The sequence below is a fragment of the Arthrobacter dokdonellae genome (assembly GCF_003268655.1).
Classification (GTDB): domain Bacteria; phylum Actinomycetota; class Actinomycetes; order Actinomycetales; family Micrococcaceae; genus Specibacter; species Specibacter dokdonellae.
This window is the reverse complement of the sequence record NZ_CP029642.1, coordinates 684,806-739,683: the sequence shown is the minus strand read 5'-3', so window position 1 is coordinate 739,683 and position 54,878 is coordinate 684,806. Positions and strand designations below refer to the sequence as shown.

56 protein-coding genes, 4 tRNA genes and 1 pseudogene (2 of these 61 running past the window's edge) are annotated in these 54,878 nt (G+C 68.0%); 21 read left to right on the top strand and 40 right to left on the bottom strand.

Annotated features, from left to right (window positions below; all coding sequences use genetic code 11):
* From nadE to DMB86_RS03370, 4 genes are all read left to right on the top strand, one after another.
* Positions 1–678, top strand: partial view of an ammonia-dependent NAD(+) synthetase gene (nadE, locus tag DMB86_RS03385; protein ID WP_113716549.1) — the 3' portion only. 144 nt of this gene lie to the left of the window's left edge; only the last 678 of its 822 coding nucleotides appear in the window; its start codon lies beyond the left edge, outside the window; it ends in the stop codon at positions 676–678.
* A 94-nt stretch (positions 679–772) separates the two neighbouring features.
* Positions 773–2,521 (top strand): AMP-binding protein, encoded by a 1,749-nt coding sequence (locus tag DMB86_RS03380; RefSeq protein ID WP_113719310.1) that lies wholly within the window; start codon positions 773–775, stop codon positions 2,519–2,521.
* A gap of 192 nt (positions 2,522–2,713) precedes the next feature.
* Positions 2,714–3,517: an exodeoxyribonuclease III gene (locus tag DMB86_RS03375; protein ID WP_113716548.1), complete on the top strand. Its 804-nt coding sequence runs from the start codon at positions 2,714–2,716 to the stop codon at positions 3,515–3,517.
* Between the two features lie 3 nt (positions 3,518–3,520).
* Positions 3,521–4,363, top strand: a complete 843-nt coding sequence (locus DMB86_RS03370) for a DUF8083 family protein (RefSeq protein WP_113716547.1) — start codon at positions 3,521–3,523, stop codon at positions 4,361–4,363.
* A 137-nt stretch (positions 4,364–4,500) separates the two neighbouring features.
* Here DMB86_RS03370 and DMB86_RS03365 read toward each other — a convergent pair whose 3' ends face one another.
* The 14 genes from DMB86_RS03365 to DMB86_RS03300 form a co-directional block, all read right to left on the bottom strand.
* Positions 4,501–5,511 carry a LacI family DNA-binding transcriptional regulator gene (locus tag DMB86_RS03365; protein WP_113716546.1) on the bottom strand — a complete coding sequence of 337 codons (1,011 nt, stop codon included), beginning with the start codon at positions 5,509–5,511 and terminating at the stop codon, positions 4,501–4,503.
* 43 nt (positions 5,512–5,554) lie between these two features.
* Positions 5,555–5,812, bottom strand: coding sequence for a hypothetical protein (locus DMB86_RS03360; protein WP_113716545.1), 258 nt, complete (start codon positions 5,810–5,812; stop codon positions 5,555–5,557).
* Positions 5,813–6,691, bottom strand: coding sequence for a carbohydrate ABC transporter permease (locus DMB86_RS03355; protein ID WP_113716544.1), 879 nt, complete (start codon positions 6,689–6,691; stop codon positions 5,813–5,815).
* A 1-nt stretch (position 6,692) separates the two neighbouring features.
* Positions 6,693–7,727: a carbohydrate ABC transporter permease gene (locus tag DMB86_RS03350; protein ID WP_113716543.1), complete on the bottom strand. Its 1,035-nt coding sequence runs from the start codon at positions 7,725–7,727 to the stop codon at positions 6,693–6,695.
* A 131-nt stretch (positions 7,728–7,858) separates the two neighbouring features.
* Positions 7,859–9,157 (bottom strand): ABC transporter substrate-binding protein, encoded by a 1,299-nt coding sequence (locus tag DMB86_RS03345; protein WP_113716542.1) that lies wholly within the window; start codon positions 9,155–9,157, stop codon positions 7,859–7,861.
* A 293-nt stretch (positions 9,158–9,450) separates the two neighbouring features.
* Positions 9,451–9,735 (bottom strand): Synuclein, encoded by a 285-nt coding sequence (locus DMB86_RS03340; protein ID WP_113716541.1) that lies wholly within the window; start codon positions 9,733–9,735, stop codon positions 9,451–9,453.
* 70 nt (positions 9,736–9,805) lie between these two features.
* A complete protein-coding gene (locus DMB86_RS03335; protein ID WP_113716540.1) occupies positions 9,806–10,426 on the bottom strand; it encodes a hypothetical protein in 621 nt (206 codons plus the stop codon).
* Positions 10,423–10,998 carry a DUF6286 domain-containing protein gene (locus DMB86_RS03330; protein ID WP_113716539.1) on the bottom strand — a complete coding sequence of 192 codons (576 nt, stop codon included), beginning with the start codon at positions 10,996–10,998 and terminating at the stop codon, positions 10,423–10,425. The genes DMB86_RS03335 and DMB86_RS03330 overlap by 4 nt, the downstream gene beginning before the upstream one ends.
* A complete protein-coding gene (locus DMB86_RS03325; protein ID WP_227878573.1) occupies positions 10,995–11,357 on the bottom strand; it encodes a hypothetical protein in 363 nt (120 codons plus the stop codon). The genes DMB86_RS03330 and DMB86_RS03325 overlap by 4 nt, the downstream gene beginning before the upstream one ends.
* 11 nt (positions 11,358–11,368) lie before the next feature.
* On the bottom strand, positions 11,369–11,560 hold the full coding sequence (locus DMB86_RS03320; protein ID WP_113716537.1) for a hypothetical protein: 192 nt from the start codon (positions 11,558–11,560) through the stop codon (positions 11,369–11,371).
* Entirely contained in the window at positions 11,557–12,108 is a 552-nt protein-coding gene (locus tag DMB86_RS03315; RefSeq protein ID WP_113716536.1) for an Asp23/Gls24 family envelope stress response protein, read from the bottom strand. Before DMB86_RS03315 ends, DMB86_RS03320 begins: the two co-directional genes overlap by 4 nt.
* Before the next feature lie 108 nt (positions 12,109–12,216).
* Positions 12,217–12,292 (bottom strand) — tRNA-Phe (locus DMB86_RS03310).
* A 61-nt stretch (positions 12,293–12,353) separates the two neighbouring features.
* Positions 12,354–12,427 (bottom strand) — tRNA-Asp (locus DMB86_RS03305).
* Positions 12,428–12,533: 106 nt separating this feature from the next.
* Positions 12,534–12,606: transfer RNA gene (locus DMB86_RS03300), tRNA-Glu, on the bottom strand.
* 146 nt (positions 12,607–12,752) lie between these two features.
* Between DMB86_RS03300 and DMB86_RS03295 the strand changes: the two genes are divergently transcribed.
* Both DMB86_RS03295 and DMB86_RS03290 read left to right on the top strand, forming a co-directional pair.
* Positions 12,753–13,160 (top strand): metallopeptidase family protein, encoded by a 408-nt coding sequence (locus DMB86_RS03295; protein WP_113716535.1) that lies wholly within the window; start codon positions 12,753–12,755, stop codon positions 13,158–13,160.
* Between the two features lie 202 nt (positions 13,161–13,362).
* Positions 13,363–14,883, top strand: a complete 1,521-nt coding sequence (locus tag DMB86_RS03290; RefSeq protein ID WP_113716534.1) for a C40 family peptidase — start codon at positions 13,363–13,365, stop codon at positions 14,881–14,883.
* Between the two features lie 220 nt (positions 14,884–15,103).
* Here DMB86_RS03290 and DMB86_RS03285 read toward each other — a convergent pair whose 3' ends face one another.
* Positions 15,104–16,108 (bottom strand): universal stress protein, encoded by a 1,005-nt coding sequence (locus DMB86_RS03285; RefSeq protein WP_113716533.1) that lies wholly within the window; start codon positions 16,106–16,108, stop codon positions 15,104–15,106.
* A gap of 447 nt (positions 16,109–16,555) precedes the next feature.
* Between DMB86_RS03285 and DMB86_RS03280 the strand changes: the two genes are divergently transcribed.
* Positions 16,556–17,221, top strand: a complete 666-nt coding sequence (locus tag DMB86_RS03280) for an FAD-binding protein (protein WP_113716532.1) — start codon at positions 16,556–16,558, stop codon at positions 17,219–17,221.
* A 33-nt stretch (positions 17,222–17,254) separates the two neighbouring features.
* On the opposite strand, the gene DMB86_RS03275 is transcribed toward DMB86_RS03280, so the two are convergent.
* Positions 17,255–17,926 carry a copper resistance CopC family protein gene (locus tag DMB86_RS03275; RefSeq protein ID WP_227878572.1) on the bottom strand — a complete coding sequence of 224 codons (672 nt, stop codon included), beginning with the start codon at positions 17,924–17,926 and terminating at the stop codon, positions 17,255–17,257.
* A 247-nt stretch (positions 17,927–18,173) separates the two neighbouring features.
* Between DMB86_RS03275 and DMB86_RS03270 the strand changes: the two genes are divergently transcribed.
* Both DMB86_RS03270 and hutG read left to right on the top strand, forming a co-directional pair.
* Positions 18,174–19,628: an NCS2 family permease gene (locus DMB86_RS03270; RefSeq protein ID WP_113716531.1), complete on the top strand. Its 1,455-nt coding sequence runs from the start codon at positions 18,174–18,176 to the stop codon at positions 19,626–19,628.
* A gap of 105 nt (positions 19,629–19,733) precedes the next feature.
* A complete protein-coding gene (gene hutG, locus DMB86_RS03265; protein WP_113716530.1) occupies positions 19,734–20,693 on the top strand; it encodes a formimidoylglutamase in 960 nt (319 codons plus the stop codon).
* Positions 20,694–20,815: 122 nt separating this feature from the next.
* Here hutG and DMB86_RS03260 read toward each other — a convergent pair whose 3' ends face one another.
* The 4 genes from DMB86_RS03260 to DMB86_RS03245 form a co-directional block, all read right to left on the bottom strand.
* Positions 20,816–22,822, bottom strand: a complete 2,007-nt coding sequence (locus DMB86_RS03260) for an ABC transporter ATP-binding protein (protein WP_113716529.1) — start codon at positions 22,820–22,822, stop codon at positions 20,816–20,818.
* On the bottom strand, positions 22,822–24,552 hold the full coding sequence (locus tag DMB86_RS03255) for an ABC transporter ATP-binding protein (protein WP_113716528.1): 1,731 nt from the start codon (positions 24,550–24,552) through the stop codon (positions 22,822–22,824). The genes DMB86_RS03260 and DMB86_RS03255 overlap by 1 nt, the downstream gene beginning before the upstream one ends.
* Positions 24,553–24,746: 194 nt before the next feature.
* Complete coding sequence (gene hutH, locus DMB86_RS03250; protein ID WP_113716527.1) at positions 24,747–26,333, bottom strand: histidine ammonia-lyase; 1,587 nt, start codon at positions 26,331–26,333, stop codon at positions 24,747–24,749.
* 521 nt (positions 26,334–26,854) lie between these two features.
* Positions 26,855–27,649, bottom strand: coding sequence for an IclR family transcriptional regulator (locus DMB86_RS03245; RefSeq protein WP_113719308.1), 795 nt, complete (start codon positions 27,647–27,649; stop codon positions 26,855–26,857).
* 360 nt (positions 27,650–28,009) lie between these two features.
* On the opposite strand from DMB86_RS03245, the pseudogene proY reads away from it, so the two are divergent.
* Positions 28,010–28,537: pseudogene (gene proY / locus DMB86_RS03240) on the top strand (proline-specific permease ProY); the annotation flags it as partial.
* A gap of 123 nt (positions 28,538–28,660) precedes the next feature.
* Here the strand turns inward: proY and DMB86_RS03235 are convergent.
* From DMB86_RS03235 to DMB86_RS03195, 9 genes are all read right to left on the bottom strand, one after another.
* Entirely contained in the window at positions 28,661–29,518 is an 858-nt protein-coding gene (locus DMB86_RS03235) for a spermidine synthase (protein WP_113716525.1), read from the bottom strand.
* Positions 29,518–30,033 (bottom strand): GNAT family N-acetyltransferase, encoded by a 516-nt coding sequence (locus DMB86_RS03230; RefSeq protein ID WP_113716524.1) that lies wholly within the window; start codon positions 30,031–30,033, stop codon positions 29,518–29,520. Before DMB86_RS03230 ends, DMB86_RS03235 begins: the two co-directional genes overlap by 1 nt.
* Positions 30,034–30,054: 21 nt before the next feature.
* Positions 30,055–30,723, bottom strand: coding sequence for an O-methyltransferase (locus DMB86_RS03225; protein ID WP_113719307.1), 669 nt, complete (start codon positions 30,721–30,723; stop codon positions 30,055–30,057).
* A 55-nt stretch (positions 30,724–30,778) separates the two neighbouring features.
* Positions 30,779–31,111, bottom strand: coding sequence for a thiamine-binding protein (locus DMB86_RS03220; RefSeq protein ID WP_113716523.1), 333 nt, complete (start codon positions 31,109–31,111; stop codon positions 30,779–30,781).
* A 224-nt stretch (positions 31,112–31,335) separates the two neighbouring features.
* Positions 31,336–31,647, bottom strand: a complete 312-nt coding sequence (locus tag DMB86_RS03215) for an AzlD domain-containing protein (protein ID WP_113716522.1) — start codon at positions 31,645–31,647, stop codon at positions 31,336–31,338.
* A complete protein-coding gene (locus DMB86_RS03210) occupies positions 31,644–32,513 on the bottom strand; it encodes an AzlC family ABC transporter permease (RefSeq protein ID WP_129545453.1) in 870 nt (289 codons plus the stop codon). Before DMB86_RS03210 ends, DMB86_RS03215 begins: the two co-directional genes overlap by 4 nt.
* The gene (locus DMB86_RS03205; protein ID WP_113716521.1) at positions 32,510–32,908 is read right to left on the bottom strand and encodes a DoxX family protein; all 399 of its coding nucleotides are present in this window, start codon (positions 32,906–32,908) and stop codon (positions 32,510–32,512) included. Before DMB86_RS03205 ends, DMB86_RS03210 begins: the two co-directional genes overlap by 4 nt.
* A gap of 17 nt (positions 32,909–32,925) precedes the next feature.
* On the bottom strand, positions 32,926–34,788 hold the full coding sequence (locus DMB86_RS03200; protein ID WP_113716520.1) for a glycoside hydrolase family 15 protein: 1,863 nt from the start codon (positions 34,786–34,788) through the stop codon (positions 32,926–32,928).
* A gap of 45 nt (positions 34,789–34,833) precedes the next feature.
* On the bottom strand, positions 34,834–35,667 hold the full coding sequence (locus tag DMB86_RS03195; protein ID WP_113716519.1) for a glycerophosphodiester phosphodiesterase: 834 nt from the start codon (positions 35,665–35,667) through the stop codon (positions 34,834–34,836).
* A 22-nt stretch (positions 35,668–35,689) separates the two neighbouring features.
* On the opposite strand from DMB86_RS03195, the gene DMB86_RS03190 reads away from it, so the two are divergent.
* Positions 35,690–36,976 carry a DUF445 domain-containing protein gene (locus DMB86_RS03190; protein ID WP_113716518.1) on the top strand — a complete coding sequence of 429 codons (1,287 nt, stop codon included), beginning with the start codon at positions 35,690–35,692 and terminating at the stop codon, positions 36,974–36,976.
* A 19-nt stretch (positions 36,977–36,995) separates the two neighbouring features.
* On the opposite strand, the gene DMB86_RS03185 is transcribed toward DMB86_RS03190, so the two are convergent.
* From DMB86_RS03185 to DMB86_RS03175, 4 genes are all read right to left on the bottom strand, one after another.
* Positions 36,996–37,823, bottom strand: a complete 828-nt coding sequence (locus tag DMB86_RS03185) for a hypothetical protein (protein ID WP_227878570.1) — start codon at positions 37,821–37,823, stop codon at positions 36,996–36,998.
* Positions 37,824–37,921: 98 nt separating this feature from the next.
* Positions 37,922–38,371, bottom strand: a complete 450-nt coding sequence (locus DMB86_RS03180) for a DUF2871 domain-containing protein (RefSeq protein ID WP_113716517.1) — start codon at positions 38,369–38,371, stop codon at positions 37,922–37,924.
* 72 nt (positions 38,372–38,443) lie between these two features.
* Complete coding sequence (locus DMB86_RS20230; protein ID WP_129545452.1) at positions 38,444–38,632, bottom strand: hypothetical protein; 189 nt, start codon at positions 38,630–38,632, stop codon at positions 38,444–38,446.
* A gap of 8 nt (positions 38,633–38,640) precedes the next feature.
* Positions 38,641–39,282 carry an alpha/beta hydrolase gene (locus DMB86_RS03175; RefSeq protein WP_113716516.1) on the bottom strand — a complete coding sequence of 214 codons (642 nt, stop codon included), beginning with the start codon at positions 39,280–39,282 and terminating at the stop codon, positions 38,641–38,643.
* A 264-nt stretch (positions 39,283–39,546) separates the two neighbouring features.
* On the opposite strand from DMB86_RS03175, the gene DMB86_RS03170 reads away from it, so the two are divergent.
* The 5 genes from DMB86_RS03170 (at position 39,547) to DMB86_RS03150 (ending at position 46,786) form a co-directional block, all read left to right on the top strand.
* Positions 39,547–40,335, top strand: coding sequence for a DeoR/GlpR family DNA-binding transcription regulator (locus tag DMB86_RS03170; protein ID WP_113716515.1), 789 nt, complete (start codon positions 39,547–39,549; stop codon positions 40,333–40,335).
* On the top strand, positions 40,332–41,300 hold the full coding sequence (locus DMB86_RS03165; protein ID WP_113716514.1) for a 1-phosphofructokinase family hexose kinase: 969 nt from the start codon (positions 40,332–40,334) through the stop codon (positions 41,298–41,300). Before DMB86_RS03170 ends, DMB86_RS03165 begins: the two co-directional genes overlap by 4 nt.
* Positions 41,297–43,318, top strand: coding sequence for a PTS fructose transporter subunit IIABC (locus DMB86_RS03160; protein ID WP_113716513.1), 2,022 nt, complete (start codon positions 41,297–41,299; stop codon positions 43,316–43,318). Before DMB86_RS03165 ends, DMB86_RS03160 begins: the two co-directional genes overlap by 4 nt.
* A 16-nt stretch (positions 43,319–43,334) precedes the next feature.
* Entirely contained in the window at positions 43,335–45,050 is a 1,716-nt protein-coding gene (locus DMB86_RS03155; protein ID WP_113716512.1) for a putative PEP-binding protein, read from the top strand.
* Between the two features lie 149 nt (positions 45,051–45,199).
* Positions 45,200–46,786: an MFS transporter gene (locus DMB86_RS03150; RefSeq protein WP_227878569.1), complete on the top strand. Its 1,587-nt coding sequence runs from the start codon at positions 45,200–45,202 to the stop codon at positions 46,784–46,786.
* On the opposite strand, the gene DMB86_RS03145 is transcribed toward DMB86_RS03150, so the two are convergent.
* Positions 46,720–47,376 carry a hypothetical protein gene (locus DMB86_RS03145; RefSeq protein ID WP_113716510.1) on the bottom strand — a complete coding sequence of 219 codons (657 nt, stop codon included), beginning with the start codon at positions 47,374–47,376 and terminating at the stop codon, positions 46,720–46,722. The two genes, DMB86_RS03150 and DMB86_RS03145, sit on opposite strands and share 67 nt — an antisense overlap.
* 96 nt (positions 47,377–47,472) lie before the next feature.
* The gene (locus DMB86_RS03140) at positions 47,473–47,736 is read right to left on the bottom strand and encodes a hypothetical protein (RefSeq protein WP_113716509.1); all 264 of its coding nucleotides are present in this window, start codon (positions 47,734–47,736) and stop codon (positions 47,473–47,475) included.
* A 209-nt stretch (positions 47,737–47,945) separates the two neighbouring features.
* Here DMB86_RS03140 and DMB86_RS03135 point away from each other — a divergent pair, with 209 nt between their 5' ends.
* On the top strand, positions 47,946–48,656 hold the full coding sequence (locus DMB86_RS03135) for a GAF and ANTAR domain-containing protein (RefSeq protein WP_113716508.1): 711 nt from the start codon (positions 47,946–47,948) through the stop codon (positions 48,654–48,656).
* A gap of 10 nt (positions 48,657–48,666) precedes the next feature.
* Entirely contained in the window at positions 48,667–49,386 is a 720-nt protein-coding gene (locus tag DMB86_RS03130) for a GAF and ANTAR domain-containing protein (protein WP_113716507.1), read from the top strand.
* Positions 49,387–49,415: 29 nt separating this feature from the next.
* Here the strand turns inward: DMB86_RS03130 and DMB86_RS03125 are convergent, their stop codons facing one another.
* The 4 genes from DMB86_RS03125 to DMB86_RS03110 form a co-directional block, all read right to left on the bottom strand.
* Positions 49,416–50,177, bottom strand: coding sequence for an SDR family NAD(P)-dependent oxidoreductase (locus tag DMB86_RS03125; protein ID WP_113716506.1), 762 nt, complete (start codon positions 50,175–50,177; stop codon positions 49,416–49,418).
* The gene (locus DMB86_RS03120) at positions 50,178–50,528 is read right to left on the bottom strand and encodes a GNAT family N-acetyltransferase (protein ID WP_113716505.1); all 351 of its coding nucleotides are present in this window, start codon (positions 50,526–50,528) and stop codon (positions 50,178–50,180) included. It abuts the gene before it with no gap.
* Between the two features lie 42 nt (positions 50,529–50,570).
* Positions 50,571–51,404 carry a hydroxymethylpyrimidine/phosphomethylpyrimidine kinase gene (locus tag DMB86_RS03115; protein ID WP_171814347.1) on the bottom strand — a complete coding sequence of 278 codons (834 nt, stop codon included), beginning with the start codon at positions 51,402–51,404 and terminating at the stop codon, positions 50,571–50,573.
* A 104-nt stretch (positions 51,405–51,508) separates the two neighbouring features.
* Positions 51,509–51,581: transfer RNA gene (locus DMB86_RS03110), tRNA-Lys, on the bottom strand.
* Positions 51,582–51,728: 147 nt separating this feature from the next.
* On the opposite strand from DMB86_RS03110, the gene DMB86_RS03105 reads away from it, so the two are divergent.
* From DMB86_RS03105 to DMB86_RS03095, 3 genes are all read left to right on the top strand, one after another.
* Positions 51,729–52,376 carry a hypothetical protein gene (locus tag DMB86_RS03105; RefSeq protein WP_113716503.1) on the top strand — a complete coding sequence of 216 codons (648 nt, stop codon included), beginning with the start codon at positions 51,729–51,731 and terminating at the stop codon, positions 52,374–52,376.
* Positions 52,377–52,607: 231 nt separating this feature from the next.
* Complete coding sequence (locus DMB86_RS03100) at positions 52,608–53,225, top strand: DUF47 domain-containing protein (protein WP_113716502.1); 618 nt, start codon at positions 52,608–52,610, stop codon at positions 53,223–53,225.
* Positions 53,226–53,230: 5 nt separating this feature from the next.
* Positions 53,231–54,238: an inorganic phosphate transporter gene (locus DMB86_RS03095; RefSeq protein ID WP_335645038.1), complete on the top strand. Its 1,008-nt coding sequence runs from the start codon at positions 53,231–53,233 to the stop codon at positions 54,236–54,238.
* Positions 54,239–54,349: 111 nt separating this feature from the next.
* On the opposite strand, the gene pstB is transcribed toward DMB86_RS03095, so the two are convergent.
* Positions 54,350–54,878, bottom strand: partial view of a phosphate ABC transporter ATP-binding protein PstB gene (pstB, locus tag DMB86_RS03090; RefSeq protein ID WP_113716500.1) — the 3' portion only. 251 nt of this gene lie beyond the right edge of the window; 529 of the gene's 780 nt are visible here — the last part of the coding sequence; its start codon lies off the right edge, out of view; it ends in the stop codon at positions 54,350–54,352.

Here is a 54,878-nt window from a genome sequence, read left to right as displayed (position 1 = left end):
GGCGGGATCGATTCCACGCTGGCCGGCCGCCTGGCACAGCTCGCCGTGGAGTCCCTGGCGCGGGAAGGCGTCGAGGCGGACTTCATCGCCGTCCGCCTGCCCTACGGCGTCCAGCATGATGAGGACGACGCCTGCGCCGCCATGCGCTTCATCCAAGCCAAGACGGAGCGCACCTTCAACATTGCCCCGGCCGTGGATGGCTTCGAGGCCGAGTTCGCCAGGACCGCCACGGAGGACGTCACCGACTTCAACAAGGGCAACATCAAGGCCCGCTCCCGCATGATTGCCCAGTACGCGCTGGCCGGGCACAACAACCTGCTGGTGGTCGGCACCGACCACGCCGCCGAATCCGTGACCGGCTTCTTCACCAAGTTCGGCGACGGCGGCGCGGACATCCTGCCCCTCTTCACCCTGAACAAGCGCCAGAACCGGGCGCTGCTGCGCGAACTTGGCGCCCCCGAACAGCTCTGGGCCAAGGTTCCCACCGCCGACCTGCTGGACGGGACGCCCGGCCGCACCGACGAGGACGAACTCGGCATCAGCTACGAGGAAATCGACGACTACCTGGAGGGCCGGGACATCGGCGGGGGGCCGGCGTCGGCCATTGAGCGGCGGTACCTGCAGACCAGGCACAAGCGAACCACGCCGGTGTCCCTGCTGGACACGTGGTGGAAGTAGGGCAGCAGGGACGCCGGCTGCGCGTATATTTCACAGTGTAGGACCCCTGAACCCGGGCTCCACGTCCCGGCAACGAAGCCGAAAGGTGAACACCATGAACGTCACTGAGGAATTCCGCGCGGCGCGCAACAGGCTGCTGGAACTGCGCCTGGACAATGCCCGCGCCCAGCGGGAGTTCACCTGGCCGGCGTTCACCGAGTTCAACTTCGCCCTCGACTGGATCGATGCCATCGCCCGGGACCCCGCCACCGGCGGCAACCCCGCCCTGGTCATTGTGGAACAGGACGGCTCCGCCACGCGCCGCAGCTTCCGGGACCTGTCCCTGCGCTCCAACCAGGTGGCCAACTGGCTGCGGCACAAGGGCATCCGCCGCGGCGACCACATGGTCATCATGCTCGGCAACCAGGTGGAGCTGTGGGAGCTCATGCTGGCCTGCATCAAGCTTGGCGTCGTCATGATCCCCACCACCACCATGATGGGCCCGGCGGACCTGCGCGACCGGGTGGAGCGCGGCGCGGCGCGGTGGGTCGTCACGCGGACCGACAACCTGGCCAAGTTCGCCGACGTCCCCGGCGACTACACGCTGGTGGGCATTGGCGGCGATCCAGACGAAATGGCGGCCGGCCGCCCCGTGCTCAACTACGCGGACGCGTCCGCCAGCCCGGTGGCCTTCACCCCGGGCGGGCCAACCAGGGCCGACGACACCATGCTGCTTTACTTCACCTCCGGCACGACGTCCAAGGCCAAGCTCGTGGAGCACACGCACACCTCCTACCCCGTGGGCCACCTCTCCACCATGTTCTGGATCGGGCTGGAACCCGGCGACGTCCACCTCAACGTCGCTTCGCCCGGATGGGCCAAGCACGCGTGGTCCAACGTGTTCACGCCATGGATCGCCGAGGCCTGCGTCTTCGTCTACAACTACACGCGCTTCGATCCCAAGGCCCTCATGGCGCAGATGGACGCCGAGCACGTCACCAGCTTCTGCGCCCCGCCCACCGTGTGGCGCATGCTCATTCAGGCCGACCTGACGCTGCTCAAGTCCCCGCCCACCAAGGTGGTTTCCGCCGGCGAGCCGCTCAACGCCGAGGTGATCGATCAGGTGGAACGCGCCTGGGGGCAGCTGATCCGGGACGGCTTCGGCCAGACGGAGACCACCGTCCAGGTGGCCAACACGCCCGGCCAGCCCATCAAGGTCGGTTCCATGGGCCGGCCCCTGCCGGGCTACGACGTGGTCCTGCTGGACCTGCTCACCGGGGAGGAAACGGACGACGGCGAGCTCTGCCTCCGCCTGGACCCCGCCCCCGTGGGGCTCACCAAGGGCTACTATGGCGACCCCGCCAAGACGGCCGAGGCGTTTCGCGGCGGCTACTACCACACCGGCGACGTGGCCAGCCGGGACGAAAATGGCGTCCTGACCTATGTTGGGCGCAGTGACGACGTCTTCAAGTCCTCCGACTACCGGCTCTCCCCGTTTGAGTTGGAGAGCGTGCTGATCGAACACCCGGCCGTGGCCGAGGCCGCCGTGGTCCCCTCCCCCGACGAGCTGCGCCTGAATGTGCCGAAGGCCTACGTGGTGCTGGCCGCCGCCTACGAGCCCAGCGACGAGCTTGCCGGAGCGATTTTTGCGTTCTGCCGCGAACACCTGCCGGCGTACAAGCGGATCCGCCGGTTGGAGTTTTCCGAGCTGCCCAAGACCATTTCAGGAAAGATCCGGCGCGTGGAACTGCGGGCCAACGAAGAAGCGCGCCATGGCACCGGTTCCGCGCAGGCGGCGACGGGCGCGCCCGCTCCCGACGGTCTGGGCCGGGAGTATTCAGATTCCGAGTTCCCGGCGAACTGACACCAGGACGCTCCTTCAGTTATGGCAATAAAAAGCGGGACGCTCCTTCAGCTGGTGAGGGAGCGTCCTGCTTTAAGCCGTCAAAGCTGCAGGAGCGTTGTGGAAAAACGCCCCGAAGCTGCAGGAGCGTTGTGGCCGTCGGGAGTCCGGTCCATCACCACTTGCACCGCATAACTTGATAGCTTGGGAGTTGTGAAGATTGCTACCTGGAATGTGAACTCGCTACGCGCCCGGGCCGACCGCGTCGAGGGCTGGCTGCGCCGCACCGACGCCGACGTTCTGGCCATCCAGGAAACCAAGTGCAAGGACGAGAACTTCCCTTGGGAGCTCTTTGAAAGCAACGGCTATGAAGTGGCCCATTTTGGCGTGAGCCAGTGGAACGGCGTGGCCATCGCATCCAAGGTGGGTCTGACGGACGTGGAGCGCACCTTCACCGGCCAGCCGGCGTTCGGCAAGGGTGGCAAGGACCCCGTCCAGGAAGCGCGGGCCATCGCCGCCACCTGCAACGGCGTGCGCATCTGGAGCCTCTACGTGCCCAACGGCCGGGCGCTGGACGACGAGCACATGCCGTACAAGCTGCAGTGGCTGGACGAGTTGAAAAATCAGGCCGCCGGGTGGCTGGCGGAAGACCCCAACGCCCAGATCGCGTTGATGGGCGACTGGAACATCGCACCCCAGGATGACGACGTCTGGGACATCGACTTCTTCATCGAGCAGGGCCTGACCCACGTCAGCGCCCCCGAGCGCGCGGCGTTCGGCGCCTTTGAAGCAGCCGGGTTCTCCGACGTCGTACGCCCCCTGCACCCGGGTCCCGGCGTCTATACCTATTGGGATTACACGCAGCTGCGCTTCCCCAAGAAAGAGGGCATGCGCATCGACTTCGTCATGGCCTCCCCCACCCTGGCCGCCCGGGTGGTCGGGGCCGAGATTGACCGCGAGGAGCGCAAGGGCAAGGGCGCCTCGGACCACGCGCCCGTGGTCGTGGAGCTGGGCTAGGCCATGCTTAACGGGCTGTATTTGGGCGGGGTGCAGCTGCCGTTCGTCTCCAGCCTGCGCGTCTACCTGCCCCGCGAGGCGTACACGCCCGAACAGTTCAGCTACGTGCGTGGGCGGCTGGACGAGCGCCAAAACGCCGTCACGGTCGATGCCCAGGAGCTGGCGGATTCACTGGGCCGGGTCAGCCGGTCCACGGCCAACCCGCTGCCGACGCCGGCCGTGGACCGGGTGCGCGTGTTTCAGTCGGGCGAGGATGCGCCGCTGCTTTACGCCCCCAACCAAGTGGTGGCGCGGTCCATCTCCGCCACCACGGAGCTCCTGAGCGGGCCACTGGCCCCGCTGGCCAGGCTGGTGGTGCCCGACTCCGAATGGGACCTCCATCTGGAACGCATGGAAACGGCCCCGGTGCCCGGCGCCTCGCTGCAAACCCGCACGTCCACGTGGGGCATCCCGTTCAGCTGGTTCACCCTCGTCTACGCCAATGACCGCATGGAAGTGGTGGAGGCCAACGGCCGCGTGCTGACCGTGCGCATCCAGGTTCCGCTGCCCCTGGCGGTGGAACGGTCCGGCCGGACCCTAAAAATGCTGGCCGAGATGGCCCCGGACCTGGACTTGTTTGAGGAGCTCGACGAGCTGCACGACTGGCTGGGGGCGTTCAGCGACCACGGGATGGTGGAACTCGACTACGGCCCGGTCGCCAACCGCGTGCACCCGGACGACTCGCCCGCCGACGTCCACGCCGGGCTGCAGTGCCTGGCCGACGGCGACCTCACCGGCGCCGCTGCCGCCTACCGCCGGCTGGCCCGCCGCTGGATGCCCATCCGCCAGCTGGCCCGCGCCAACTGAACCCTGCTTCCGGCGATTGAACCTGTCGAGGTTTCGACGTGCCCGCAGGGCCCGTCCCCAGGCGCTCCCACCGCTCGCAGGCTCGCGGCGGGTCCCTCGCGCCCGTGGGCCCAGCTCGACCACCGGAACGGCCTCGATCACCGGGGCGCGGCGGTGCTGTGCCGCACGATGAGCTCGAACGGCATCAGGGTGTCCCGCGCGGCGCCGACGGCACCGCCGAGTTCCGCCAGCAGCATGGTGGCGGCGGCGCGGCCGTGGTTCCAGGGCTGTTGGGCAATGGTGGTCAGGCCTGCGGGGGCCGAAAAGTCGTGATCGTCGATCCCCACGATGGACAGTTCCTCAGGAACGCGGATGCCGCGGCGCTGGGCTTCAAACATCGCCCCCAGCGCCATTTCATCCGAGCCGCAGAAAAGCGCGGTGGGCGGCTCCCCGGGCGCGTCAAAGACCTGCACGGCGGCCCGGACCCCTTCGGCGACCGTGAAGTCGCCGGCCGCGGCCCACTCGGGCCGCAGTTCCAGCCCTGCCCCGGTCATGGCGGCCTCAAACGCCAGGGTGCGCAGGGCCGGAACCTTGAAGTTCTTCTCATCCTGGACGCCGCCGCGCAGGTGCCCGATCCGCCGGTGCCCCAGCCCGATCAGGTGCTCCGTGGCGGCCGTGGCGGCCGCGGCGTCGTCAATGTAGACGCCGGGGCAGCCGTCCACGGGGCCGCCAACCGAAAGAAGGGGGATTTCCGTGTGGTGGAGTCGGCGCAGCTCCTCCTCGGAGAGGCCCAGTGACAGCACCAGCAGCGCGTCGATCTGCTTGCGGACCATGCTTTCGGTGAAGCTGCGCTTTTGTCCGTGGAGGTAGCCGCCGAGGCTGAACAGCAGGAGGTTGTAGCCGTGCTCCCGAAGCACCTGGTCGATCCCCTCGATGGCGTGCCCAAAGTACCAGCGGTCCACAAACGGGACCAGCACCCCCATGGTCCGGGTACGGCCCGTGGCAAGCCCGCTTGCCGACGGCGAGGGCACGTAGCCCAGTTCCGCGGCGACCGCGATCACCTTGGCCCGGGTGGCCGCGCTGACCCGCGGCAGCCCGCGCAACGCGCGCGACACCGTGGCCGTCGAGACGTGCGCCCCCGCGGCAACATCGTCGATGCTGACACCCATTTCGCCCCTCCCCTCCACGCCGGCTCGCCGGGTTCCTTTCCGCTCAGCGGGGACGCCGTGCCGTGCGGGCGGGCAGTTTCCGGCGGAGCCTGACCATTCCCCACAGGCCCAGCACCAGGGCCAGCAGTCCCATGGCCCACAGCAGGGCCGGCTGCCCGGTCACCTCCATCCAGACCGTGACGGCCAGGACCACCAGGGCCCAGAAGCCCAAAAATCCGATGATCAGGTCGAAGTCCTCGCCGCTGCGCTGCCGGGAGGCCGGGGCGTGCAGCCCCGAACCCTTCTGTCTGCGGCTACCCAATTACTTCACCGCCCCGGCGGTCAGTCCGGCGACGATCTTGCGCTGGAACACCAGCACCAGGATCACCAGCGGAATGGTGACCACGGTTCCGGCCGCCATGACGGCCGTGTACGGCTCCTGGTGGGGCTGGGAGCCGGCAAAGTAGGCGATGGCCACGGTGACCGTCTTGGTTGCCTCACTGGAGAGCTGGCTGGCGATCAGGAACTCGTTCCAGGCCCCGATGAAGGCCAGGATGGCCGTGGTGAAGACGGCCGGGGCGGCCAGCGGCATGATGACCTTGCGGAACGCCTCGCCCTGCGTGCAGCCGTCGATCCGCGCCGCCTCCTCCAGTTCCCACGGCATTTCGCGGAAGAAGGACGTCAGCGTGTAGACGGTCAGCGGCAGCACGAAAGAGATGTTGGGGATGATCAGCGCCTGGTAGGTGCCCATCCAGCCGATGTTGGTGAACAGCTGGAACAGCGGGGTGACGATGGCGACGCCCGGGAACATCGAGGCCCCCAGCACAAAGCCGAGCACCAGGAACTTGAAGCGGAACTCCAGCCGTGCCAGCGCATAGGCGGCAAACACGCCGAACAGCAGGGCCACTGCCGTGGTGACGCTGGAGACAATCAGCGAGTTCAGCAGGTTCTGGGCGAAGTGGTTGCCCAGTTTCTCGGAAAACACGGTGGTGAAGTTGTCCCAGGTGACGTGCGTGAACCAGGGGGTGGGATCAAAGGTGTAGCCCACGTCCCGGAAGGCGGTGACCAGCATCCAGTAGAACGGAAGCAGGCACCAGATGAGGATGATCGCCGCGCTGATGTAGGTGCGCGAGCTGGCCCAGCGCTCCCTCCTGCGGGCAACGGTCTTTGCGGTGGTCGGATCAAGCGTTGCAACGCTCATCTCACTTCACCTTCCCCGAGTTGGTGGCCGATTCGACGGCGTTCGCCCCGAGGAAGCGGACAAAGATGAACGCCACAATGAAGATGATCAGGAACGTGATGGTGGACAGTGCCGCGGCTGAATTGAAGCCGATCCGGATCTGGTTCACCACCAGGATCGACAAGGTGGTGGTGCCGTTCGCCCCCGCGGTCATGATGGCGGGGAGATCGTACATGCGCAGCGCGTCCAACGTGCGGAACAGGATCGCCACCATCAGGGCCGGCTTGACCAGCGGCAGGGTGATCTGCGTGAAACGCTGCCAGGCCGTGGCGCCGTCGACCTTGGCCGCCTCATACACCTGGTCCGGGATCATCTGCAGACCGGCCAGGATCAGCAGTGCCATGAAGGGCGTGGTTTTCCAGACGTCGGCGATGATGATGGCGGCGCGGGCGGGGACCTCGGAGCCGGTCCACAGGATGGAGGTGTGGAACAGCGTGTTGGCGATGCCGTCAAAGGCAAAGATGAAGAACCACAGCTTGGCCGTCACTGCGGTGGGGATGGCCCACGGCACCAGCACGGCCGCGCGCAGGGCGCTGCGTCCCCGGAACGTCCGCGACATGATGATCGCCATCCAAAAGCCGATCACCGTTTCCAGTGCCACGGTGATGACGGTGAGCAGGAACGTGGTGCCGGTGGCGGACCAGAACTGCGAGCCGAGCGTGCCGGCCGGGCAGGACGCCTGGCCGCTTGGAGTGTTGCATTGCTGGAGGATCCAGTGGACGTAGTTGTAGAATCCGGCAAAGCCTCCGGCCACGAAGGAGCCCGTCACCGGATCCAGGCCTGCGTCCTTCTGCAACGACATGATGATGGCGTCGATGACCGGGTACACGATGACGATGCCCAGCACGATCATCGACGGAATGATCAGCAGCGCCGCCGCCCGGCCCTGTGTCTTTTGCTTCCGGTCCTGCCCGACTTCCTTGTTCTCTGGTCCCGCTGGCCCCTCGCCTGTCGACTTCTTGCCGCGACGGGTCAGCGGCTCCGCTTGCATTGACATGCCCTCGTCCTTTCCTCGGGTGCCGCCTGCATGGGTGGTTGGGAAGAACGACGGCGGCCCGGGCACCCAGGTGCCCGGGCCGCCGTCGTCCTTGTTTGGCGCCTGCCGGCTGGCCGCGGCAGGGCTTCGGCTTACTGCGAGCCGGCCGCCCCCAGGGCCGCCTGCATGTCGGTCAATGCCTGGTCAACGCTCTTGTCGCCCTTCAGGGCGGCGTACGCGTTGATTTGAACGGCCTGCGTCACGGCCGGGTAGAACGGCGAGACCGGCCGCGGCACGGCGTTCTTGATGGACGTCAGCAGGACAGGAAGGTAGGGCAGCTGCTTGACGAGGTCGGCGTCGGCATACAGGTCCTCCCGGACCGGGGCCAGCGAACCCTGCGTGGCGTAGAACTTCTCGGTTTCCTCGTTGGTCATGAACTTCATGAAGTCCATGGCCGTTGCCTTGTGCTTGCTGTAGACGCTCATGGCGATGTTGTGCCCGCCCAGGGAGGACGCGCCGGGTCCGTCCTTGCCGGGCAGCGGGGCGATGCCGAACTTGTCCTTCACCATGGACGACCCGTCAGTCTTGGCCAGGTTGTAGACGTACGGCCAGTTGCGCATGAACAGCAGCTTGCCGGCCTCAAACGACTGCCGGCCCTGCTCCTCCTGGTAGGTGATGGCCTGCTTGGGAATGTTGCCGTCCTTGAAGGCCTGGACCAGGTTGGTCAGCCCGGCCTTGGCCTGCGGCGTGTTCACCGCCGGCTTGCCGTCCTTGTCCACGATGACGCCGCCGGCGGTGTTGATGGCCTCGGCCACGTTGACCGTCAGCCCCTCATATTGGGCGAACTGGCCTGCGTAGCAGTCCATGTTGTTCTTTTTGGCGATGGGGCACATGCCCATCATCTCGTCCCAGGTCTTGGGAGGGGTGGGCACGAGGTCCTTGCGGTAGTACAGAATGCCGCCGTCGGACGTCTGCGGGGCGGCGTAGAGGGTGCCCTTGTAGGTTGCGGTGGCCACGGTCGCCGGCAGCATCCCGGCGGTGTCAAAGGCCGTCTTGTCCTTCAGCGGCTGCAGCCAGCCCTTGGCCGCGAACTCGGCCGTCCACACCACGTCCACGTCCACCACATCGTAGCTGGCGTTCTTGGCTTGGAAGTTCTGGACCAGGTCGTCGTGCTGCTGGTCCGCCTTGTCCGATTGTTCCTTGAAGGTGACCTGCTCATTCTTGTGGGCCGGGTCCGCATTCCATTTGTCCACGAGCGGGCGGACGACATTCGAGTTGTCCTTGCCCTGGACATAGGTAATGGGTCCGCGCCCGTCCAGGTTGGCGCCCGCATCGCCGCTGAGCCCGCCCGCGGACGAGCCGCCACCGCTGCCGCCACCGCCACAAGCGGCCAGCGTCATCGCCAGGACCGATACTGCCGCCAGGGAAGCAAACTTTCTTGAATGTCTCATTCCACGCTCTTTCCCATCAGTGAGAACGTCCCATCGCTAAAACGTTCAATCGTGAAAATGTCCGGCCTGTGGAACCGCCGGCATCTGGTGATGTGGATCACTCTAAGCATCCGGCGCGGGGAAGTGCAAGCGCTTACGCAAAATTGTGACCAATTCATTACTGAATCCCGTGCCCCACATTTTTGCCGTTTCCCGGGACTGGGGGTTGCGGGCGTTCCGGGCAGCAAAAAGGGGAGGGCGGCCGGCGTCCAGTGTCCTGGACGCCGGCCACCCTCCCCGATGCGGGCGGGGGCCTACTTGTCGTGCTTGAAGAGGCCTGCGATCTTGGCGCCGAGGCCCTTGACGTTTTCCGCGGCGTCCTCGGCGAAGTGTTTGACGTTTTCCGCGGCGTCCTCGGCAAGCTCCCGGACGTTTTCCCCCGCGTCCCCCGCGAAGTCCTTCGCCTTGGCCGTGGCGTCCCCGGCGAAGTCCTTCGCCTTTTCCGCAGCATCACCGGCGAAGTCCTTCGCCTTTTCCGCAGCACCACCGTCGAGGTCCTTCGCGGAGTCCAGTGGATTTCCTGAATTGTTCTCGGTCATGCGTTTCTCCCTGTCGTCGTACTTTTGCGCCCCAGGCGTGCAATGCACCCGCGGGTGATGGGACCAAAGACTAGCGGACGCGTTCGGCTTTCGTGAACCGCGCCCTGGCTCCGGATCCGAGGCTGACCAGCACCGGGACCTGCACGCCCAGCAGCGCATCCAGGGCGTCGACGAGCGAACCGATGTCCGCGGCAATTTCATGGGGCGCAACGCCTTGGCGCGGAAGGACACGGACCCGGACGGCCGGATGGCCGCGGAAGTCATAACTCGTCACGGAGACGCCCAAAAGGTCGCCGCGCTCAAGCAATGCCGCCTTCAGCGACTGTTCCGCGACAGCACTGCTGAGGACCACCTTCCCCGCTGCGCCGTCGTCGGACGCCACACCCTCGCGCTGGAAGAGGATGTTGGTCCGCCCCTTGCCCTGGTTGGCCACCCAGGACACCATGAAGATGACCAGCACCAGCAGACAGGCTGCCACGACCAGCCAGATCCAGCTTCCGGTCCCCGGGGCCAGGCGGGTCCGGGCGGCGAGGCCGCGGAGGGCCGCCACCTGCGCACCGGCCCACGCCTGCCACCGGAAGGCCAGGGACGGTGCCGCGGCGAGGGCCGCCAGTGAAGCTCCCAGGGCCAGCAGCACCAGTCCGGTGAGGGCCAGCACCACACGGTTGAGGCCGCGGGGCGTGCCGTTCATACGCCGATCACCCCGGTCCCGGACAGCTTGACCGTGACTTCCGGGGCTGGTTCCAGCGCCATGTCCGCCAGTTCCGCCTCGACGGCGGCGAGGATGTGGGATTCGGACAGGCGGATGCCGGACGTGGGGCGGACGTTGACCTGCACCGTCCTCGCCGAAACCACTACCATGACCTGTTCGCGTGTGACCCCGGCAGCGAGCCGTGCCCGGCGTGCCAGCGCCGAGGCGATGACTTCATCGTCCACCACGATGGCCACGCGGGGGTCCGCGATGGTGTGGCGGGCGCGGCGGCCCGGCAGCACCGCATGGCCCAGAAAGACCAGGCCCAGCAGGAACAGCAGGACCCCGATGGCACCCAGCAGCACTGGCGAGATCCCGTCGGGAAGACGGGACAGGCGGTCGGCGGCCGTGAGCGGGTCGATCAGCCAGGGCGGCTGCCCCACAGCGCGCAGTATGGCCTCCAACAGGCCGTAGACCGCCAACACCGTGATCAAGATGGCGGCGACCACGGACAGCGGGGCACGCGACGAATGGCTTTCCCTCGTGAGGATGCGCTCTGTCAGCCGGCTCACTGGACCCGTCCCTCATCCGTGGGCTGGATGCCGGAAATTCGAATATCGACCCTGCTGAGCTGAGATCCCGTCAAGTGTTCCACCTGGGCCAGGATGCCCAGCTTGGCCGCCGTGGCCCGGTCCGCAACCGTGCCGCCGGTGCGGGCAACCCGTTCCGGACGCTGCCGCACAGCGCCCAGGGAGGGGACGCTGATGGGTGAGGCGACAGACAGGGCCAGGGACCCGGCGTCGTCCGCCCACGACACGCGCACGGACGACGGCGCGACGTCGAAAGCTTCCGCCGCGGCCGCCCGGGCCACGGAGGTCAGGGCCTGGGTGCTGATCCGGGTGTGCCCCGACAGCTCGCGTCTGGTGCCCACGGCCGTGACCGTCACCGTGACGAACGCCGGCCGGTGAGGGCGTCGAGCACCCCGCGCCAGTCCAGCCTGCCTCCGGCCGCCCGGCCCACGAACGCGCCGACGGCGATGAATAGGGCACCAATGATGAAGCCCCAGAAGCCGTAGCTGAACGCCATGAAGGCGAGGAAGGCTCCGAACGCCGCGCACACCACTGTCAGGCTCACAGCTGCCCCTCGTTCGCTGCGGGCGGGACGGCGGCCGGCAGGTTGGCTGCCGGCGTGCCCCCTGCGGGCCTGGCTGCGGTGGAGAGGCGCTCGGCCAACGTTGGCCGGGCCTGCTGCCTTTCCGGTTCGGCGGAGGGAATGTAGACGTCCGTGATTTCGATGTTCACTTCGATGACGTCGCGGCCCACCAGGCCCTCGACGGCACTGTATACGGCAGCCCGGACGGCGTCGGCCAGCTCCTGCAGCGGGTAGCCGTAGATCGCCACCAGGACCAGGTCAACCGCGACCTGCGATTCGCCCACCTCGACGCGGACGCCCTGGGTCAGGTCCGTGGCGCCGACCACGTCCCGCAGCGCGCCGATGGAACGCGATGCGCCGGAGCCGAGGGCGTGGACGCCGGCAACGCCACGGGCGGCAACGCCCACCACCTTCGCGACGGCCGTGTCCGCGATGATGGTCCGGCCCTGCGCCGGGTCCGTCGCCGCGGGAAAGGGTGGCGGTGCCGACAATGCGTGAGGTGCTGGTGGCTGCTGGCTTGGCCCGTCCATGAAAGCTCCTTGGTCCGTATATCTTTACGGTAAGCCTATGCACCCAAAAGTTGGGGGGCAACGTTGTGGCGGTTAAAGCAGAAAACCCCTTATTGCTAAGGGGTTTTGTGGTGGCTCCGACCGGCGTCGATCCGGTGACCTTTCGATTTTCAGTCGAACGCTCTACCAACTGAGCTACAGAGCCTTGGTGAACTGCGAAAGCCTTTGTCACCGGATTTCCCGGAATTCATTCCAGAAAACCTCAGCGACCCTGACGGGACTCGAACCCGCGACCTCCGCCGTGACAGGGCGGCGCGCTAACCAACTGCGCTACAGGGCCATGCATTAATACTGCTTTTGTGCTGCTTTTCTCACGCATTCACGCGAAATTCACGAGTAATAGCTTACCAGCCTTTCGGGGCCGGAAATACCACCTGCTCGCAAAGTACCCCCAACGGGATTCGAACCCGTGCCGCCGCCGTGAAAGGGCGGTGTCCTAGGCCGCTAGACGATGGGGGCATCGTCACTCACGTCCAGCCCACAGTTGCCCGTGTGCCGTCCGCAGTGGACTTGAAAAACTATAGGGCCTATTGGTCCAGAACACAAAACGGGCCCCGGTGAAGTGCCCCAGCGCCTGGGCGTGCGGTGAACACTAGGCTTGTCGCATGAACCGCGACCCGCTGGCGTCAATTCCCTCCTTTGGCCCGTTCCGCATGGACGCGTCCGAATTTGACGCCGCCGTCGAGGACGCACTGGCCCAAATTCCCCTGGACATCAGCGCCCGGATGGACAACCTGGTGCTCTTCGTCGAGGACGATTACATTCCCCGGCCGGGTGACGATCCCGACACCGTGCTGCTGGGCCTGTATGAGGGAACGCCCTTGACGGAGCGGGACTCCTGGTGGGGGTCCGGCTCGCTGCCCGACCGCATCACCGTCTACCGGCGGCCCATCCTTGGCCTGTGCTCCTCACGCGAACAGGTCATCCACGAAGTCACGGTGACGGTGGTACACGAAATCGCCCACCACTTCGGCATCAGCGACGCGCGGCTGCACGAGCTGGGTTGGGGATAACGGTTTTGTGCTAAACCACGAAATAACACCATTGTTGTTACACCGATGTTATTCAAGTGGCTGGTGTTACTGGTGTTGCCAAAGCGATCCATGGGGCCGTAATGTCGGGAGTGCTGTGTAGATTTATGCGCTTTTCAAGCGCGCAACGGGCATAAACCGGCGCCCAACATTTACCGAACCGAGTGGCAATGAGGTCTTCAGCATGCGCATTTCCTTCGTGATACGCGGGACAACCGCCTTTGCCTGCGCGGCACTGGCCACCACCGCCGTGCTTTCACCTGCCGCGGCGGCCCCCGGCCAGGGCGCGCTTCCCGCGGTGTCCGTTCCGGCGTCGTCCTTCGGCAGCTTTGCCATGGCCCCCGCCATCCCCAGCGCGGACGACATTGCCAAGGCCAAGAAGTCCGAGGCCGCAACGGCGGCTGAATCGTCGAAGATCGAGGCCATCCTCAGCTCGTCCAGCGACCGCCTCCAGGGCTCGCTCACCGGCACCCTCCGTGCAAACAACGCCTACACGGATGCGCTGGTCGCCCTGCAGCAGCGCCAGGCGGATGCGCAGGCCGCCAAGGGCAAGGCGGCGGCGGCCGCCAAGGAATACCAGACCGCCAAGTCCCAGCTCGGGCATTTGGCAGGGAACCTCTACAAAAACGGCGGGCTCAACCTGAGCATGCAGGCGTTCCTTGGCAGCTCGAGCGCCGACGACACCATGTACCAGGCCTCCACGCTGATGGCGCTGTCCACCGAACGGGCCAACACCTTCGACTCGGCCGCGGCAGCCTCCGCAACGTCCGCGGCACTCCAGGCGCAGGCAACCGCAGCCCAAAAGGCGGCGGACCAGGCAGCCAAGACTGCCGCGGATTCAAGGCAGGCCGCACAATCCGCCACCGACGCCTTGACGGCAGCGGTCAAGGAAAACCAGGTCCAGCGCGACGCCCTGCTCCAACAGCTGGCCACCTTGCACCACAGCACCGTTGCACTGGAGGGCGCACGCGTCGACGGGCTGGAGCGTCAGGCCCGGGAGGCCGCCCTGGCCCAGCAGATCAAGGAATCCGCAGCCGCCCCCGCACCGGCCGCCCCCGCCGCACTGGTCGCCGAGGGCCAAGTCAACGCGGGGAACAACGGCGCCGGCGCCCAGCAGCCCACGACGGCTCAGGCGGCACCCGCACCTGCGCCCGCTCCGGCTGCGGCACCCGCGCCTGCGCCCGCTCCGGCTGCGGCACCTGCTCCGGCGCCCGCTCCCGCTCCCGCTGCGGCACCTGCTCCGGCACCCGCGCCTGCTCCCGCTCCGGCACCCGCGCCTGCTCCCGCTCCAGCACCGGCGCCTGCTCAGCCGTCCGGGTCATATATTCAGGTCATGGTCAACTACGCCATGGCCCAGAGCGGCAAGTCGTACCAGTGGGGCGGCACCGGAAACCCGGGATTTGACTGCTCCGGCCTCGTCATGAAGTCGTTTGCAGCGGCCGGAATCTCCATCCCGCGCACGGGAACCGCCCAGTTCTGGGGAGCCCCGAATCATAACGTGCCGCTTTCCCAGCTGCGGTATGGCGACCTGCTCGTTTTTGACGAGTACCCTGCTGGCTCCGGCCAGTTTGGCCACATTGCCATCTACATCGGAAACAACCAGGTGGTGCAGGCGCTTTCCCCCGGCTACCCCCTCGGCGTGTACTCACTCGCAGACATGGCAGCAGGGGGAATGAGCCTGTACGGGCGCGCCGCCCGGTACTGAGCGCCTGGACGCCCGCTCACCGAACGTACAGCTGCGGCGACTTGGCGCCCCCTGGAAAGCATCGCCGCTCACCGAACGTACAGCTCCGGCGAGCTCGCAGGCCCTGTGGCCGCCTGAGCTGTACTGTCGGCGAAATTTCCACCAGCCAAGGGAGCGTTTAGCATGCAAGCCCCGGAGCTGAAGGAGCGTCGGATCCCGACGGCTCGACCACTGCGAAGGGTCAGGCTTGCAAAAGCGGGCCAAACGCCGCGCGGTCGTCCTGGCGCGGATCCTCGCGGTCCCTGACCACCATGATCGGCCCCTTGGCGTGGTGCCGCACGCCGTCGGTGGTCGAACCGAGCATCATGCCGGCAAAGCCGCCGCGGCCGCGGGTGCCCATAACCAGCAGCTCCGAGGTTTCCGAGGCCTTCACCAGGACGTCCACGGCTGAACCCTCCACCAGCTTCACCTCTACGGGCAGCTTTGGAAAGTGGTTCCGCAGCCATTTCTCACCGGCGTCGAGCTGCGTCTGGATCTCGGCAAAGAGCTGGTCACGGTCCACGGGGGCCGGCATCCATGCGAGGGATCCCGTATACGGCTGAACGGCGCAGATGATGCGCAGCGTCGAGCCCGAACGCTCCGCCTGTTCGGCCGCCACCAGCACCGCGTAGCGAGCCTGGTCGGAGCCATCCACCCCCACCGTGACAACTTTTTCAATCACCGGCGCAGCAGCCTCGGGTCCCGTGCCTTCACCCAAGCGCGGCGCGCAACTCAACGGCACGGTGACAGTGGGGCATTTCGAATGTGCCGGCAGCGCCGAGCTCACGCTGCCCAAAAGGCGGCCAAGGAAACCGCCGCGGCCGCGGGTCCCGAACACCAGCAGTTCGGCTGTCTCGCTGAATTCGAGGAGGACCCCGGCGGCGTCGCCGTTTTCGACGCGGGCATCAAGTTCCACGTCCAGGTGCGCCACTTTCGCAGCCGCCTCGCGGAGGACGGCCTCCGCGCCTTGGCGGATGACGTCGTCGTCCACGGTGGCGTAGCCGCCGTCGAGTCCTGAGGCGGCGAAGATGGGCACGGTGTAGGCGGTAACCAGGTGGAGTGGCGATTTCCGAGCCTTCGCCTCGCGGGCCGCCCACACCACGGCACAGTTGCTCTGTTCGGAACCGTCAACGCCCACAACGATTCCGGTGGGAGCGGGAATGGGGTCGGGCTGGGCAACCGGGGACGTTTGCTCTGGACTGCTCATGCTGGGCCTCCTTATATAGGTGGCCTGAAGGGGTGCCGAGCAATGCTGCCGCCACCCCCTCGAGGCCTGTATCTGTGACTATTGTCCCTCCTGGTTGGTGCGTCAAGTTACCGGCGCCGGGCGGCTGGGGGGTGGCGCCGCTGCTGTTCCCAGGCCGCAATTCCCGCCACCGCGGAGGATCCTGGGGATACGGGCGCCTGCCCGGACGCGCTTTTGCGCCGGGCCGGCCTGCCGCGCCATGGCAGGCCACGTTTGTCCATCCACAGGTCTTTGCCTGCCCCTACCCAGGCAACCGATTGTTCGGTAGGGTTCGAGAAGTGAGCCGGTAGGCACCGCGAGTATCGAGACACACATTCGGACCGCACGCCCGGCTGATCATTAACGGCACAGCCCGCTCCCGGGCCGCTGCCGCGCGACATTTCTCCTACCGTTCGAGGAGGCACCGCCATGACGGCTGCGCCACAAACCGCTGCACCTCAGACTGCTGCGCCACGAACCGTGCCCGAAATCGTCTTGGCCGCGGAAGCCACCACCACCATCGTGATTGGTTCCGGCTTCTCCGGGCTGGCAGTGGCGGCAGAGCTGAACCGCCAGGGCATCAAGGCCATCGTGGTGGACTGCCCCTCCCACGCCCACGGCCCGGCTGCCCCGGCAACAGGCGGCATCAGCCTGGACGCCATGGACGAGAGGACTGAAATCCTGCGGCTGCTCGAACACTATGCCCACCGACATGAACTGGACATCAGGCACGCCACGCGGGCGTTGAACGTCAAGCACACCCCGGCAGCAAACCCCGCGCAACACCAGTGGGAGGTCCAGACGGCCACCGGAACCCTGACAGCACACAGCATCGTATTCACGCGCGGTGCACTGAACCAACTGCGGCGCATGCTGCACAGCGCGGGCATCAGCACCGGTCAGGGCCTCGGCGTCGCCATGCAGGCGCTGGGGCTTTATCTGGTGGGTGTGGGAGAGCTTGTCACCCCCACCACGTCGGATATATTGCACCAGGCCAAACGCGCCGGGCAGTCAATCTCCATGCGGGTGGCTTCGCGCCGTGCCGCTGCCACGGCAGCCACGGCAGCCACGGCAGCCACGGCAGCCAGGGCCTAGGCGGCAACCCAACCCCGCACGCAAGTGCGCCGGTCAGTCGGCCTGACCGAGCCTGCGGCGCGCCACCACGATCATCGCGATGACCACCACAACGAGCACGCCGATCAGGCCAAAGACGCTCCACGGAATGCCGCCGCTGTCCGCCACGGGCTGCGCGGCGGCTTCGCTGACCTGCTGCGCCGACCGGGCGGGCCCCGCGACGGCGCCCGCTCCGGCCGCCGCCTTGGCCGTGAACGTAAATGTCCCCTCCACAGGGTGCGAATCGGAGGACACCAGCCGCCAGTCCACGGTGTACTTGCCGGCGGGGGCGCCCGGCTTCAGTTCCTGCGTTGCCACGTTGTCCAGGACGGAGACAGCACCCAAGGCCCAGTTGGCGCCACCCGCATCCAGTACCTTGACCTGCGCGCCAATGGCGGCCGGGGTGTTGCTCATGGTCAGCGTCACGGCCCGTGGAGCGGTGTCCACGGTGGCTCCCTGGGCAGGAGACGTGGCCTCCAGCTGGTCGTGTGCCTGCGCCGCGGCCGGACCGCCCAGCAGTGCGAGCAGAACGACGGCGGCACCGGCCAGGGCGCGCCAGGCTGCGGAGGCGCCGCGGCGGCGGACAGCAACGCGCCGGGCGTCGGCAACGCCGCGTTCTTGCCGGCCGGCACGACGTCCCGGTGTCATCTTCGTCTCATCCGGGCGGCGCAGGACAGGAAAATTCACGGTGCTTGTTCCTTGGCTAGACAACTGGCGATCGAACCCCACCCTAGCGGAGGAAGGTGGCGGCATCCGCGGAACCGTGGGCAGTTTCGCGCCCCGGCGCGTCGGCCAAACACGTGGGCCGGCGAACGGCGTCGTGCCTGGGATTCGAGCCAAAGCCCGAACAGGCCGAAGGTGGCGGGAACTGATTGGGGCTAGTATTTTCTCGACTGGACTATCCCCCTTTTCTCTTTGCCCCGGAGGGCGCCATATGGCAATCGAGACGGCTACCCGCCTGTCTGCGGTAGACAAGTATTTCAAGATCACCGAGCGCGGCTCGAACTATTCGCGCGAGATCCGCGGCGGTTTCGCGACGTTCTTCGCCATGAGCTACATCGTTGTCCTCAACCCACTGATCCTGGGAGGGGCGGATTCCTCCGGCGCCGTGTTGGGCCCGGCCCGCGTGGCGGCCATGACCGCACTGGTGGCCGGGCTGCTGACCATCATCATGGGCGCCTGGGCGAAGCACCCGTTCGCGCTGGCCACCGGCCTGGGTGTGAATGCGTTCGTGGCCGTCACTGTTGCCTCCCATCCCGGCCTGACGTGGCCGGACATGATGGGCCTGGTGGTGCTCTCCGGCGTCACCATGTTCATTCTGGTCCTCACCGGTTTCCGGACCGCCGTGTTCAATGCGGTGCCAGCCGGGCTGAAGACGGCCATTGTGGTGGGGATCGGGCTGTTCATTGCACTAATCGGCCTGGTCAACGCCGGCTTTGTGCGCCGCATCCCCGACGTCGCCGGCACCACCGTCCCCGTGGGTCTGGGCTTTGACGGCAAGCTGCTCGGCTGGCCGACCCTGGTCTTTGTGGTGGGCCTGGTGCTGACCATCGCACTGGTGGTCCGCAAGGTCAAGGGCGCCATCCTGATCGGCATCATCGTTTCCACCGTCCTTGCCAACATCCTGCAGGCCGTCTTCAACATCGGTCCCAGCTTCGACGGCAAGACTGCCAACCCCGAGGGCTGGTCCCTCGTGGTGCCGCATTTCTCCGGGCTGACCCCGCCGGACCTGAGCCTGTTTGGGCAGGCCAACCTGTTTGGTTCGTTCGCCAACCTGGGCTCCTTGGCGGCCCTGCTGCTGGCGTTCAGCATCCTGCTGAGCATCTTCTTCGACGCCATGGGCACCATGGTGGGCCTGGCCAACGAGGCCGGCACCGTGGATAAGGACGGCAACATCCCCAACGTGGACCGCGTGCTGCTCGTGGATGCCTTCGGCGCCATCGCCGGCGGCGGCACCTCGGTGTCCTCCAACCAGATCTTTGTCGAGTCCGGTGCCGGCATCGGCGAGGGCGCCCGCACGGGCCTGGCCTCGGTTGTCACCGGGCTGCTGCTGATCGTGGCCATGTTCTTCACACCGCTGATCTCCCTGGTCCCGTTCGAAGCCGTGGCACCGGCCCTGGTGGTGGTTGGTTTCATGATGGTCTCCCAGGTGGGCAAGATCGACTGGTCCGACTGGGGAATCGGCATCCCGGCGTTCCTGACGTTTACGCTCATGCCTTTCACGTACTCGATCGCCAACGGCCTGGGCGCCGGCTTCATCGCCTATGTGCTGATCCGCCTGTTCCAGGGCCGCGCGAAGGACATCCACCCGCTCATGTGGGCCGTGGCCGCCGCGTTTGTGATCTTCTTCGGGATCGGACCGATCGAGCAGGTCTTCGGCATCAAGTAGTCCCCAGCTCCGCCCCTGCCGCGCGTCAAGGCGGCGTCTGCCATCACAGACGCCGCCTTCTCCGTGCGGGTGGCATTTCGCGCGACCGTGCTGTTGTCTGGAACCATGGACTTCACTTCGCTGACCGTCGACACCGCCCCCGCTCACTGGACCGGGAGGAACGACGGCGACGGGCCGGCCCACCGCCGCTGGTGGCAGGCCGTCGCCACCCCGGCCACGGCCGTGCCGGATTCCTCCGCGGCTTCCCCCGGCCCGGGCGCGCTGCTGGGCTTCTGCTCCGACGAGGGCGTGCGCCGCAACAAGGGCCGGCTCGGCGCAGCGGCGGCACCGGCGGCCATCCGCGCCGCGCTCGGGTCCCTCGCGTTCCACGGCGCCCGCGCCGTGACCGACGTGGGTGACGTGGTGGTGGCCGGGGAGTCCCTGGAGGACGGCCAGGCCCGGGCCGGCCGCGTCCTCACTGCCTTGCTCGACGCCGGACAGCTCACCTTTGTCCTGGGCGGCGGCCACGAGACGGCGTTTGCCAGCTACCTCGGCGTGGCGGGGACGGCCGCGGTGGCCAACGGCGCCCGGCTGGGCGTACTGAACCTGGACGCGCACTTTGACCTGCGCGACGCGCCCGTCCCAAGCTCCGGCACCCCGTTCCTGCAGATGGCAAAGGCCGAAACCGCCGCCGGACGCACGCTGAACTACGCCGTCGTCGGCATCAGCGAGCCGAACAACACCCGCGTCCTTTTCGACACCGCGCACGACCTCGACGTGAAGTACCTCCTGGACGAGGACTGCTCCGCTGAGCGGACGGCCGCCTTTGTGTCCGCGTTCCTGGAAACCGTGGACATCGTGTACCTGACGATCGACCTGGACGTGCTGCCGGCCGCCGTGGCGCCCGGCGTGAGCGCCCCGGCAGCCTACGGCGTGCCGCTGCCTGTCATCGCCGCCGTCTGCCGCCAGGTTGCTGCGAGCGGCCAGCTGTTCCACTTCGACGTGGCGGAGCTGAACCCGGAGTTCGACGTGGACAACCGCACGGCCAAGGTCGCCGCCCGCCTAGTTGACACCCTGCTCCGCTAAGCCCGGGCCGGCCTCGGAGCCGGCATTTTTTGTAGTCCGGCGTCAGGGAGGCCCGGAGGCCGCCCGCGGCCGAGGACCGGAAAGCCGGACGGAAAAATGCCGGTCCGCTGCCGGGCCGCGGGTCAGTGCACCCCGGCCGCGACCTCGTCTTCCAGTTCCTCGCCGCCACGGAACTGCGTCTTGTACAGCATGTAGTACGCGCCGCGGCGGGCCAGCAACTCTTCGTGCGTGCCGTGCTCGACGATGTCGCCGTCCTCCATGACGAGGATGGCGTCGGCGTCCCTGATGGTGGAGAGCCGGTGCGCGATGACGAACGACGTCCTGTCCGTGCGCAGCGCGGCCATGGCGTGCTGGACCAGCAGTTCGGTGCGGGTGTCCACGCTCGAGGTCGCCTCGTCGAGGATCAGCAGCGACGGGTTGGCAATGAACGCGCGGGCGATGGTGATCAGCTGGCGTTCGCCGGCGGAGACCGTGCCGCCTTCGGCGTCGATGACGGTGTCGTAGCCGTCGGGCAGCTGGCGGACAAACCTGTCCACCATGGTGGCCTTGGCCGCCTCCACGATTTCTGCGTCCGTGGCATCCAGGCGGCCGTAGCGGATGTTCTCCCGGATGGTGCCCTCAAACAGCCAAGCGTCCTGGAGGACCATGCCCACCTGGGCGCGCACCTGCTGCCGGGGCAGGGTCCGGGTGTCGATGCCGTCGAGCAGGATCCGTCCGCCCGTGAGCTCGTAGAAGCGCATGACTAGATTCACCAGGGTGGTCTTGCCGGCACCCGTGGGCCCCACGATCGCCACCGTCTGGCCGGGCTCCACCATGAAGGAGACGTCCCGGATGAGCGGGCTCGCGGGGTCGTAGCTGAAGGAGACCTGTTCAAAGGCGACGTGGCCGTCCGTCTGGGCTGGCAGTTCGGCGGTGGCGCTGTCCAAATCCTGTTCCTCGGCGTCGAGCAGTTCAAAGGTCCGCTCTGCCGAGGCCACGCCGGACTGGATCATGTTCGCGATGCCGGCCATCTCGCCGATGGGCTGCGAGAATTCCCGCGAGTACTGGATGAACGCCGTGGCGTCGCCGAGTGTCATCTGCCCGGTGGCAACCCGCACTCCGCCGACGACGGCGACCAGCACGTAGGAGAGGTAGGAGACAAACTGCATGGCGGGCATGATCATGCCGGAGACGAACTGGGCGCCAAAGGCGGCCTTGTAGAGCTTCTCGTTGCGCTCGTCGAAGACCTCCAGCATTTCCGCATCACGGCCGTAGGCGCGGACCAGTTCCAGTCCGGAGAACGTCTCCTCCACATGCCCGTTGAGGGATCCGGTGTTCTTCCACTGCGCGGCAAACATTTTTTGCGACCGGGAGCCGATGACGCCGGCAATGATGGCCGACAGCGGCAGGGCGATCAAGGCGATCAGGGCCAGCTGCCAGGACACGATGAACATCATGATGCCGATGCCCACGATGGTCAGCGCGGACTGGACCAGCTGCGAGAACGCCTGCTGGAGCGCGGCCTGGATGTTGTCGACGTCGTTCGTGACACGGGACATCGTCTCACCCCGCTGCCGGGTGTCGAAATAGCCCAGCGGGAGCCGGTTCAGCTTGCTCTCAATGTCCTCGCGCAGGCGGAAGACGACACGCATGACGAGCGCGTTGAGCAGGTACCCCTGCAGCCACATCAGTGTCGAGGCAACCATGTACAGGACCAACACAACCACGATCAAGCGGCTGAGCTGGACAAAGTCGATGCCCTGCCCCGGCACAATGTGCGCTTTGACGAGCATGTCCGCGAACTGCCCGTTCCCGGCGGCACGCTGCGCGGCGGCAATGGACTCCAGGGGCACGCCGGCGGGGAGCTGCGAGCCGATGACGCCGTTGAAGATGGTGTCCATGGCGGCGCCGAGGATCTTCGGCGCAATCACGGTCAGCACCACCGATGCCGCCACCAGCGCCACCACCAGCGAGAACTGGCGGCGCTCCGGGCGCAACAGTACTGTCAGCCGCTTGACCGAGGGCCAAAAGCGTTTCGCCTTCTTGGCCGGCGCGCCACCGAACATGTCGCCGTCGGTGCTTCTGGGCTCGTAGTCGGTGCCAGCCTCCTCGGTTTCCACCGGCGCCTGTGTCTTGTTCCGCCGCGCCATCAGGCAACCCCTTCAACGCTGAGCTGCGACTCGACGATTTCCCGGTATGTTTCGTTGTCCTCGAGCAGTTCGTCGTGCGTGCCGGCCCCGACAACGTCGCCGTTGTCCAACACGATGATGTGGTCGGCCTCGCGAATGGTCGAAACCCGCTGGGCGACGATGATGACCGTTGCACCGTCCGTGGCGCCGTGCAGCGACCGGCGCAGCCTCTCGTCGGTGGTGACGTCCAGGGCCGAGAAGGAGTCGTCAAAGAGGAACACGCGGGGTCGGGCCGCCAGCGCACGGGCGATGCAAAGACGCTGGCGCTGGCCGCCGGAAACGTTGGTTCCACCCTGTGCAATGGTCTCCGCCAGGCCCTTGGGCTTGTCTTCCACAAAGTCCTTGGCCTGGGCCACCTCGAGTGCGTTCCAGATGTCTTCATCGCTGGCCGAGGGCCTGCCAAAGCGGATGTTGGAGGCGACGGTGCCGGAGAACAGGTACGGCTTTTGCGGCACCAGCCCCACGAGCCCGGCAAGCTGGGACCGGTTGAGCTCGCTGACGTCCACCCCGCCAATGCGCACCGAGCCGCCCTGGGGGTCGAACAGCCGGGGAATCAGGTTCACCAGCGTGGACTTGCCGGAACCGGTGGACCCGACAATCGCCGTAGTCCGCCCTTCCCGGGCCGTGAAGCTGACACGGTTCAACACGGGACGTTCGGCCCCGGGGTAGCCGAAGGAGACATCCTTGAATTCGACGGCGTGGCCCGCCGGCGTGGCCGTTCCACGTGGTACGGCGAGGCTGGGCCGGGTGGCGAGGACGTCGTCGAGCCTTTCCGCCGATACCGCCGCGCGGGGGATCATCATGACCATGAAGACGCCCATCATGACGGCCGTCAGGATCTGCAGCAGGTACTGCAGGAAAGCAGTCAGCGAGCCAACCTGCATCTGGCCCGCGGCGACGCGGTGCCCACCAAACCAGAGCACGGCCGCGGTGGCCAGGTGCAGGATCATCATGATCAGCGGGAACATCAGGACAAACAGGTTGCCGACGCGGACCGACACGCGGGTCAGGGCGAGGTTGGCGTCGCGGTAGCGTTCGGTCTCAAATTTTTCGCGGACAAATGCCCGGATCACCCGGATGCCGGCGATCTGTTCGCGCAGCACGCCGTTGACCGTGTCGATGCGTTCCTGCATTTCGCGGAACAGCGGCAGCAGCTTGATCACAAGGGAGCCGACCACCACAAACAGGAGGGGGACGGACACCCACACCAGCCAGGACAGGCCCACGTCCTCCCGCAGGGCCATGACGATGCCGCCAATGCACATGATGGGCGTGGACACCATGAAGTTCAACGCCATCAACACCAGCATCTGCACCTGCTGGACGTCGTTGGTGTTGCGGGTGATCAGGGTCGCCGTGCCGAAGCGGCTCACGTCGAGCGCGCCGAGCGCGTTGACGCGGTGGTAGACCTCGCGGCGGAGGTCGCGTCCGATGGCCATGGCCGTGCGGGCGCCGAAGTAGATGCCGCCGATCGCCGCCGCAACCTGGATGAAGCACACCATGACCATGGTGAAGCCGGTGGCCCAGATGAAATCGGTGTTGCCCTTGGCCACGCCTTCGTCGATGACCTTGGCGTTGAGGCTGGGCAGGTACAGGGCGGCGATGGTGGAGATCAGCTGCAGCAGCAGCACGGCAATAATGGAACCCCCATATGGCCGTGCGTGGCGCAATGCCAGCCGAGCGAGCTTCACTAATTTCCCCAGTTCACATCCGTGCCCGGCATCCGCCTGACCTGAACATTAAACACGCCCGCCGCCGCTGTGGCAAATGTCACAACAGCCGTTGAGCGTGCGGGCGACTGGGCCCACGCGCCCGAGGGCCGCGCCGCGAGGGACCCGCGGCGAGGGCCCCTCCGCGAGGGACGAGCGGTGGGAGGGCGTGGGGATTAGTTCAGCGGACCCGTGGCCCTTTCAGCTGCGGCACGGATGGCGCCGGAACCCACCAGGCGGTCGGCCTCCTCCAGTTCCGGGGAAAGGAAGCGGTCGCTGCCTGGTCCCTGGACCGTCGCCCGGAGCACCTCAAGCACGGCCGCGCCTGCCGGTCCGGGGACCAGTACGCCGTCGGACATTGCGGTCCGCATGTCGATGGCGCGGGTGGCCGTGACGAGCTCGATGGCGAGCACGCGGCGCAGGTTCTCCACGGAACGGCGCAGCTTGCGGGCGGCATGCCAGCCCATGGATACGTGATCCTCCTGCATGGCGGAACTGGGGATGGAGTCCACGGAAGCGGGAACGGCCAGGCGCTTGGAGTCGGAGACCAGGCCGGCCTGCGTGTACTGGGCGATCATCAGGCCCGAGTCCACGCCGGGGTCGCCGGCCAGGAAGGCGGGCAGTCCGTGCGAGCGGGCGGGGTCCAGCATCCGGTCGGTGCGGCGCTCGGCAATCGATGCCACATCGGCGGCAACGATGGCGAGGAAGTCGAGAACGTACGCCACTGGGGCGCCGTGAAAGTTGCCGTTGGAGCTGACCCTGCCGTCGGGGAGCACGACGGGATTGTCGATGGCGGCGGCAAGCTCGCGCGTGGCGACCATGAGCGCGTGGTCCACGGTGTCGCGGGCAGCGCCGGCCACCTGCGGGGCGCAGCGCAGCGAGTATGCGTCCTGCACGCGGGAGTCGCCCACGCGGTGTGAGGCCACGATGGGCGAGTTGGCGAGCACGCGCAGCATGTTGTCGGCGCTGGCGGCCTGGCCGGGATGCGGACGCAGCTCCAGGTGCAGCTCGGGCAGGAACACCTGGTCCGTGCCGAGCAGGCCCTCGACGCTGAGCGCGGCGGTGATGTCCGCCGTCGTCAACAACAGGCGCAGGTCGGCGATGGCCATCAACAGCATGCCGAGCATGCCGTCGGTGCCGTTGACGAGGGCCAGGCCCTCCTTCTCGGCCAGTTCGATGGGCGTGATGCCGGCTTCCGCGAGCAGTTCGGACACGGGCCGGTCCTTGCCCCCAAAGTGCGTGCCGTCGGGGCCGACGGCCTCGCCCTCGCCCATGAGCACCAGCGCGCAGTGCGAGAGGGGTGCCAGGTCGCCCGAGCAGCCCAGCGAACCGAATTCACGGACCACGGGAGTGATGCCGGCGTTAAGGACGGCCACCATGGTCTGGACAACGACGGGGCGCACGCCGGTGCGGCCGCTCGCCAGGGTCTTCGCGCGCAGGAACATCAGCGCGCGCACCACCTCGCGCTCCACGGCCGGACCCATGCCAGCGGAGTGGGAACGGATGAGCGATTTTTGCAGCTGGGTGCGCATGTCCTCGTGGATGTGGCGGTTGGCCAGGGCGCCGAAACCGGTGGAGATGCCGTAGGCCGGGGTGTCGGAGTGCGCCAGCGTCTCGATGTGTGCCCTGACGCGTTCGACGCCGGCGAGCGCCTCGTCGCTGATGGTCACCTTGGCGTTGTGCCGGGCGACGGCGATCACGTCGTCGGGGGTGACACCGGATGAGGAGAGGGTGACTTCCTGGGACAGGACGGCGGCGATCATGGTGGATCCTTTGGGTTGTGGCGGTCTTAGCTTCCACTATGGCGCTTAACGGCGCGGATTTCTGCCCCCTGACCGGCGCTGTGTCCGGGATTCCAGACTCCCCAACCGACGCTCCTGCAGATCCCGGGCAGCTTCGCCCGACGCTCCTGCATCACCACCCGGTCGACGTCCGGCGGTTGGAAGGCATGACCCGCCGTGCAGAATCGGTGGTGCAGCTGTTGCGACCTGGTGAATCGGCGGTGCACATATGGTGGCCTCGGGCCCGGTTTGCCCGCAGGAGCTGCACCGTCGATCCTGACAACGTGGCGGCGTATGGTCGGGGGCGGGTGCCGCAACTCGAACGGATCTGGTGCACACAAGTTCGGCCGGCGGCAGGCCCTCCCTCCGCTACTGCACGTGCGTCCGAAAAAACACCCTCGCCAATCTGCGGGAGCGTCGGCGTGGAGGGCCCCCAAGCTGCAGGAGCGTCCCCAAAAACACCCCGGATCTGCAGGAGCGTCGGCGGGGAACGCTGGGCGAAATCAGCCCTCGCGGCGGCCGTAGATCCGGGTGGACAGCTCGCCGGCCACGTCGGTGACGCGCTGGGCCAGGGCCGGCCACTCCCCCGGGGGCACCTTCGCGGCCAGGAACGTCACGGCCACGGCGGCCACCGGCCAGCCCAGGTGGTCCGTGACGGCGGCGGCCACGGAGCCAAACCCTTCCGTGATCTCGCCGTTTTCGGTGGAATAGCCGCGCTGGCGGACCTGCTCCAGGTGGGCGGACAAGGTGGAGTACTTGCCAATGGGGTCCGGAACGTCGGTGCGCGAGCTGAATGCCGCCGCGTTGGGATACAGCGCCCGGACCTGGGACTTCGGCAGCGCCGCCAGAATCGCGCGGCCGCTGGCGGTGAGGTGGCTGGGGAGCCGGACGCCGACGTCGGTCACCAGGGACGGGCGGTGCTTCGCCCTCTCCTCCACGATGTACAGCACGTCACGTCCGTGCAGGACGGCCAGGTGCGCGCTCTCGCCAATCCGGTCCACCAGGGCGGCCAGCAGCGGGCGGCCCAGCCGGGACAGCGGCTCCTGGCGTGAATAGGCGCTGCTGAGCTCAAAGGCGGCGATGCCGAGCCCGTAGCGCTGCTCCTCCGGCAGGTGCATGACAAATCCGCTGGCCTCCATGACTCCCAGCAGGTGGTAGACACTGGAGCGCGGCAGGCCCAGCGTGGAGGCTATCGTGGAGGCCGCCAGCGGCCCCCGTTTGGAGGACAGCAGCTTCAGGATGCGCAGCGTGTTGTCCGCCGCGGGCACCTTGGACGGGGTCCGTGTCGATTCTGTCATTGTTCCCTCGCCGACCGGTCCGTCCATTGCTGCCTCCACCCTTGCCGAAATGGAAGCCGCCGCGGGGCGGCTGTAGAGTATTGGGGTCTCTAATCCCAGATTATCCGGCATTGGCGGACGGTCTCCAATCCAAGACAGCAACGCTTGGGGGGCCGGTCGGCACGGGCGCGGCGTGATGTGCTGGAGCCCACACCTGGACCGCCAGACCCCCAACACCAAAGGTTTTTGCATGCAAAACGCAGGCCTCTCGCTGACCCGTGGACTCAACGCACGCCACATCCGCTTCATGGCCCTGGGATCGGCCATCGGAACGGGCCTGATTTACGGCTCCGCCTCAGCCATCCAAAGGCGGGGCCGGCCGTGCTGCCGGCGTACCGCATCCTGTACGGCCTCTCCCGCCAGGGCCACGCGCCGGCGGCCTTCTGCAAGATTTCGCGCACGGGCGTGCCCTGGATGACTGTGGTGATGATGACAGGCGTGCTCCTCGTGGGCGTGGTGCTCAACGCGGTCATCCCCGAGGAGGTGTTCCTGGTCATCGCGTCGATCGCCACCTTTGCAACCGTCTGGGTGTGGGCCATGATCCTGGCGTCGCATGTGGCCATGAAGCGTGAAATTGCCCGCGACTCCCTTGCACCCTCGGCGTTCCCGGTGCCCCTGTGGCCCCTCGCCTCCGCGCTGACCATCGTCTTCATGGCCGCGATCGTGGTGGTGCTGGGCCTCGTCCCGGACACCCGCGTGGCCCTCTGGGTGGGCGGCGCCTGGCTGCTCCTGCTGGTCCTGGCCTTCCGCCTGTGGGTCCGCGGTGACGGACGACGCCGGCCCGAGCTTCCCGACGAGACCGCCCCTGCCGCCGTGGTTGACATGGAGGCGGAGCCGATCCGCTCATAGCCCGGCGGTGCCGAAATCGGCGGCCCGCCTTCTCCCTGTGCCGCCACTGCACGGCTGCGGTTCCAGCGGTGAATCTGGCCGCCGTATCCGTACGTCCGGCGCGCTAAAGGGCGTCTGTGAGGGCTAGGGGGCGTCTGTGAGGATGGCCGCGCTGTGGCCGAACTGGCGGACCTTCGCGTCGTCCCACAGCTGGGCCGGCATGGCGCCGCCAAGCAGGGCGCGGGGCAGGCCCGACCCGCCACCCAAGGGCGCGTCGCTGCCGGCAATGATGATGTTGCCGGAGCGGCGGCCCTTGAGCATGGGCGGGTCGGCGATGATGACCGTGTGCGCGAACGCCGCGGCGATCGTGGCGGCCTCGCGCCGGGCCGTGGCCAGCGCGGGAGAGTCCCCGCAGTTGACCGCGTAGACGCCGCCCGGGCCGAGCACCCTGGCAGCCGCGGCCGTGAACTCGGCCGTGGTCAGGGCATGAGGCGTCTTCGCCCCGGAAAAGACGTCCCGGATGATCAGGTCCCGGCTGGCGCCGGCCAGCGATTCGGTCACCTCGCGGGCCTCGCCCACCCGGATCTTCAGCAGCGGCGCCCGGGGCAGGTCAAACCAGTCGCGTACGTAGTTGGCGAGCCTGCCGTCGATCTCCACCACCACATTGCGGGAACCGGGGTAGGCGGCCACGAGGTAGCGGGGCATGGAGCAGGCCGCGCCGCCCAGGCTCAGCGTCCGCAGCCTGGCGTCGGGCGCCCAGCGGTCCTGCACCAGCGCCATGATCCAGCGCATGTACTCAAATTCCAGGCGCAGGGGTTCCGCCAGGTCGATGTGGGAGCTCTGCACGCCGTTGAGCATGAGCAGCCAGCCGTTGGGGTTGTCGCCGTCCGGAACCAGTTCCGCCGTCCCGGTGTCGGTGGAATACAGCCCGGGGGCGGGGCCGGGAGCCGCGGGAACGGACTCGACGGCGTCCTGGTTCCTGGGAACGCGCCTGCGGCCCATCAGGCAGCCGGGGCTGACTCGGACCGGGCGGCCCGGACCATGCGCACGGTGGGCAGCTTGTGCCAGTCGTCGCCCAGGACGTCGCGGGCGCCGTCCATGAAAAACCCGTTCCTGGCATAGAAGGCCTGGGCACGCGGGTTGTCCTCGAGGACCCACAGGAAGGCCGCCTCGCGGCCGATGACGGCGTCGAGCAGCAGCTGCCCGGCACCGCCGCCATAGCCGCGCGCCAGGATGTACAGCATGTACAGCTCCACCGGGGCCGGCGCGTCGGGGTGTTGGGCGGGACCGCCGGCCGCCAGCCCAAGGAGCCCTTCGTCGTCGTACGCCAGCAGGGGGGCGCGGCCGGCCGCAATGCCCTTCCGGAGGTTCTCCACGCGCCCGGGCAGAGTGTCCCGGCGCAGGGCGAAGAATTCCGGCGGCAGGTGCCGGCCGTAGGCTTCCTGGTGGCAGCAAAGGTGCAGGGTCATGACTGCCTCGGCGTCGTCTGTGGTGGCGGGGCGCAGCGCGATGGTCATTCTGCCAGCGTAGTGCAGGGGCTACCTCACCACGGCGATGGCGAAGCCGTCCCAGCCCTTGGACCCTGCGGTCTGGATGGCGGTGGCGTCCAGCGCATCGCTGGCGCCCATGAAGTCGAGCGCGGACCTGATGGCGGCGGCGTCCGGATCGTCGCCCGGGTCCAGGATGGCGCCTTCCCAGACCACGTTGTCCATGACGATCACGCTGCCGGGGCGGGTCAGCGCCAGCGCGCATCGCAGGTAGTTGGTGTCGTTGCCCTTGTCCGCGTCGATGAACACGAAGTCGTAGGGTTCGCCGCCCTCGAGGGTTCGCAGCGTGTCCAGCGCGGGCCCCACGCGGATGTCCACGAGAGCGCCCACGCCGGCGGCGTCGATGTTTTTGCGGGCGACCGCGGCGTGCTCCGGAAGAAACTCGCAGGTGGTGAGGTGTCCGCCGTGGGGCAGGGCACGGGCCAGCCAGATGGTGCTGAACCCGGCCAGCGTGCCGATCTCCAGCACGCGCCGGGCGCCTTGGATCCTAGCGAGCAGCATGAGCAGCTTCCCGGCCGTGGGCGCCACCTCGATCCGGGGCATGCCCGCCGCGTCGATGCTGGAAATCACCGCGTCCATGGCATCGCCGCCCCTCACGAGCGTGGTGGACAAGTACTCCTCGACCTCAGCCCAACCGGGCCGGCGCAGATGCTCAACCATGCTCCCAGCGTAGGCCACCTTGCGCGCTGCGGACAGGGGCATGGCACGACGGCGGCTACTCCCCCAGCGTCCCCAGCGCGCCTTCCAGCCGCTCCACCTTGCCGGTGAGCTCGCCGGTGTGGCCGGGGCGGATGTCCGCCTTCAGCACCAGGGACACGCGGCTGCCGTAGTGGCCCGCCGCCTCCGTGGCACGCTTGACCACATCCATGACCTCGTCCCAATCACCCTCGATCTCCGTGAACATGGAGCTGGTGCGGTTCGGCAGCCCGGACTCGCGCACGACTTTCACCGCGGCGGCCACCGCGGTGTGGACCGAGGCGTCGTCACCGGTGCCTGCCGGTGCGTCCACGGGGGTGCCGCTGGGCGCCACTGAAAATGCCACAATCATGGATGTCTCCTCAAGGTTTGGTGTTCCCTCCCATTATTGCCCCGGACACAGCGCGGGGTCTGCGCGAGGGGGATGCCCTGCGCAAAACTGCGCTTCACGCTGGGCAAAACTCGACTTGGATTGCGCCCCCGGTACACCCGGGGCAAAACCCGGCACGGGTTTGGCCCCACGGAAAAGTCCGCCGCCGCGGCCAGTCACGCGTGCCCACAAAACCGGCGAGACGATCAGGGCCAGCCCAGCAGCCGCAGTCCGGCGGCGGCCAGCGCGCCGACGATCACCACCACCAGAAACGGCGCCTTGAGCCAAAGCGCCAGGGCCGCCGCCACGAGCGCGCCAACGCGCGCGTCAAGCACCACGGCGGTGCCGCTGGCTGCCGCGTTGACCACCGTGAGGGACGCCAGCAGCCCGATGGTCAGTGTTCCGGCAACGCGGGACATTCGCGGATTCGAGAGCACCCTGGCCGGGACCAGGTACCCCAGCAGCTTCGTCAGGTAGGCCGCCCCGGCGGCAACCAGCACCCAAATCCACAGAGTCATGGCGCCTCCCCGTCCCGGAGCGCGTCCTGGCCGAGCGCGTCCTGGCCGGGCCGGGCCTGGCCCGGTAGGTCCGAGCCGACGCGGTCCCGCCCGGCGCTTTCCGGGCCGGGGCGGGCAGGACGCGGCGTCCCGCCCTCGTGCCTGTACGGTTCGATGTCGGGCTCCAGCCCGTCGCCCACGTGGCCGGGGGCGTGCGCGGGCGTGGCGCCGTGCCGGAACCAGCCAATCAGCCCGGCGACCACGGCGGCCACCAGGATGGGCACCCCTGGCGCAACCAAGGGGACCGCCAGCAGCGTCACCACGGCGCAGACCGCCGCGATCGCGGCAGGCTGCACGGCACGGATCCGCGGCCACAGCAGGCCCAGGAACGCGGCCACCGCCGCACCGTCCAGGCCCCACTGCCTAGGGTCGCCCAGTGCGTCACCAAGAAATGCCCCGGCGGCAGTGAAAGCATTCCACAGTAGGTATATACCCAGGCCGGCCACCCAGAAGCCGCGCTTTTGCTCGGAAGGGTCGATCTGGCCGGTCGCGGTGGCGGTGGATTCGTCGATCGTGACGTGGGCCGCGGCAAACCGGCGCCACCCGGTGGGCCGCAGGAGCGCGTTGAGCTGCATCCCGTACACGCCGTTGCGGATGCCAAGCAGGGCCGAGGCGCTCATGGCCGCCACGCCGGTCCCTCCCCCGGCAATGACGCCAATGAATGCGAACTGCGAGCCGCCGCTGAACAGCAGCAGGCTCAGCGCAATGGTCTGCCAAAAGTTCAGGCCGGAGGCCACGGACAGCGCGCCGAAGGACACGCCGTACAACCCCGTGGCGATGGCAATGGAGGCGCCGATCCTGGCCGCGGGCGATTCCCTGAGCGTCATGGGCGGCGGAGGCGCCAGGCCCACACCACCAGGGGGACCTGCAGGGGCAGCCGCACGGCATGGATCCGCCGGGCAGCCCGGGTCCCGCCCGCGCCGAACGCGCGGCGGAGCGCAGAGACGTGCCCGGCGGTAAACCCCGTGAACATGACCGCCGTGGCGGTGGCGGCGGCCTTGCGCGTCCCGGGCAGCAGCAGGCCGGCGGCGGCCAAAACCTCGGGAGCCGCTGACGCCAGCACCCAGTTGCGACGGGTCATGAGGCCCAGGCGGCCGCCCTTGTCAGTGCACAGGACGGGCGGCACCACCGGGTAGTAGAAGGCGGGGTTACGCACATGGTTGACGGCGCTGGTGCCCAGCAGGGCGGCAAGGGCCAGGGCGCTGGCGGTTCGCGGTTTCATGGATCCATGGTTGCACGTCAGGACGACGTGTCCTGCGGCGCGCCCAGTGGACGGGCGGGCTTCCGGCCGTCCGTCCGGCCCCCGCCGGACGCCATGCTCAGCTGCTCGGTGCCGTGCAGCGCATCGGCAGCCCGCACCAGCGCCAGATGGGAGAAGGCCTGCGGGAAATTTCCGGCCATCCGCCCGTGCTTCGTGGCATATTCCTCGCTGAGCAGCCCCACCTCATTGGCCAGGCCCACCAGCTTGTCCATCAAGGCCTCGGCGTCGTCCTGCCGCCCGGAGTGCGCGTACTGTTCCACCAGCCAGAAGGAGCAAGCCAGGAACGGATGCTCCCCGGCCGACAGTCCGTCAATGCCGGAGGTCGTCCGGTACCGCAGGATCAACCCGTCATCGTCCACGAGTTCCTTTTCCAGCGCCGCCACGGTGCCCAGCATTTCGGGGGAATCGTAGGGCACAAAGCCCACCTGCGGGATCACCAGCAGCGAGGCGTCCGTGGCCGCGCCGTCGTAGGTCTGGGCAAAGGTGTTCAGCTCCGTGTTGAAGCCGTGCTCCATGATCTCGCCGCGCAATTGTTCACGCAGTGCCTCCCAGCGCTCCACCGGCCCCTTCAGCCCGTGGTTGCGGACGGCACGGACGCCGCAGTCAAACGCGGCCCACATCATGACGCGGGAATGCGTGAAGTACTGCAGGTTCCCGCGCATCTCCCAGATGCCGTGGTCCTTGTCCGCCAGGTGGCGCTCCACAAACGTCAGCATGGCCAGCTGCAGGGGCCAGGAGAAGTGGTCCTCCTGCCCTCCTGCCTGGCGCAGCTTCTCCAGCGCCACGAGGACCTCGCCCACGACGTCGGCCTGGTACTGCCCCACGGCCCCGTTGCCGATGCGCACCGGCGCCGCGCCTTCATAGCCGGGCAGATGCTCCAGGACACCCTCGGGCAGTTCACGTTCCCCGCCCAATCCGTACATGATCTGCAGGTCCTCCGGGTCGCCGGCCACGGCGCGCAGAAGCCAGTCGCGCCACTTCATCGCCACGTTTTCGTACCCGTGGGTGAGCATGGCCTCCAGCGTCAGCGCCGCGTCCCGCAGCCAGCAGTAACGGTAGTCCCAGTTGCGGGAGCCGCCGAAGTCCTCCGGCAGCGAGGTGGTGGGGGCTGCCACAATGCCACCGGTGTCCTCATGTGTCAGGGCCCGCAGCACCAGCAGTGAGCGTTCCACCATGGGGGCGTACTTCCCGTCGTGGCTGCACTGCGCCGCCCAGCCGTCCCAGTACTCCAGGGTCTGCGCCAGTGCGGAGTCCAGGTTGATGTCGCGGGGGACGGGCCGGTGGGACGGGTACCAGATGAATTCCTGTTCCACCCTTTCCCCGGCAGCCACCGAAAACCTGCCGGCATGTTTGTGGTCGTCGGCGCGCGGCAGCTCCTGCCCGCGCAGCACCAGGGCGTCCGGGCCGGCCACGGCGAGAATGATCGAATGGCCGGCGTGGTGGTGGACCCGGCGGACCCAGGGCAGCACCGATCCGTAGCCGGGGCGGATGGTGATTTCCTGCTGGAATTCAACGGTCCCGGTGACACCGTCGATCCGCCGGACCACGGAAGCCCGCCTGTCCCCGATCGGCATGAACTCCGTGACGCGGGCCGTCCCCGTGGCGCTTTCCCACAGCGTTTCCAGCACGAAGGTGCTCCCCACATAGTTGCGGGAGACCACTTTCCCCTCGACGGGGGCCAGGCGCCAGCGTCCGTTATGCTCGTCCCCCAGCAGCGCGGCAAACACCGCCGGCGAGTCGAAGCGTGGAAAGCACAGCCAGTCCAGGCTGCCGTCGCGGCCCACGAGGGCGCCGGTGTGGAGATCGGAAAGCAATGCGTAGTCTTCTATCCGTGATGCCATGTGTCCATGCAACCACATGCTGCAGGGGCTTGGCAGTGAGCGGGGTCAGGCGGGGCGCCGGCCGCCGGCACTAGGCGCCCGGCCAAGCATGGCCCTGATGGCGGCCGGCCGGTTGGTCGTCACCTCGGCCACGCCTGCATCCAGGCACAGTTGGAGGTCCTCCGCGGTATCCACGGTCCAGACCCGGAGGGTGCGCCCCGCGGCCAGCCAGCGGGCGGCGTTGCCCGGGTTGGCACGCAGGTAGGCGACGCCGGGCCCGGCCAGGTGGGCGGCGCCGTCGTCCAGCAGCGCCTCCCCGTTGGCCAGCAGTTCGCGCCCGGCCCCGGTTTCCGCGTACTGAAGCAGCTGGCAGAGCATCGCCGCCGGGACATGGCCGGACAGGTACTTGACGGCCTCGGGATGGAAGCTCATGAAGGACACCTGCACCTTGCCGGCCATCGAGCGCGCGGCGGACCAGCCACGCGCGCCAAGCGCTTCCAGGGCGGCGTCCACGAGGGCGGGGTCGAATAATTCCCCGTATTTGAACTCAAGGGCCAGCGCCATCTCCCGCCCGGCCCCGGCCAGGATGTCCAGCAGCCCGTCCAGCGTCAGCAGCTGTTCCCCCACGCGGCCGTATTCCGGCGGGATGCGGGCGCCTTTCCACGACGTGAAGTCCAGCCCGCACAGCTCCTCGAGCGTGTGGGCGCCCACTGGGCCGCTGCCGTTGGACGTCCGGTCCAACGTGTCGTCGTGAATGAGGACCAGGGCTCCGTCCGCGGTGAGGTGGAGATCGCCTTCCACCCCGTCGGCGCCGTCGGCCAGGGCCTGCAGGTAGGCGGCGCGGGTGTGCTCGGGGAAGCCGGCGCTGGCACCGCGGTGGGCGAATATCTGCTCGATCATGGCATCACGCTACGCTTGCTGCATGGCGCAAACACAACAGCCGGGCACGCTCCCGGCGCCCGTTCCGCAGCCCGACGCTGAAAAGGCGGCGGCGCTGCGCCGGATGAAAAACATTGCGCTCGGCCTGCTGATCGCCATGGCCGTGGTCTTTTGCCTGGCCTTTGCCTTCCAGCGCGACTACCCGTGGCTGGTGTACGTGCGGGCGGCCACCGAGGGGGGCATGGTGGGAGCCCTGGCCGACTGGTTTGCCGTGACGGCCCTGTTCAAGTACCCGATGGGGCTGAAAATCCCGCACACCGCCATCATCCCCAACCGCAAGGACGACATCGGCGCGTCGCTGGGCGAGTTTGTGGAGACCAACTTCCTCTCCGAAACCGTGGTGGCGGAGAAGCTGGCCAAGACACAGATCGCCCAGAAGGTGGGCGCCTGGCTGTCCAAGCCGGCCAGCGCGCAACGGGTGGCCACCGAAGGCGCTGCCGCCATGCGCGGCGCCATGGCCGTGCTGAAGGACGACGACGTCCGGGACATCATCGAATCCATGGTCCGCAAATATCTGGTTGACCCGCCGTGGGGGCCCCCCATCGGCAAGGTGGCGGAGCGGGTCTTTGCCGACGGCCACCATCACGCCCTGGTGGACCTGCTCGTGGACCGCTCCACGCTGTGGATCCAGGCCAACCATGACACCATCTCCGGGCTGGTCTCCGACCGCTCCCCCAGCTGGGTTCCGCAGTTCGTGGACGGACTGGTGGGCGACAAAATCTACACCGAGATCTACAAGTTTGCCCGCGCCGTCCAGAAGGACCCGCACCACGAACTTCGCATGCAGCTGGACAACTACCTAGCCGACCTGGCCCAGGAACTGCAGCACGATCCGGCCATGATTGCCCGCGTTGAAAACATCAAGGCCCAGGTCCTGGGGGATCCGGAAGTGCGGGACCTCGCCGGGCGGACGTGGGAGACCATCAAGAACGCCCTCTTTGACGCCGTCGAGGATCCGCGGTCGGAGCTGCGCCTGAAGTTCACCGCCGCCGTGCAGGACTTTGGCACCCGCCTGGCCACCGACGTCGAACTGGCGGCCAAGGCCAACGCGTGGATTTCCGACGCCGCCTCCTACCTGGTCCGCACGTACAAGCACGAGATCGCATCCATCATCACGGACACGGTGGAGCGCTGGGACGCGGTGGAGACCAGCGAAAAGATCGAACTGCAGGTGGGCAAGGACCTGCAGTTCATCCGCATCAACGGCACCGTGGTGGGCTCGCTCGCCGGCCTGGCCATCTTCACGGTGGCCACGCTGATCTTCCACTAAGCCCCGCGGGCGGCCGGGATCAGCGCTTCCCCCGTGACGGCTTCGTGGCTTTGACAGCGTCCAGTTCGGCCAACAGCTCGGCGGGGATTTCCAGCGGCGCCGGGCCGAAGGCTCGCTGGGTCGAGGCGACGACGGCCCGGCCCATCATGTAGTTGCCCACGCCGCCCACGGCGGCGCCGATGCCGAACGGCAGCGCCTTGCCCACCACGGACGCGCCGCCCCTGACGGCGACCTTTTTCAGGAACTTCTTTTGCATCGAGGCGATGACGCCCTTGACCGCCGAGACCGGCATGGACTTGCCGACTGTCTTGCCCCATGCCTGCAGGGGCGTCCTGCCGTTGCCCAGGGCATGGCCGGTCAGGCCGGAGAGCATGGCGGTGCCTTCATCGCCCAGCATGATCGCCATGACCGTCAGCCGCGCCCGTTCGGGATCGGCCAGCCGGACGCCGTGGAGTTCGGCCACGGACTGCGCGTAGAGGGCGGTGGCCTCCAGGAAGACCACGGTGGCGGCGGCGGAGATGGAAAGCGCCGCCACGGTGCCGATGCCGGGCACGATGGCCGTGGCGCCGATGGCCGCCCCGCCGCCGCCGACCCCGTGGAGGAAATCCCGCTCGAGCCGCCGGCTGAGCTCAAAGGCCGTCGCGTCCGGGTTTTTCCTGCGCAGCCGCCGCAGGTTGGCCAGCACCAAGGGCCGCTGGACCTCGACGGCCTTCAGCAGCATCCCGTGGACGGCCGGGCGGGGCCTGCCCTTCGCGTCGAAGGCGGCCGCCGCCGCCAGCCCGACGGCGGGGTTCGGCTTGCCGGCGGACCTGCCCAAACCGGCCTTTTCCACATCCTTGCGTGCCATGCGCTCCCTGACTGTTGACGTAGTCCCAGCGTAGCCGCCCATGCCCGCCGCGGGTCGGGAACCGGCGGAAACGCCGCCCGGCCCGGCCCGCCCGGAACTCAGCCTGCGAGCGCGGCGGACGTTCCGGCGTCGTGCTTAACGGAGGTTCCGAAGATCCGGGTACTCAGGGCCAGGAACAGCAGCACCATGCCGGCGGAAAGGAGGGTGTGGCCCATGCCGGCGATGCCGGGGATGGCGGCCGAGACGTCGGTGGCGCCGTTGACCTGCAGCATGCCGTGCCACACCATCATGGCCGCGGTCAGCACCAGTCCGGCGTTGTAGGTCCAGAAGAACCAGCTGAACAGGCGGGACGCGGAGAGCGTGAACAGCTTCTCCAGGACCAGGACAATGAGCAGCACAATGAAGCCAAGCGTGAGCAGGTGCGTGTGGACCACGGAGAGCTGCGTGAACCCGGTGAAGTCCTTGCCCTTGGTGAACTCGCGGTAGAACAGTCCGGAGAGCACGCCGATGATCATGTAGGCGAACGCGGAGTAAAAGAGCTTCTTCATGAAATGTCCTTTGCTGGTGGGCCCCTGGTCGGGCCTTTGCCTCCAGCCTATGGACGCGCACGACGCCGGCCATCAACCTTTTGGTTGAACCGGCGGCGCCATTGGACTGCTTTGGGGACGGGTGCTTTCGGCGACATTCAGCGCGGCGACGTTCAGCCGATCTCCTTCGCGCAGTGTGGCGGCTGGCAAGCCGTTGTGCCTCATGGACACCTCGCCGCCGCGTGCCACTGTGACCTCGAAGCCGGCTGCCTTGCCCGCCATCGTTCCCCCTAGCCCCGCGGCACGAACGAGCCGGGGACGTTGGCCGTCAGGAAGGACGCACCGTCGCTGAGCTCGTCGGCGCGGATTTTGTGTCCCAGACCGTCGTAGCGTGCCTGCTGGAGATCGGTGTTTGCGGCGAGCCATGCGGCGGTGAACGCCGTGGCGTCCGGGTTGATGACAAGGTCCGCCGCGTCTCGGGCCCAGTAAAACGGGACCTTCGGTTCCAGCGGCTCCATGGCACCGAGCAGTTCGTTGTGCAGCACAAAGCCGGAGAGCCCCACTGCTGCCGTGAACGCCGCCGGCCGCAGGCGCAGGAGCGTGGTGGCCATGGCCATGCCCTGCGAAAAGCCCAGCAGGGAGATGCTGCTGAAGCCGTGGCGGGCCGTCTCGGTGTCCAGCCACGCCAGCAGTCGTGAGGCGGCCCCGATCACCTCGGCGAAGTCGTTGTCGAGGAAGTAGTCCAGGAGGAACCAGCCGCGGGCCCCGCCCACGTCCAGAGCGCCGCGGGGCGCGGCGCAGGTGAAGCCCTTCGGCATCGAGCCGAAGAGTTCGGCCATGCGCACTTCGCTGGAACCGTAGCCGTGCAGCATCAGCAGCAGCGGCGTGCCCGGGCGCTCCGCTTCGGGCCGGGACCAAGCGACATTCTCCATGGGGCCAGCCTACGCACCGGCCGGCCCGCACGGCTGGAATCCGCGAAGCGGGGCGCCAGTCTGCGCTGCGGGCGGTGCCAAGCCGCGGGGGCGGCGCGAAGAGACGCCGTTCTCGGCGCGGGCACGCGGTCCGCGCGGCGACCATCCGCCGTGAATCTTTGTTTATGTGGTTTCCTATTGACAAACGCAGATAAACGCAGATACAGTGATCTGAAACAACATCACGTGATGTCCGTCACGTGAATGGCAGGAAGAAGGAGCCCCATGTTTGCAGAAGAACGGCACCAGCGCATCGCCGAACTCGTCGGCGCGCAGGGCCGCGTCGGCGTCAACGAGCTGGCCGACCTTTTTTCCATCACGCAGGAAACCGTCCGCCGCGACCTTGCCTCCCTCGAGGACGGCCGCATCCTGCGGCGGGTGCACGGCGGCGCCGTGGCCCTGGACCGGCTCAGCCGCTCCGAGCCGAGCCTTCTGGAACGCCAAGGCCGGCGGCTCGATGAAAAGCAGCGCATCGCCGAAGCCGCCCTGGCCCTGATCCCGCAAATGCAGACAGTGTCCATCTTGCTCGATTCCGGCAGCACCACGGGCGCCCTGGCCGACAAGCTGACCACCTGGGCCCCCGCGAACGACGGCGACGAACTCCTGGCCATCACCAACTCCCTGCCCATCGCCACCACGCTGGGCAGCAACATGCACCTGCTGCTGGACATCCTGGGCGGCCGCGTCCGCGGCCTGACCAGCGCCGTGGTGGGGGCACGGGCCACGGAACAGCTCGGCGCCCTCCGCCCCGACATCGCGTTCCTGGGCGCCAACGGCGTCCACGCCGACTTCGGCCTGAGCACCCCGGACCCCGTCGAGGCGGCCACGAAGACCGCCATGGTGCGGGCCGCGCGCCAAATCGTCATCCTTGCCGACGCCTCCAAGCTGGGCGTCGAAACCCTTGTCCGCTTTGCCACCCTTGAGGAGGTCGACACCCTGATCACCACGGCAGCCCCCGCCCCCGATCTCGCCGCCGCACTGGAAGCGGCCGGCGTCGAGGTGGTGCTGGCATGATACTCACCCTGACACCCAACCCGAGCCTTGACCGCACCATCGAGCTTCCCGGCCCGCTGGAGCGCGGCGAAGTGCAGCGTGCCATCGCCGCGTCGGCGCATCCGGGCGGCAAGGGCGTGAACATTGTCCGCGCCCTGACGGTCTCCGGCACCGACGCCCTGGCGCTGCTGCCCGGGGACGCAAGTGACGACGTCGTGCTGGCCCTGCAGCGCGAGGACATCCCGCACCTGTCGCTGCCGATCGGCGCGCCGCTGCGCAGCAACGTGGCCGTCACCGAACCCGACGGCACCACCACCAAGGTGAACGAGCCCGGCCCGGTGCTCTCCGCCGCGCAGCTCGCAGCCCTCCTGGAGCTGGCCGTGGAGAAGTCCGACGGCGCCTCCTGGCTGGTGCTGGCCGGTTCCCTCCCCCCGGGGGCACCGGAAGGCTACTACTCCCACGTGATTTCCGCGGTCCGCGCCCGGTATGGCGACAGCTCACCCCTCATCGCCGTGGACTCCTCCGGCGCCCCGCTGGCGGCCAGCGTGGCCGCGTGCCCGGACCTCCTCAAGCCCAACGCCGAGGAACTCGCCGAGCTGACCGGAATCGGCGACGGCCCGTCATTGGAGGAGGATCCCTCCCTGGCGGCTGCCGCGGCACAACACCTGGTGGACCGCGGCACGGGCGCCGTGCTGGCCACGCTGGGTTCCAAGGGCGCCGTGCTGGTCACGGCCGCAGGCAGCTGGCTGGCCACCGGGCCCGCCATTGTTGCCAGAAGCACCGTCGGCGCGGGCGACTCCGCCCTCGCCGGATATCTGTTGGGCACGTTGCGGGGGGACTCCCCCGCAGCATGCCTGCAGCAAGCAGTGGCCCATGGGGCGGCCGCTGCTTCCCTCCCCGGAACCCTGGTTCCCGCTTTGCACCAAACCCACCCCGACGCCGTCACCGTGACGGCCCTGGACGCACGTCTTGGAGAACTCTCATGACCACATTGATCAACACCGACCTGGTGGTGCTGGACGCCAATCTCGGCGCCGACACCTCCGCAGTGATCCGCCAGCTCGCCGGCATGGTTGCCGGCGCGGGCCGGGCCACCGGCGTCGACGCGCTGTATGCCGACGCCCTGGCCCGCGAACAAAAGACCGCCACGGGCGTGCCCGGCGGCATCGCCATCCCGCACTGCCGCTCCGAAGCAGTTTTGGAGGCCACCCTGGCCATGGCCCGGCTGGACCCGGCCGTGGACTTTGGCGCCAAGGACGGCCCCGCGGACATCATCTTCTTCATCGCGGCCCCCGCCGGCGCCGACAACGAGCACCTGAAGCTCCTGTCCAAGCTGGCCCGCTCGCTCATCAAGAAGGACTTCACCGCCGCCCTCCGCGCGGCGAAGACGCCGGCGGAAATCGTGGCCCTGGTCGACGGCGCGCTGGCCGACACCCCGGCAGGCGCGGCGGCCCCAGGCACGCAAGCGCCCGCCGCCGCCGTGTCCGCGCCCCGGCGCCTCGTCGCCGTGACGGCCTGCCCCACGGGCATCGCCCACACCTACATGGCAGCGGACTCGCTGGTCGAGGCGGCCAGGGAGGCCGGCGTCGAACTTCAGGTGGAAACGCAGGGCTCCGGCGCCGTGACGCCGCTGGACCCGGCCGTCATCGCCGCCGCCGACGCCGTGATCTTCGCCGTCGACGTCGATGTCCGCGGCAAGGAACGCTTTGCCGGCAAGCCCGTCATCAACGCACCCGTCAAGCGCGGGATCGACGAGCCCGCGAAGATGATCCGGGAGGCCCTCGCGGCCGCCACGGATCCCCACGCGCACCGCGTGCCGCACTTTGGCGCCGAGGAGGCTGCCGAGCACAATGCCGAGGTGGCGGGCGAACACCTGGGCACCAAGGTCAAGAAGGTGCTGCTCACCGGCGTCAGCTACATGATCCCGTTCGTGGCCGGCGGCGGCCTGCTGATCGCGCTCGGCTTCCTGCTGGGCGGCTACGGCATCGCGCTGGGCACCCACGCCGATGACATCCTCACCCACAACACCCTGCTGAACCTGCCCGACGGCGGCAACCTGGCCCTGTACCTGGGTGCCGTGGCGTTCAAGATCGGCGGCCTCTCGATGAGCTTCCTGGTCCCGGCGCTGGCGGGCTACATCGCCTTCGGCATTGCCGACCGGCCCGGCATCGCACCCGGGTTCACGGCCGGCGCCGTGGCCGTCTTCATGGGCTCCGGCTTCCTGGGCGGCCTGGTGGGCGGCCTCCTGGCCGGCCTTGCCGCCTACTGGATCGGCAGCTGGAAGGTGCCCCGCTGGCTGCGCGGCCTCATGCCGGTGGTCATCATCCCGCTCCTCGGATCCATCATCGCCTCCGGCGCCATGCTGCTGGTCCTTGGCGGCCCCATCGCAGCCTTTTCCAACGGCCTGAACCACTGGTTGACGGGCATGTCGGGCGCGTCCGCCGTCGTGCTGGGCATTGTCCTGGGCCTGATGATGTGCTTCGACCTTGGCGGCCCGGTCAACAAGGTGGCCTACGCGTTCGCCGTCGCCGGCCTCGGAACAGGCTCCGCCCTGAACCACGCGCCGTGGGAAATCATGGCGGCCGTCATGGCCGCCGGCATGGTCCCGCCGCTCGCCATGGCCCTGGCCACCGTGATCGACAGGAAGCGCTTCTCCCTGGCCGAACGGGAAAACGGCAAGGCCGCCTGGCTGCTCGGGGCGTCGTTCATCTCCGAAGGCGCCATCCCCTTTGCCGCCGCGGACCCCCTGCGCGTCATCCCGTCCATGATGCTTGGCGGTGCGTTCACGGGCGCAATCTGCATGGCGGCCGGCGTCACGTCGCAGGCACCCCACGGCGGAATCTTCGTCTTCTTCGCCATCGGCAACATCGGCATGTTCATCACGGCCATTCTGGTCGGCATGGTGGTCTCGGCGTTCTCCGTGGTGGCGCTCAAGCGCTGGGCAGTGCGCAGGCCCGTTGATACTGTGGGCGCACCGGAACTTGTCAGCCAGGGCAGCTACTAACCTCGAAGGAGCCGTTATGCAGAGCTATGTTGGAGTCGGCGTCACCCCCGGCCGCGTGGTGGGCCCCGTCCGCCTCATGCCGCCCGCGCTGAGCGAGCCTCCGGCTGGGGAACGGCTTCCCGCTCCCGACGGCACGGGGACCCCACCCGAGGAGGCCGCCGCCGCGGCCCTGAAGGCGGCGGCCGCCCAGGTCAAGGCCGAGCTGGCCGGCCGGGCGTCCCGCGCCTCCGGCGACGGCAAGGCGGTCCTGGAAGCCACGGCGCAGATGGCCGGGGATCCCATGCTGATCAAGGCCGCGGTCAAGCTGATCAACGCCGGCTCCTCCGCGCAGCGGGCCATCTGGGACGCCGGAAACGACGTCGCGGCCATGCTCATCAGCCTGGGCGGCTACATGGCCGAACGTTCCCACGACGTCCTGGACGTCCGCTCCCGCATCGTTGCCGAACTGCGCGGGGTCCCCGCCCCCGTCATCCCGGATTCGGACGTGCCGTTCATCCTGGTGGCCGAGGACCTGGCCCCGGCCGACACCGCCACCCTGGATCCCACCAAGGTCATCGCCCTGGTCACGGCCGGCGGCGGGCCGCAGTCCCACACGGCCATCATCGCCCGCAACCTGGGACTGCCCGCCGTGGTCGCCGCACGCGGAGTGGCGGAGCTGGCCGAAAACGCCCTCGTGTACGTTGACGGCGCCCAGGGCCGCATCACCACCGAGCCCGGCGAGGCAGAGCAGGCCGCCGCCGCGAAATGGCGGGAGCAGGCGTCCCTGCTGGGCACGTTCGACGGCGCGGGGCAGCTGGGCGACGGCACCCGGCTTGACCTGCTGGCCAATGTGGGCGGCGCCAAGGATGCCCAGGCTGCCGCTGCCGCGGGGGCCCAGGGGGTGGGACTGCTGCGCACCGAGTTCTGCTTCCTGGGCCACGACACCGAACCGGGCCACGACGAGCAGGTGGCCGCGTACAAGGGCGTCTTTGACGCGTTCCCGGGCAAAAAGGTGGTGGTCCGCACCCTGGACGCCGGCGCCGACAAGCCGCTTCCGTTCCTGACCGACGCCACCGAACCCAACCCGGCGCTCGGTGTCCGCGGCTACCGCACGGACACCAGCTCGCCGGGGGTCCTGGCCCGGCAGCTGGCGGCCATCGCCGACGCCGCGGCCGCCGCCGAGGCCGCCGTATGGGTCATGGCCCCGATGATTGCCACGGCCGCCGAGGCCGCCGACTTTGCCGCCCTGTGCGCGTCCGCCGGGCTTCAGACGCCCGGCGTCATGGTGGAGGTTCCCTCCGCGGCGCTCACGGCCCGCCACCTGCTGGACCGCGTGGAGTTCGCCAGCCTGGGCACGAACGACCTCACCCAGTACGCCATGGCCGCCGACCGCCAGCTGGGCCCGCTCGCCGCGCTTAACGACCCCTGGCAGCCGGCCGTCCTGGCGCTGGTCCAGGCCACCGTCGACGGGGCCGCGGCCCAGGGCCTTTCGGCAGGGGCGCCGCCCAAGCCTGTGGGCGTGTGCGGCGAGTCGGCCGCCGACCCGGCCCTCGCCGTCGTTCTGGCGGGACTGGGCGTGCGCAGCCTGTCCATGACGGCCCGCGCCCTCCCCGCGGTCAGTGCCGTGCTGCGCTCCGTGACCATGGAGCAGGCCCGGGACCTGGCAGGCCGTGCGGTGGCTGCCGCGTCCGCCGGTGAAGCGCGCGAACTGGTCCGGTGCGCCCTGCCGGTCCTGGCTGAACTGGGGCTGTAGCACCCCGGGAAATCATGCCCCAGGCGCCCCTCTCCCCGGCTTAAATTCGGTAATCTGCTAGAATTTAACGTCTGCCCGTAGCAATGACGCTAAAAGCCGCAAGCAAATGACCTCCGTAGGGAGCTGAACAAATGCCCATGGACCGAAGCATGATTCATCCGGAAACAGGTGTTAAGGACACCACCGAAAAAACGCAGGCCACGCCCAAAAGGCCGCGCCTGCCGCAACTGAAACGACGCCGGCTCGACGTGGACCACGTCAACGTCGTCGACACGCCGATGCTGAAAAAAGCGCTCGGCGGCACCGTAGTCGGCAACACCATGGAATGGTACGACGTCGGCGTGTTCGGCTACCTGATCGCCACCATGGGGCCCGTCTTCCTTCCGGAAGCCGACAAGAGCGTCCAAACATTGTTCCTCCTGGGGACGTTTGCCGCAACGTTCCTGGCCCGTCCGCTGGGCGGGGTCGTCTTTGGTTGGCTCGGCGACAAGGTCGGCCGGCAAAAGGTGCTCGCCACCACGCTGCTGATCATGGCCGCCTCCACCTTTGCCGTGGGCCTGCTTCCGGGCTACACGCAGATTGGGATCTGGGCCGCCGTGCTGCTGGTCCTTTTGAAGCTGGTGCAGGGATTCTCCACCGGCGGCGAGTACGCCGGCGCCACCACGTTTGTAAGCGAGTACGCGCCTGACAGCCGCCGCGGCTTCTTTGCCAGCATCCTGGACCTGGGCAGCTACATGGGCTTCGCCATCGGCGCGGCCTTGGTCTCCGTGCTGCAGCTGACGCTGGGGCAGGACGTCATGGAGCAGTGGGGCTGGCGCCTGCCGTTCCTGATCGCGGGCCCGCTGGGTGCCATCGCCATCTACTTCCGGATGAAGATCGAGGAGTCCCCCCAGTTCCAGGCCACCCTGGACGCCAATGAGGAGAACTCCAAGGCGGCGGCCGCCGGCGACGAGGACACTTCCAGCGGCCCCGTCCGGCTGGTCAGGGTGTATTGGCGCCAGATTGTGCTCGCCATGATCCTCGTGGCCGCCGCCAACACCGTGGGCTACGCCCTGACGTCCTACATGCCGACCTACCTCACGGACTCCAAGGGCTACGACCCCGTCCACGGCACGCTGCTGACCATCCCGGTCCTGGTCATCATGGCCCTGTGCATCCCGTTGACGGGACGGCTCTCCGACAGGGTGGGCCGCCGGCCCGTGCTCTGGGTCGGCGCCCTGAGCACCGTGGTCCTGGCCCTCCCGGCGTTCATGCTGATCGGCGTCGGCGCCATCTGGTCAACAATTCTGGGCCTGGCGCTGATCGCCTTCCCGGTAACGTTCTACGTGGCCAATCTGGCGTCCTCCCTGCCGGCGCTGTTCCCCACCTCCAGCCGCTACGGCGGCATGGGCATTGCCTACAACTTTGCCGTGGCGATCTTTGGCGGCACCGCGCCGTTCATTATTCAGGGTCTTATTACGCTCACCGGCGACGACTTGATGCCGGCCTATTATCTGATGTTCACCTCCGCCATCGGCGCGGTGGCGATCTACTTCCTGCGTGAGTCGGCCCAGAAGCCGCTGCCCGGTTCGATGCCGAGCGTAGCCACGGTGGAGGAGGCGGAGGCGCTGGTGGCCGGGCAGGATGAAAACCCCCTGCTGGACATGGACCACCTGCCCTTCGACGAGACCTACGAGCCGGCGACCCCTGGCGCGGGCATCCCGGTGACCGTTGGACGCCCCGAAACGGTGTCCTGACCCGGGCCGCCGCAACTCCCCCTCCGGGCGCCGGAAACCGCCTCGATCTCGATGAACACCGGGTGACGGATGCGGATTCCGGCGCCCGGTTTGACGTGCAGTGCCGATGCACGTGTCGCCAGCGCGCGGGCAGACTTCAGCAGGGACGGGACCTCCGCCGCCCTGTAGGCGTGGCCAAAGGGATCCACAAGGACGGCCCCGGCCGCCACCTCGGACGGCGGCGGCCACGGTTCCGGACCGTGGCGCAGCCACAGGCATTCAAAAAGCGCTTCAAGCAGGGCCCCAGTGTCGGTCGGGTGAAACCTGTGCAGCGGATAGCGGTGCGGGCCGCGGCGCTGCGCCTCATCCCAGGCATGCCCGAGCCATGAGAAATCCGTGACTCCCACATCCCGCACCAGGGCGAGGCGGCCGTCCGGACGCTGCGCCAGCCGGAACGGCACACCCTGCCGGTCGAGGATGCAGGCGGCCTCGCCCGGGTATTCAAACGCGGCCACGACGGCGCCTGCCGATTCATGGAAGTCAAACTCACCGCCGTCGTCCACGGAGATAAAGCCGCCGACACGCACGGTGGGCTGCGGAACTGTGTTCATGCATCCATGGGAACACCTCCGGGAGCGGCCGGAGCCATTCTTGACGCGATCCATACAGGTCCGGAAACAATCCTGACACCGCCTTGACGCGCGCCCCTACCGCCTGTGGTGGCCGGCGGCGGCCGCAAGGCCTACCACCGTCGCCTCGAGGTCGTGGAGCGACTCCTGCATCCAGGCGGCAGCGGAATCGTTGAGCAGCCTTACCGACTCGTCCGCGGGACAATCGGACTGGACCGCCAGATAGTGGTCGAGCTCGCGGCGAAGCCTGCCAATGAGCCCCATCAGCTCGGCTGCCAGTTGATCCCTCCCGGCCTGCCGCGCACTTGGCGCCGGACATTCGACGCCCGGGGGATGGATCATGCGGTGTCTGCCCCCTTCCAAAAAGACGCAACAAAATGGTTGTGCCGGGGTCTGGGGCAGATGCCCATTCTAAATCATTTCCAAGGGTTCTGGCGGGAATCCGGCGGCCATATTTGGTCCTCCGCCCGTGGGGCATAGGATGATGGGAGACCCGCCATTCCGAAGTTCGTGTCGCAGCACTGAGACAACGCCCAAGGAGGCCAATCGCCGTGCCTCTCCCTGCCTATCCAGGTGCCGGACCGGCGGACTTCGGTGCCGGGCTGTGCGCCGCCTTTCTGCAAGCCCTGCCTGTCACGGGCGTTGCCGTCTCGGCCTTTCCGGGCCGCATTCCGGAGACCTCCATTTGGGCGACGGACGCCATTTCTGCCCGCATTGATGAACTCCAGTTCGATTTGGGCGAAGGGCCCAGATGGGAGGCGGCCCGGACGCGACAGCCGGTTGCGCTTCCCGACGTGAGGCAGGCAGCGCACGCCGCATGGCCGGTTTTTGCCAAGGCACTCCAGGAACTCGATGTTGCGGCCCTCTTTGTGTTTCCCCTGGTGCTCGGCACCATGGACATCGGCGTCATTGAGCTCTACAGCACGACGCCGGGCGCCCTCGGCCGCGCCGACCATTCAGCGGCCCTTCGACTCGCTGACGCCGCCGCCTGGAAACTGCTCCGCCACCTGCTCACGGCCGACAGCGGCGGGGAGCCTTCCTCCCGTCGGGATGAATCACCACTCTCGCGCAGGGAAGTCCATCAGGCAACCGGCATGGTCCTCGCGCAGGCCGGGGTGAGCGCCACCGATGCGCTGCTGCTGCTCAGGGCGCGTGCCTATTCGCAGGGGCGTTCCGTCCGCGACGTTGCCCAGGAAGTGGTTAACCGGACCATGGACTTCTCTCCCGCGCCGGGGGATGAAGGCACAGCCGGTGTGAAGTAGAATTTCGATTATGGCCATCCAAAGCCGCGCCGGGCGCGTGAGTGCCGCCTTCGTCAAGATCGCGGACACCCTGGTGGTCGACTACGACGTCATCGACCTGCTCCACACCCTCGTTGACGAATCGGTCTCGCTTCTCGACGCCACGGCGGCAGGGCTGCTGCTCGCCGACCCCGCCGGGGACCTGCAGCTCATGGCCTCAACGAGCGAGAAGAGCCAGCTGGTGGAGGTGCTTCAACTGGAAGCCGGTGCGGGCCCGTGCGTTGACTGCTACCTGAGCGGCGCCCCCGTCGCCGTCCACGACATTGCCGCCGACGCGTCCCGGTGGCCGCAGTTCCAGGCTGCCGCGCTGTCGCAGGGATTCAACTCGCTGCACGCCGTCCCGATGCGGCTGCGCGGCCACACGATAGGCGCCCTGAACCTGTTCCGGCAGGAAGCCGGCCCGCTCAGCGCGGAAGACGCCGCGATCGCCCAGGCTTTCGCGGACGTCGCCACCGTCAGCCTCCTGCAGGAGCGGGCCCTGCGTGAAAGCACCATTGTCAACGAGCAGCTCCAGCGGGCGCTCAACAGCAGGATCGTCATTGAGCAGGCCAAGGGCGTCATAGCCCACACGGCCAACGCCAGCATTGACGATGCCTTCGCGCTGCTGCGTTCCTATGCACGCGCCCACAACCAGTCCCTCGACGCCACATCAAAACTCGTCGTGGCACGCAAGCTCGCCATTACACGGTGACGGGCGCCGGCGCGTCAGGCCGCCCCCCCTCACCGTCCGCGGCTGCCCGCGGCTGCCGCCAGCCTGTCGGGAACCAGCCGGCTGAGCGCAATGAGCGTGGAGTAGCGCCGCGACGGGATGGACACGGACTTGCCGCGGGCGGAGTCTGCCAGCCCCTCACGCACCACCTGGTCCGGGTTTAGCCACATCCACTTCGGAATGCGCCCCAGGTTGGCGCCCATCCGCCGGTGGAATTCCGTGTGCACAAATCCCGGGCAGAGCGCCATCACATGGACGCCGCGGGGACCGTAGCGCAGGTTGGCGAAGCGGCTGAAGCTGATGCCCCAGGCCTTGGCGGCGCCGTACGAGCCGCGGGGAATGAAGCCGGCGACGCTGGACACGTTGATGATCCGCCCGCTGCCGCGTTCCAGCATGGGTTCAAGCGCCGCGTGCATCAGCTGCATGGGCGTGCGGACCAGGATCCGCAGGTGGTCCGTTTCCTCCGCGGCCGTGCTGTCCTCAAACGCCGTCACCAGGCCAAAGCCCGCATTGTTCACGAGCAGCTCAACGGGCCGCCCGCGGTCCGCCAGCCGGGCGGCGACGGAGGCAACGCCGTCGTCCGTCAACAGGTCGGCGGGCAGGACCTCCACGTCCCCACCGAAGTCCTGGCGCAGCCGGGCCGCCTTCGCCTCGAGCCGGGAAACGTCGCGCGCCACGAGCACCAGATTGTGCTGGGACCTCGCCAGCTGCCGGGCGAACTCGGCGCCGAGCCCGGACGTGGCGCCGGTGACAAGTGCGGTGCTGCGCGCCACCTACAGCTCGGCCGGGAGATCGGTGTACTGGGTGTACAGCTCCGGGTTCTTCTCCACGAACCGGGCCACGTACGGGCAGTGCGGGATGATGCGCTTGCCGGAGGCCACCACGTCGTCCAGGGCGTACCGTGCCAGCACCTTGGCCAGCCCGCGGCCCTCGAAGCCGTCCTGGGTTTCGGTGTGGATGAGGTCGATGTGTCCGGGCAGTTCCTGGAAGAGGATGATGACGCCCAGTTCCGGGCCCACGTGCAGCTCGTACCGGTGCCGGGCGTCGTTGCGGGTCATGGTCACATCTGCTTCGAATGCGTCGCCTTTAACTGCGTCGCCGCGCCCGGCTGTTTCATCACTCATAAGGTGAGCTTGGCACAATGCCGGGGCGCTGGCAACAGGCCCTTAGCGGCCCGCGCCGCCCTGCCACAGCGCCGTGAAAGGGGCCCCGGAAACCACGCGGTTCCTGATGCCCTCGGTGACAAAGGCCTTGGCCGTCCGGGCGGCTTCCAGGGGCGTGGCGCCCTTGGCCAGTTCCGCCGTGACGGCCGCGGCCAGGGAGCATCCCGCGCCGGAGACGGCCGCCTCGCCCACCTTGGGCGCGGACAGGACCTCCAGCGTTTCACCGTCAAAGAAGACGTCGACGGCGTCCTCGCCTTCCAGCCGCACCCCGCCCTTGGCGAGCACGGTTGCACCGCTGAGCTCATGGATCTTCCGGGCGGCGGCCTTGAGGTCCTCAACGGTGTTGATGGCCAGGCCGGAGAGTGACTCCGCCTCAAAGTGGTTGGGCGTGACGAAGGTGGCAAGGGGCAGGATTTGGGCCTTGAGCGCCTGGTCGGTGTCCAGGGCGTGGCCCGGTTCCTGGCCCTTGCAGATCAGCACAGGATCCAGCACCACGTTCTTGAAGTTGGCCGCCTTGAGCGCCGTTTCCACGGTGCCGATGGTCGCCGGGCTGCCCAGCATGCCGATCTTCACGGTCTCCAGCACGGTGGGCGCGCCGGAAGTGGAGCCATAGGCGGCGGTGGTTGCCTCCAGCTGGTCCGCGATGACCTGCTGGTCCACCGGCACAAAGCGGTGATTCCAGTGGTCCGTCGGATCGAAGGAGACGATGCAGGTGAGATTGACGATGCCAAAGACGCCCAGCTCCTGGAACGTCTTCAGGTCCGCCTGGGCGCCGGCGCCGCCGGTCGCTTCGGAGCCGGCAATGGTCAGGGCAAGTGCTGGTGCTGTGGAGGTCATGCATCCATCCTGCCATTCCGGGCAGGGCGCTCCGGGCCGTGCGGGCAAAAAAGAACCGCAGGCCGTAACCCGTTGCCGGGTTCTGACCTGCGGTTTTTCCAAGGTGGGCCCTATGGGGCTCGAACCCATGACCCACGGATTAAAAGTCCGATGCTCTACCAACTGAGCTAAAGGCCCGTTCCTGCTGACAACCCTTCCGCGAGAGGAAAAGTTGTCGGAATTCAGACTACCGCACGGCGGGCGCCCGATGGCAATTTCACCGCTGCCTCCGGCGGCCCTGCCTGCTTCCTCGACCCTGCCGCGCAGCTGGCGTAGTGTCGGATCATGAACGAAGGACCAGGCAACCGAGCACCCCGACCGCACAAGCCACTGCCCTTTGCACCGGCAGACTTTGAGCCGTTCACCGGCGGAACCGACCCCGCCCGCGTGTCCGAGGCGGCGCATCTTGCCGCCCGCGCGCTGGTCCGCGGCGGCCGGGAGAGCAACGACCCCGCGATCACCAAGCGTCTGGTCAAGCTCGCGGACCGCCAGGGCCTGGAAGCCATTGCCGAGATGTGGGCGGCAAGCCCCGCCCGTTCGCTGCCCGGCGCCCTGTGGCGGCTGTATGCCCTGCGTGCCGCCACGTTGCGGGATCCGGAGGGCATCAGCATCTTTTTCCGGGCCGGCCAGCACCGGGCGCAGGTGGCCAACGCAGTCGCCGGCGTCGCGGAACCTCCGGGAGCCGAGGAGATCACCACCATGGCGGACGCCATCCTCTCCGGCGCGTTCGACGGCGACTTCGACGTTGCGCTGGAACGCTCTGCCGCGTTCTGCCGCGTGGTGGCGCTGGGGCAGGCCTCCGTGGCCGTGGACCGCAAGTCCGCGCACCCGGAACACGCACAGGCATTGAACAAGAAGGCCCATCAGCTGGTGCGCACGGCCGAAGACCTTGAAGGTGCCGCGGCGTCGTGGCGCAAGGGTGAACTCGACTAAAGTTGCGCACCCGCTTTGTGGCCGCGCCCCCTGTACCGCAAGGGCTGAATGCGCAGTCCACAGGGTCCGGTTGACAGCAGGGACCCAACGTAGAACACTGAAAGTGGTGTCGAACTGCGGAACCCCCGGGCTCCATTTTATTGCCGCTTCGAGCGGCCCTGTGCCGAGAGGCGCTCCCGGTTCGACACCACTTTTTTGCCCGGATTTCCACCCAGACAAAGGCCGCCCCGAGTGAAGTTGCGCTTCTTCCGCCACGAGACTGCCGGGCTGGACAGTCTGGTTCTCATGGCCGGACAGGTGCTGGCAGGCACCCAGACGCTGGCCGAACTGCTGGGAGCGCGCCGCGGTGATTTCCCCGCGTTGGCCGAGACCATGCGCCAGCACGAGGGCACGGCGACCGCCCAATTTTCCACCCTGCTGACCACCATGCGCACCAGCTTCATCAACCCGCTCCCCCGCGAGGACCTGTACGCCCTGGGCAGGCTGCTCCACGAAACATCGGAGATCCTCACCGGCGCGGCGGAATTCATCGAGCTGTACACCTTGGAGCGCATCCCGGCCCGCGGCGCGGACCAGCTGGAGATCGTCTCCCGGCAGGCCGAGCTGACGGTAGCGGCCATGAAGGCCCTGAACGACCTTGACTCGCTCGAGGACTACTGGCTGGAGATCCTGCGCCTGGCCAAGCGCGCCGACCACACGCACCGCGTCCTCGTGGCCGAACTGCTGGAAAACCACAGCCCCGCCAGCTTCGCCAAGTACCGTGGTGTCGCCGACCAGTTCGCCGCCGCCAGCACCAAAATGCGCGCCGTCGCCACCCAGGTTGGCAGCATCATCGTCAAGGAATCCTGACCTTGGTGGGGTTTCTGCTCGCCGCCGTCATCGTTGCGGCGGCGGGCTTCGCGTTCCTCAACGGCTTCCGCGATGTCTCCTCCGCCGTCGCCCTTTCCGTGCGCACCCGCGCCCTGACGCCCACGCTGGCGGTGCTGCTCGCCGGACTGTTCAATTGCCTTGGCGCGCTGCTGAGCGCGTTCCTGGTGGCCGCGTTCGCCGGCCGCCTGTTCACGGTGCCGCCGGGCCGCACCGGGCTGATCCTGCTGCTCGCGGGCCTCCTGGGGGCGTGCCTGTGGGGTGTGCACCAGTGGTGGCGCGGCTATCCGTCATCGTCCACGCATGCGCTGATCAGCGGGCTCGTGGGTGCCTCGCTGGGGGCCGCACTGCTGGGCCGTCCGCCGCTGCAGGGCATCAACGGCACGCTGCTGGCACTGGTCGTGCTGCCCCTGCTCGTCTCCCCCGTGATCGCGTTCGTGCTTGGCTTCCTGGCCGTCTATCCCACGTCCTGGGCGTTCCGGAACACGGCGCCGGGGCAGGTGTTCCGGCGGACGCGCCAGGCCCAGTCCGTGGCCGGGGCCGCCGTGGCGTTTGGGCACGGCCTCCAGGATGGCCAGCGCACGACGGCGGTTGTCCTGTTTGCCCTTTTGGCCGCCGGCTTGGGCACGGAGGGCGCGACGCCGGCGTGGGTGCCGGTCTTCACCGCCGTCGCCCTGACCGCGGGAACGCTGGCCGGTGGGTGGCGGATTTCCTACACCCTGGGCCACCGGCTGGTTCGGGTGGACCCCATGCGCGGCTTTGTGGCGCAGATCGTGGCCGCGGCGCTGCTGTTTGTTGGTGCCATCGGCCTGGCACTGCCGCTGTCCACCACGCACACAGTGACCTCGGCCATCGCCGGGGCCGGGCGGAACCAGCGCTTCTCCGTGGCCAACGGCCGTGTCCTGGGCCGGATCGTGTGGATGTGGGTGGCCACCCCGTTTGCCTGCGCGTTCCTCGGGGCGCTGTTTTTCCTGGCGTTGTCGCCCCTAGCCTGACCAGCCTCGTCGAGGTTCGAGATCACCACCCCAAAGACAGTCGAGGTTCGAGATAACCACCTGCCGGAGCGTTCCGGAGAGGTGGTTATCTCGAATGTCAACGAGGGGAGGCTACCCGAAGCGGCCGGAGACGTAGTCCTCGGTGGACTTCTGACCCGGGTTGTTGAAGATGGTGGCGGTCTCGGCAAACTCGATCAGCCTGCCGGGCTTGCCCGTGCCGGCGATGTTGAAGAACGCCGTCTTGTCCGACACACGGGCAGCCTGCTGCATGTTGTGCGTGACGATGACCACGGTGTATTCGTCCTTGAGCTCGTTGATGAGGTCCTCAATGGCGAGCGTGGAGATGGGATCCAGGGCGGAGCAGGGCTCGTCCATGAGGATCACGTCCGGGGAAACGGCGATGGCGCGGGCAATGCACAGGCGCTGCTGCTGGCCGCCGGAGAGGCCGGAGCCGGGCTTCTGCAGGCGGTCCTTGACCTCGTTCCACAGGTTGGCGCCTTGGAGGGATTTCTCCACGAGGTCGTCGGCGTCTGACTTGGCAATGCGTCGGTTGTTCAACTTCACGCCGGCAAGGACGTTGTCGCGGATGCTCATGGTGGGGAACGGGTTGGGCCGCTGGAACACCATGCCGATCTGGCTG

What these genes read in the sequence shown, in the direction of transcription:
- DMB86_RS03380 (WP_113719310.1), top strand. Translation starts at nt 773, where the DNA reads ATGAACGTCACTGAGGAATTCCGCGCGGCGCGCAACAGGCTGCTGGAA.
- DMB86_RS03370 (WP_113716547.1), top strand. Translation starts at nt 3,521, where the DNA reads ATGCTTAACGGGCTGTATTTGGGCGGGGTGCAGCTGCCGTTCGTCTCC.
- DMB86_RS03365 (WP_113716546.1), bottom strand. Translation starts at nt 5,511, where the DNA reads ATGGGTGTCAGCATCGACGATGTTGCCGCGGGGGCGCACGTCTCGACG.
- DMB86_RS03355 (WP_113716544.1), bottom strand. Translation starts at nt 6,691, where the DNA reads ATGAGCGTTGCAACGCTTGATCCGACCACCGCAAAGACCGTTGCCCGC.
- DMB86_RS03350 (WP_113716543.1), bottom strand. Translation starts at nt 7,727, where the DNA reads ATGTCAATGCAAGCGGAGCCGCTGACCCGTCGCGGCAAGAAGTCGACA.
- DMB86_RS03345 (WP_113716542.1), bottom strand. Translation starts at nt 9,157, where the DNA reads ATGAGACATTCAAGAAAGTTTGCTTCCCTGGCGGCAGTATCGGTCCTG.
- DMB86_RS03340 (WP_113716541.1), bottom strand. Translation starts at nt 9,735, where the DNA reads ATGACCGAGAACAATTCAGGAAATCCACTGGACTCCGCGAAGGACCTC.
- DMB86_RS03335 (WP_113716540.1), bottom strand. Translation starts at nt 10,426, where the DNA reads ATGAACGGCACGCCCCGCGGCCTCAACCGTGTGGTGCTGGCCCTCACC.
- DMB86_RS03315 (WP_113716536.1), bottom strand. Translation starts at nt 12,108, where the DNA reads ATGGACGGGCCAAGCCAGCAGCCACCAGCACCTCACGCATTGTCGGCA.
- DMB86_RS03295 (WP_113716535.1), top strand. Translation starts at nt 12,753, where the DNA reads ATGAACCGCGACCCGCTGGCGTCAATTCCCTCCTTTGGCCCGTTCCGC.
- DMB86_RS03290 (WP_113716534.1), top strand. Translation starts at nt 13,363, where the DNA reads ATGCGCATTTCCTTCGTGATACGCGGGACAACCGCCTTTGCCTGCGCG.
- DMB86_RS03285 (WP_113716533.1), bottom strand. Translation starts at nt 16,108, where the DNA reads ATGAGCAGTCCAGAGCAAACGTCCCCGGTTGCCCAGCCCGACCCCATT.
- DMB86_RS03280 (WP_113716532.1), top strand. Translation starts at nt 16,556, where the DNA reads ATGACGGCTGCGCCACAAACCGCTGCACCTCAGACTGCTGCGCCACGA.
- DMB86_RS03270 (WP_113716531.1), top strand. Translation starts at nt 18,174, where the DNA reads ATGGCAATCGAGACGGCTACCCGCCTGTCTGCGGTAGACAAGTATTTC.
- hutG (WP_113716530.1), top strand. Translation starts at nt 19,734, where the DNA reads ATGGACTTCACTTCGCTGACCGTCGACACCGCCCCCGCTCACTGGACC.
- DMB86_RS03260 (WP_113716529.1), bottom strand. Translation starts at nt 22,822, where the DNA reads ATGGCGCGGCGGAACAAGACACAGGCGCCGGTGGAAACCGAGGAGGCT.
- hutH (WP_113716527.1), bottom strand. Translation starts at nt 26,333, where the DNA reads ATGATCGCCGCCGTCCTGTCCCAGGAAGTCACCCTCTCCTCATCCGGT.
- DMB86_RS03245 (WP_113719308.1), bottom strand. Translation starts at nt 27,649, where the DNA reads ATGACAGAATCGACACGGACCCCGTCCAAGGTGCCCGCGGCGGACAAC.
- DMB86_RS03235 (WP_113716525.1), bottom strand. Translation starts at nt 29,518, where the DNA reads ATGGGCCGCAGGCGCGTTCCCAGGAACCAGGACGCCGTCGAGTCCGTT.
- DMB86_RS03230 (WP_113716524.1), bottom strand. Translation starts at nt 30,033, where the DNA reads ATGACCATCGCGCTGCGCCCCGCCACCACAGACGACGCCGAGGCAGTC.
- DMB86_RS03225 (WP_113719307.1), bottom strand. Translation starts at nt 30,723, where the DNA reads ATGGTTGAGCATCTGCGCCGGCCCGGTTGGGCTGAGGTCGAGGAGTAC.
- DMB86_RS03220 (WP_113716523.1), bottom strand. Translation starts at nt 31,111, where the DNA reads ATGATTGTGGCATTTTCAGTGGCGCCCAGCGGCACCCCCGTGGACGCA.
- DMB86_RS03215 (WP_113716522.1), bottom strand. Translation starts at nt 31,647, where the DNA reads ATGACTCTGTGGATTTGGGTGCTGGTTGCCGCCGGGGCGGCCTACCTG.
- DMB86_RS03210 (WP_129545453.1), bottom strand. Translation starts at nt 32,513, where the DNA reads ATGACGCTCAGGGAATCGCCCGCGGCCAGGATCGGCGCCTCCATTGCC.
- DMB86_RS03205 (WP_113716521.1), bottom strand. Translation starts at nt 32,908, where the DNA reads ATGAAACCGCGAACCGCCAGCGCCCTGGCCCTTGCCGCCCTGCTGGGC.
- DMB86_RS03200 (WP_113716520.1), bottom strand. Translation starts at nt 34,788, where the DNA reads ATGGCATCACGGATAGAAGACTACGCATTGCTTTCCGATCTCCACACC.
- DMB86_RS03195 (WP_113716519.1), bottom strand. Translation starts at nt 35,667, where the DNA reads ATGATCGAGCAGATATTCGCCCACCGCGGTGCCAGCGCCGGCTTCCCC.
- DMB86_RS03190 (WP_113716518.1), top strand. Translation starts at nt 35,690, where the DNA reads ATGGCGCAAACACAACAGCCGGGCACGCTCCCGGCGCCCGTTCCGCAG.
- DMB86_RS03185 (WP_227878570.1), bottom strand. Translation starts at nt 37,823, where the DNA reads ATGGCACGCAAGGATGTGGAAAAGGCCGGTTTGGGCAGGTCCGCCGGC.
- DMB86_RS03180 (WP_113716517.1), bottom strand. Translation starts at nt 38,371, where the DNA reads ATGAAGAAGCTCTTTTACTCCGCGTTCGCCTACATGATCATCGGCGTG.
- DMB86_RS20230 (WP_129545452.1), bottom strand. Translation starts at nt 38,632, where the DNA reads ATGGCGGGCAAGGCAGCCGGCTTCGAGGTCACAGTGGCACGCGGCGGC.
- DMB86_RS03175 (WP_113716516.1), bottom strand. Translation starts at nt 39,282, where the DNA reads ATGGAGAATGTCGCTTGGTCCCGGCCCGAAGCGGAGCGCCCGGGCACG.
- DMB86_RS03170 (WP_113716515.1), top strand. Translation starts at nt 39,547, where the DNA reads ATGTTTGCAGAAGAACGGCACCAGCGCATCGCCGAACTCGTCGGCGCG.
- DMB86_RS03165 (WP_113716514.1), top strand. Translation starts at nt 40,332, where the DNA reads ATGATACTCACCCTGACACCCAACCCGAGCCTTGACCGCACCATCGAG.
- DMB86_RS03160 (WP_113716513.1), top strand. Translation starts at nt 41,297, where the DNA reads ATGACCACATTGATCAACACCGACCTGGTGGTGCTGGACGCCAATCTC.
- DMB86_RS03155 (WP_113716512.1), top strand. Translation starts at nt 43,335, where the DNA reads ATGCAGAGCTATGTTGGAGTCGGCGTCACCCCCGGCCGCGTGGTGGGC.
- DMB86_RS03150 (WP_227878569.1), top strand. Translation starts at nt 45,200, where the DNA reads ATGATTCATCCGGAAACAGGTGTTAAGGACACCACCGAAAAAACGCAG.
- DMB86_RS03145 (WP_113716510.1), bottom strand. Translation starts at nt 47,376, where the DNA reads ATGAACACAGTTCCGCAGCCCACCGTGCGTGTCGGCGGCTTTATCTCC.
- DMB86_RS03140 (WP_113716509.1), bottom strand. Translation starts at nt 47,736, where the DNA reads ATGATCCATCCCCCGGGCGTCGAATGTCCGGCGCCAAGTGCGCGGCAG.
- DMB86_RS03130 (WP_113716507.1), top strand. Translation starts at nt 48,667, where the DNA reads ATGGCCATCCAAAGCCGCGCCGGGCGCGTGAGTGCCGCCTTCGTCAAG.
- DMB86_RS03120 (WP_113716505.1), bottom strand. Translation starts at nt 50,528, where the DNA reads ATGAGTGATGAAACAGCCGGGCGCGGCGACGCAGTTAAAGGCGACGCA.
- DMB86_RS03115 (WP_171814347.1), bottom strand. Translation starts at nt 51,404, where the DNA reads ATGACCTCCACAGCACCAGCACTTGCCCTGACCATTGCCGGCTCCGAA.
- DMB86_RS03105 (WP_113716503.1), top strand. Translation starts at nt 51,729, where the DNA reads ATGAACGAAGGACCAGGCAACCGAGCACCCCGACCGCACAAGCCACTG.